This window comes from Amycolatopsis sp. NPDC051716, assembly GCF_040681595.1.
GTDB lineage: Bacteria > Actinomycetota > Actinomycetes > Mycobacteriales > Pseudonocardiaceae > Amycolatopsis.
In genome coordinates this window covers 1-56,750 of record NZ_JBFAZA010000028.1, presented here as the reverse complement: position 1 = coordinate 56,750, position 56,750 = coordinate 1, and the positions used below count along the sequence as shown (strand labels likewise).

The window sequence follows — 56,750 nt, the reverse complement described above, 5'->3', positions numbered from 1 at the left end:
CCGCAGCATCCGCGGCCACGTCTTGTGCAGCTGGTCCTGCCAGTACGCCCACTGGTGCGTGCCCGGGCCGTAGAGGTCCGTCGTCACCGGGACGCCGAGGTCGCGCAGCCGGCCGGCCATCGCCGTCGTCTGGGCGCCGCAGAGGAACTCCAGGAGCATCGCCCCGGGCAGGACGTCGATCGGGAGCTTGGCGTCGAGCGGGCCCGGCAGCCCGTTGCCCGCCGAGAGGTACAGCTCGGTGCCGCGCAGGCGGTCCGCGTTCACCAGCGGGTCGTGCGCTTCCCAGCGCGCGGCCTCGCGGCGGCGGTCGCCCCACAGGGCCTCGGGGTCGAGGTGGGCCGACGCGACGATCGCGCTCGTCAGCAGGTCGCCGCCGGCGCCGGCCGGGTTGACGTTGCCGCTGAAGGAGGCCGCGTAACGGAACACGCCCGGCCGCCGCGCGGCGAGCTCGAGCGCGCCGTACCCGCCGAGGGACAGGCCGGCGGCCGCGCGCCGGCCGTTGCCGCGGTAGCCGCGGTCGATCAGCTGCGGCAGTTCGACGGCGGTGAAGGTCTCCCACTGGTTGAGCGCGAGGTCCTTGCCGTAGTTCCACCAGTCGCTGAAGAAGCCCGCGGATCCCGCACCGGGCATGACGACCAGGACACCGGCGTCGTCGGCCAGCCGCCGGACGTCGGTGTTCGCGCTCCAGCCGCGGTAGTCCTGCAGCCGGGTCTCGCCGGCCAGCAGGTAGACCGCCGCCCAGCGCCGGTCCGGCTCGGCCGCCCAGGTCCGCGGCAGGATCAGCCGGACCATCGTGTACGCCCCGGCTCCGGCCGAGCGCACGGTCAGGTCAAGCACCCGCGCGTCACCGTCCACAGTGGTCTGGGCGACGACGTGCGAGCCGTCGTCGGCCCGGGCGTCCGGGACGCCGGCCGCGGCCGAGGCGGGAGTGCCGGGCAGCGCGCACACCGCCGTCGCCAGCGCCGTGAACCACCTCACAAAAGGGCGCATGCGTTTCCTTTCCCGATCCTCGAAGGTGCGGCCAAGCTAAAGGAAAGTCGACCGGAAAAGCAATTGTCCTGTCCACGATGTGAGCGGACAATGTGAATGCCAGGGAAACGAACTCCCCCGCACGGGTGAGGCGGTAGTCGCGCAGGGTGACCAATCTCGGACGGCCGTGCCACAACCCGGTACCGAACTCGCCAGTAACCTGCAATCCGGCAGCTCACGCGCTGTGCCCGAGGATGTTTACGCGGTCTTGAGGTGCTTCCGGTAACCGATTTCCCCGCGTAGCCTTCGCCGTGCCGCCGGATCGGACGTCACTCGAGGCGTCCCGGCGAAGGGCTCCAGCGCCGGGGCCACACCTCCCCGAGAATGCTCCCGGAAGGGTTCCTCATGGCTGCCCGAATTCGTTTTCCTCCGGCCCGCTTCGCCGTCCTCCTGATCGCCGCGGCCGCCGTGGCCACCATTTCACCCGCAAAACCGGCCACGGCGGTCCCGGTTTCCGGACCGCCCGCCGGGCCGCCACCCGTGCCGCCGGCCGCGCTGCTGCCCGCCGAGGCCGTCCCCGGGCAGCCCGCGGCGCGCGAGGTCTTCGACGTCGCCACCGCACTGTCCACTTCGGACCGGAGTGCCGGCGGGGAGTGCGCCGACGTCGTCCACGGCCGGCTGCTGCGCCCCGGCGCGGTCAGCGGCCAGGGCTTCCAGACGGCGGTCCCCGGCGGGCAGCTGTCCGAACTCGTCGCCCGCACCCCGCAGCCGCCCGACCTCACCGCCTGGGCCGTGCAGGCGCGCCGCTGCGCCCGCGTCACCGCCGACGACCAGGACCTGCCCACGGTCTCGACCACGACCGTCGCGGCCGGCCCCACCGTTCCCGGCGCGCAAACCCTGTCCTACCAGCAGGTACTGACCCTGCCCGGGCAGCCGGCCGAGCTGCCCGGGCTGCGCCTGCGCACAGTCGCCATCGCCGCCGACGGCGTGCTCGTCCTGCTCCGCGACGCCGGAGCGACCGACCTCGACCTCGACACCCTGGCCGTCGCCGCGTGGCAGCACGCGGCCCCGCGGCTGGGCCGCTAGCACCCGCAAGGAGAACCCATGTCCCAGGAGAACTTCCCGGCGGTGGGCGGCGACACCCTGACCGCGTGCCTGCGCCACTGGGCGGCGACCACGCCCGACGCCCCCGCCCTCACTTTCGCCGACTTCGCCGAGGACCCCGCGGGGCGGCGGCGCACCCTGTCCTGGCGGCAACTGGCCGAGCGCGTCGACGCCGCCGCGGGCGCGCTGCCCGTGTCGCCGGGCGACCGGGTCGCCGTGCTCTGCCCGCAGGGCCCGGACTACGTCGTCGGGTTCCTCGCCGCGATCACCGCGGGCGCGATCGCGGTGCCCCTGTTCGATCCGGGCCTGCCCGGCCACGCCGGACGGCTCGCCGCGGTCCTCGCCGACTGCGCGCCGTCGGCCGTCGTCACCACGGCCGGCGCCCAGCCGGGTGTCGAGGAGTTCGTCGGCCGGGACACCGCCGTCGTCGCGGTGGACCGGCCGGAACCGGCGCGAACGTGGCCGGCGCCCGCCGCGGCCCCGGACGACGTCGCGTACCTGCAGTACACCTCCGGTTCGACGCGCAGCCCGGCCGGCGTGGTGCTGACCCACGCCAACGTGCTCGCCAACGTCACCCAGGTCGTGCGCGGCCTCGGCCTCGATCCGGCCGCGGCCACCACGGTCTCGTGGCTGCCGCTGTTCCACGACATGGGGCTCGTCCTCGGCCTGATCACGCCCCTGGCGCTGGGCCTGCGCTCGGTGCTGATGGACCCGCTGGCCTTCATCGAGCGACCGGTCCGCTGGCTGGAGCTGCTGGGCGACCACGCGGGCAGCTGGAGCGCGGCCCCGAACTTCGCCTTCCACTACTGCGCGAGCCGGATCCGCGAGGCCGACCGCGCGCGCTTGCGGCTCGGCCGCGTCGCCGCGATCGTCAACGGCGCCGAGCCGATCAACCCCGACGTCCTCGACCGGTTCCACACCGCCTTCGCCGCCGCCGGGTACCGGCCGGAGCTGACCCGCCCGGCGTACGGGCTGGCCGAGGCCACCGTCTTCGTCACCACCGGCCCCGCCGCGACCCCGCGCGTCACCACCTTCGACCGCGACGCCCTCGCCACGGGCACCGCGCGGCCGGCCGAGGATGGCATCCGGCTCGTCGCCTGCGGTGCCCCGGCCGGGCAGCTCGTCGCCCTCGTCGACCCGGACACCGGGGTCGTGCGCCCCGACGGCTCGGTCGGCGAGATCTGGGTGCACGGGCCCAACGTCGGTGCGGGGTACTGGCGGAAACCCCTGGAGAGCACCGAAACCTTCGGCGCCCGGCTGGCCGGCGACGGCCGGTCCTGGCTGCGGACCGGCGACCTCGGCGTCCGCCACGAGGGCGAGCTGTACATCGCGGGCCGGATCAAGGACCTGATCATCGTCGACGGGCGCAACCACTACCCGCAGGACGTCGAAGCGACCGCCGCGTCGGCCGACCCCGCGATCCGCCCCGGCAGCGTCGCCGCCTTCGCGGTCGCGGGCACCGACACCGAAGCCGTCGTCGTGGTCGCCGAACACCGCGGCCACGCGGAGCTGACCGAACCCGCCGAACGCGCGCTCGCCGCCGCGATCCGGCGGCTGATCTCCGACGCGCACGGGCTCGCGCTGCGGGACGTGCTGCTCGTGCCGCCCGGGCGGGTCCCGCGCACGTCCAGCGGCAAGATCGCGCGCGGCGCCTGCCGCGACCGCTACCTCGCCGGCGACTACGGAAAGGCACTGGCGCGATGAGCGAGCCGACGACCGACACCCTGCGCCGCTGGCTCCTGGACACCGTCGCCGAACACACCGGCGTCACCGCCGAGCCCGACCGGCCGCTCGGCGACTACGGCCTGTCCTCCCGCCAGGCCGTCGGCATCGCCGCCGACCTCGAGGACCGGCTCGGCCGGCGGCTGCCGGCGACCCTGCTGTGGGAAAGCCCGACCATCGACCACCTCGTCCGCAGCCTGGCCGGTGCCGAAGAGCCGGACGTCCCGGCCGCCACGGACCGCCGCCGGACCGACCCGGTCGCCGTCGTCGGCCTGGGCTGCCGGTTCCCTGGCGCCGACGGGCCCGGCGAGTTCTGGGACCTGCTGCGCGGCGGACGCGACGCGGTCCGGACGGCGCCGCCGGGCCGCTGGAGCGCCGAGGCGGCCCCGGTGCTGGGCGGGTTCCTCGACGACGTCGCCGGGTTCGACGCCGAGCACTTCGGCATCACGCCACGCGAAGCGGCGACGATGGACCCGCAGCAGCGGATGCTCCTGGAGGTCACCTGGGCGGCGCTGGAGCACGCCGGCATCGCGCCGGCGTCGCTGCGCGGCAGCCGGACCGGCGTGTTCACCGGCATCGCCACCCACGACTACGGCCACCTCACGATGACCGGCGGCTCGCCGGACCTGTGGACGGCGACCGGTGCGGCGGGCAGCATCGCGGCCAACCGGCTGTCGTACGTCTACGACCTGCGCGGGCCGAGCATGGCGGTGGACACCGCATGCTCGTCGTCGCTGGTCGCGGTGCACCACGCGGTGCGCGCGCTGCGTGACGGCGACGCGGACCTGGCGCTGGCGGCGGGGGTCAACCTCATGCTGCTCCCGGGCCCGACGGCGGCGTTCGCGGCCGCGGGCCTGCTGGCTGGCGACGGCCGCTGCAAGACGTTCTCGGCGGCCGCGGACGGCATCGCGCGCGCCGAGGGCTGCGGCGTCGTGGTGCTCAAACGCCTGGCCGACGCCGAAATCGACGGCGATCGGGTGCTCGCGGTGATCCGGGCATCGGCGGTCAATTCCGACGGCCGCTCGAACGGCCTGGCCGCGCCGAACCCGCTGGCGCAGCAGGCGATGCTGCGGGAGGCGTACCGGGCGGTCGATCCGTCCACTGTGGACTATGTGGAGGCGCACGGGACCGGCACGCTGCTGGGCGACCCGATCGAGGCACGCGCGCTGGGCGCGGTGCTGGGCGCGCGCCGTGCGGCCGCGGCGCCGTTGCTGATCGGCTCGGTGAAGACCAACATCGCCCATGCCGAGGCGGCCGCGGGGATCGCCGGGCTGATCAAGGTGGTGCTCGCGATGCAGCACGGGATCCTGCCACCGCAGCTGCATTTCGCGGCGCCGAACCCGCACATCGCGTTCGGTTCGCTGGGGCTGCGGGTGGTGACCGAGCCGACGCCCTGGCCCCGCCACACCGGCCGCGCGACGGCCGGGGTGTCCGCGTTCGGGTTCGGCGGGACGAACGCGCACGTGGTGGTGGAGGAGGCCGCGGCGCCGGACCTGGGTCAGGAGCGCGGCCGGTCCGGCAATGGCGCTTCGGGGCGGAACAGTGCCCAGCCGACCGGCACCGGCGTTGCGGGGCGGAACAGCGCCCAGCCAACCGGGACCGGCGCTCCAGGGCGGAACGGTGTCCAGCCGACCGACACCGGCGCTTCAGGGCGGAACAGTGCGCCGCCGACCGCCACCAGCGCTTCGGGGCGGGACAATGCCCAGCCGTTCAGCACCGGCGCTCCGGGGCGAATCGATGCGCAGCCGTTCAGCACCGGCGGTGTCCGGATCGGGCTGCTGTCCGCGCGGACCCGGGACCGTCTCACCGAGCGGGCCACCCAGCTGGCGGACTGGCTGGACTCCCCCGCCGGGCGCCGGAGTTCGCTCGCCGACGTCGCCCACACCCTGTTCCGGCGCGACAACTCCGGCCCGCACCGGGCTGCCGTCGTAGCCCCGGACCACCGCGAGCTCGCCGCGCTGCTGCGAGCCGTCGGAGATCGCGCCGACCCCCTGCCCGCCGGTGCCGTCACCGGTGCCGCCGTCGCCGGGGAGGGGCCCGTTTTCGTCTTCTCCGGGCATGGGTCCCAATGGGCCGGGATGGGCCGGCACCTCCTGGCCGTCGAGCCCGCCTTCGCCGCGCAGGTCGACAAGCTCGGCGACGCCTTCACCGAGCACACCGGACGGTCGTTGCGCTCGCTGCTCACCGGCGCCGCTCCCCGGACGCTGGCGGAAACCCAGCCGGCGATCTTCGGGACGCAGGTCGCGCTGGCCGCGCGGTGGGAGGCGTTCGGGGTCCGGCCGGCCGCCGTCCTCGGGCACTCGCTCGGGTCCGCGGCCGCGGCCGTCGTGGCCGGGGTGCTGACCGCCGACGAGGCCGTCCACCTGGTCGCCACCCGGGCCCGGCTGCTGGAAACGGCCGGCCCGGGCGGCGCGATGGCCGCGGTCGAGCTGACACCCGACGAGCTCGCCGAGCACCCCGGCGTCGAGCTCGCGGTCGACTCGGCGCCGGGTCAGGTGACCGTCGCCGGGGACGCCCAGGTGCTCGACCGCCTGGTAGCCGAGCTCGAGGCCGCCGGGCGGAGCGCGCGGCGGCTGCCCGTCGGTGTCGCCGGGCATTCGGCCGGGGTCGAGCCGGTCCTCGGCGCCCTGCGCGACGCGCTCGCCGAGCTGGGTGGCCGGCGGCCGCTGGTGCCCTGGTACGACACGGTGCTGACCGACCCGCGCGAGCTCCCGGACTTCGACGCCGGTTACTGGGCCGCGCACCTGCGCCGCCCGGTCCGGTTCCGCCAGGCGGTCACCGCGGCGGCCGCGGACGGCCACCGCGTGTTCGTGGAGGTGTCTCCGCACCCGATCCTGCGGGGATCGCTGGCCCGCACCCTCGAAGCGGCCGGGATCACGGACGCGGTGGTGACGGGCACCCTCCGCCGCGGCCAGGACGAGGTCCGCGCCTTCGCGGCGGCCGCGGCAACGCTGTACTGCGCGGGCACCCGCATCACGGCAACCACCCCGGACGACGGCGCCCAGCTCACGGACGTGCCCCCGATGCCATGGCGCCACGAGCGGCACTGGTACACGGACACGCGCACCGACACGGACAACGCCGAGCAGCGCCCGGCCGCCGCCGGTGAGCGGCTCGCCGCATCAGGCACCGCGACCGCAGCTCCGGGCCACTCTGCCCGGCTCACCGCACCAGCCACCGCGAGTGCCTCGGCGGGAGCCACCGCGACCGCCCCGGCCATAGCCGCCGGACCCCACGCCACTCCGGGTCGTTCCGCAAGCCACCCCACCGAACCCACCCCACCAGCCACCGCCGGCGATCGCCTCGCCGCCATCGTCGCCGCCGTCATGGGCCTGTCCCCCGACCGCCTGGACCCCGATGTCCCGCTCGTCGACCTCGGGCTCGACTCGCTCATGGCCAACCGGATCCGCGAAACCGTCCGGCGGGAACTCGGCGCCGAACCCGATGCTGCCGCCGTTCTCCGGGGAGCCACCCTCGCCGACCTCAACCGCGATCTCGCCCCCCGCGGGGACGAACCTCCCGCCCGGGGCCGGGCCTGGGACGCCGCCGATCGCCTGGTCCTCCGGCTCTGGCGGCAGCACACCGGCACCGAGGCCGCCGGCCCGCACGTCCGGCTGACCAGCACCCCGCAACCCGAGCAGCTGGCCCAGTTGCTCGCCGACGGCCTCGCCACCGAACTCGACACCCCCGTCGACCCGGCGGACCTCCTGCGCCACGACTCGCTCGCCGCCGTCGCCGATGTCGCGCGGGCCCTCCTCGACACCCGCGAGGCACGCGGGCCCGTGCACCTGCTCGCACCCGGCGACGCCGGCACCCCGCCCCTGCTGCTGTTCCACCCCGGCGGCAGCACCTGCACCGTCTACCGCCCGCTGCTGGACCGGCTGCCCGCCGGCGTCCCCTGCGTCGGCTTCGAACGCGTGCCCGGCGCCGGCATCGAGGACCGCGTCGAACGGCTCCTGCCGCTCGTCCGGGCCCGTGTGCCCCACGGCCCCTACCGCCTCGCCGGCTGGTCGTTCGGCGGCGCCCTCGCCTACGGCGTCGCCGCTCGGCTCGCCGACGAGGGCGAGCCGGTCGAGCTCGTCGCGCTCATCGACACCATGCTGCCGCTGCCCGAGCCGGACCTCGATCCGCGCGCGTCGTCGGCCCGGCGGTTCCTGCGCTTCACCGGCTACGTCGAAGGCACCTACGGCCGGACCGTCCGGCTCGGCCACGACGAACTCGCGCCGCTGCCCGAAGAAGAACAGATCGAGCTCACCATGCGCCGGGTCGCCGAAGCCGGGTTGCTCAGCCCCGGCGTCCTGCGGCACCAGCACCAGTCCTTTTTGGACACCCTGGCCGCGGAACGCGGGACACCGCGGCCCTACGACGGCCGCGTGGTGCTGTACCGGGCCACCGAACCGTACGCCGCCGGGCTCGCGATGGAACCGCGCTACTCCCGCACCGACCCCGCGGCGGGGTGGGACCGGCTGTGCCCGCGGCTGGAGATCGTCCCGGTCGCGGCGCACCACCTGTCGGTCGTCGACCCGCCCCACGTCGACGTCGTCGCGCGGCACCTCGCGGACCTGCTGTGGCCGTGACGCACGCGGGCGTCCGCGCGTGGCCGTTGCTGGCCGTGCTCGGCGCCGGCCTCTTCCTGGTCGCGGTGGACGCGACCGTGCTGCACGTCGCGCTGCCCGACCTCGTCCGGCAGCTGCGGCCCGGTGCGGCCGCGCAGGTGTGGATCGTGGCGAGCTACCCGCTCGCCGCGGCGCCACTGCTCCTGCCGTCCGCCACGCTCGGCGACCGCTTCGGACGGCGACGCGTGCTCGTCACCGGCTACGCGGTGTTCGGGGTGGCGTCGCTCGGCTGCGCGCTCGCCCCCGGCGTCCCGGCGCTGCTCGCCGCGCGTACGACTCTCGGCGTCGGCGGCGCCCTGATCATGCCGGTGACGATGGCGCTGCTGCGGGAGCTGTTCCCGGACCGGCGGCGGCGGCGCACCGCCATCGCGGTGTGCAGCGGCATCGCCGGGACCGGCTCGGTGTTCGGGCCGGTCCTCGGCGGGGTGCTCGTGCAGGTGTGGGGCTGGCGGGCGACGTTCCTGGTCAACCCGCCGGTGATCCTGGCCGCGGTCGTGGCGGCGCTGCGGTGGCTGCCGCGGAGCCCACCCGGACGTGCGCCGTGGGACGCGCTCAGCGCCGTGCTGGCCGCCGGCGGGGTGCTCGGGATCGCCGCCGCCGTCGGGCCGTCGGGGGGCGGCTTCGCGGCGGGCGCCGCCGGGTGCGTTCTCCTCGCGCTCTTCGTGCGCCGCCAGCGGCGGGCCGAAACACCCCTGCTGGACCTGGCCTTGTTCGGGCGGCCGGGGGTGCCGGCCGCGGCCGGCGGGATCCTGCTGGTGATGAGCACCCTGGTCGGGCTCGGGCTGCTGCTCGCCCAGTACCTCCAGGTGGTGCTCGGCCTTTCCCCGACCGCCGCGGCCGCCCGGCTGCTGCTCGTGCTCGGCGCGTCCGCGGCCGGCAGCGTGGTGGCGCCGGCGCTGCTGGAACGGTTCGGCACCACCCGTGTCCGCACGGCGGGGTTCGCGCTCGCGGCGGCGGCCTTCGGCATCCCGGCGGCAGGCGGGCTCGTGTCGCCGTGGTGGCTGGGCGGGGCACTGGCCGGTTCGGGCTTCGGCATGGCGCTCGCGCTGACGTCGAGCACGGACACGCTGCTGTCGGCCGCCCCCGCCGACCGGGCGGGCGGCGCGGCCGCGGTCGAGAAGACCGGCTACGAACTCGGGGCGGGCCTGGGCACGACGGCGTTCGGCTCGCTGGCGGCGGCCGTCTACGCGGCCCACCTGGTGCTGCCACCCGGCGTGCCCGACGCGGCGGCACGGCTGGCTTCGGCCGGACCGGCACAGGCCGAAGCCGCGGCCCACGACTTCGCGGCGGCCACCGAGCTGCTCACCGCCGCCCGGGCGGCCTGCACGGCGAGCGTCCAGGTGGCCGCGTCCGTCGCTTGCGGGCTTTTCGCTGTCGCGGCTTTGTTTTCGGCTCTTCGAAGAGCCGACGTATAGGTCGTTATACGAGCAGGGCTGCCGGCTAACCCGCGCCCGGCGGCTCGGCGGCGTAGACGCGGAGGATCTCCGTGGTGTCGCCCAGGAACCGCGCCACCACTTCCGCCTGCCCCGGTGCCAGGCCGTCGGTCAACCGGGTGATGGCGTCGACGAGCGGGGCCAGCGCGGCCCGGACCTCGGTGCGGGCCGCCTCGCTGACGACGAGGGTCACCCGCCGCCCGTCGCGCGGGTGCGGGTCGCGGCGGACGTGCCCGGCGGCCTCCAGGCGGTCGACGAGCACGGTGGCCGACGCGGACCGGATCTTGAGCGCGTGCGCGAGGTCGACGGTGCCCATCGGCCTGCCGGTCGCCAGGTGCTGCAGCGCCTGCACGTCGGTCGCCCCGAGGCCGAGGCGCCGGGCCAGGGCGATCTGGACGTCGTGCGCGAGGGTGAGGAGCTCCCGCAGGGCGAGGTTCACCCGGAGCGTCACGGGACTGTCTTCCACCCGGTCATTCTAGGTTAGCTAGACAATCTAGCTAGTTTTGCTACCGTGGAAGACGTGGACGTCCGAGCGATGAACGCCGAAATGACCGCGAAGCTGATCGATGCCCCCGCCGAGCCGCCGCCGGACGGCGGGTACGCCCTGCGCGTCGTCGAGACGCGCGGCCGCCGCACCGGCGAGCCGCGGCGGGTGCCACTGGCCGTGGTCGCGCACGACGGCGGGCAGTACCTCGTCTCCCCGGTCCGCGACCGCGACTGGGTGGAGAACCTCCAGGCCACGCCGGAGTGCGCGCTGCTGTCCGGCGGCCGCTGCGAGGACCGCCGGGCCGATCCGGCCGGCGGCGAGGAGGCGGCCGCGGTGGTCGCCGCCTACCTGGCCGCGATGTCGGTGCCGTGGGCGATCCGGGCGTTCCCGGTCCCCCAGGACGCCACCCCCGCGCAGATCCTCGAGCACCTGCCGGGCATGGCGGTGTTCCGGCTGTCCACAGTGGACGAGCCGTGAGCGTCGCGATCGCGGGCGGCGGCCCGGGCGGGCTGCTGCTCGGCTACCTGCTCGCCCGCGCCGGCATCGAGGTCACCGTGCTCGAGTCGCGGTCCGGCTTCGACCGCGACTTCCGCGGCGACTCGCTGCACCCGTACACCCTCGAGCTGCTCGACCGGCTGGGCCTGGCCGAAGACCTGCTCGAACTCGACCACTTCAAGGCGCGCTCGTTCCGCTTCCACACCCCGGCCGGCGTCTACCGCGCCGCCGACTACGACCGCCTCCGCACGCCGTACGGCTACGTCGCCCTGATGCCCCAGGTGCGGTTCCTCGACTTCCTCGCCGAGCGGGCGAGCGCCCTGCCGTCGTTCACGTTGCGGACCAACGCCAAGGTCACCGGGCTGCTCGAAGCGGGCGACGGCACGGTGACCGGGGTGCGCCACCGCGGCGGCGAACTCGCCGCGTCCGTCGTCGTCGGGGCCGACGGCCGGTTCTCCACCGTGCGGCGGCTGGCCGGGCTCGAAGCCCGGTCGCTCGGCGCGACCACCGACCTGCTCTGGTTCCGGCTGCCCCGCTCCCCCGCCGATCCGCCGGACGCGGACCTCGACCTCTACTTCGGGCGTGACGCCTACATCGGCGTCCTCGGCGGCGTCCGCGACTGGCAGGTCGGCTACAGCATCGAAAAAGGCGCTTACCCGGCCCTGCGCGAGCGCGGGGTGGAGCCGATCCGCGCGTTCGTACGGGAACGCGTGCCGTGGCTGGCCGACCGGGCTCACCTGCTCACGGACTTCTCGCAGACCACGCTCCTGTCGGTCGACATCTCACGTGTGGACCGCTGGTACCGGCCGGGCCTGCTGCTGCTCGGCGACGCGGCGCACGTCATCTCCCCGGTCGGCGGCAACGGCATCCTGATGGCGGTCCAGGACGCCGTCGCCGCGGCGAACCGGCTGGTCCCCGCCTTCCGCCGCGGCGGCGTCACCCCCGCGGACCTGGCGGGCGTGCAGGCCGGCCGGATCCGCGCGATCGAGCGCGTGCAGGCCGACCAGGTGCGGGTCGAGCGGCGGGCGGCCACCGCCCGGGCCCGTGGCCGCGGCGCCGCACCTCCGAAGCTGCTCAAGTACCTGTTCGCCGTGCCCGCGGTGCGCACCCGGGCCGCCCGCGGCAACGCCTACGGGCCGGTCCCGCCTCAGCTGGACGAGTCCCTCTTCTCGTCGTAGGAGGTCCAGCCGCCCTGGCCTTCGGCCGCCTCGACGTCGGCGTCGGCGGACGCGGCGTGCGTCATCGCGGCGACCGTCTGTTCGAGGCCCTGCTGGACCTCGTCCCCGTCCGCTTCCCGGACGCTGTGCAGCGTGACGGTGATTTCCGAGGATGCCGGGCCGTCGTCGCGGATGCGCAGCTCGCCGTGGTAGTCGTCCGGGCCCTCCGCGCCCCAGGTCAGCGACCGGGTCGCCGCGTCGGTGTGCAGCCACGCCTCGCTCGCGACCCGGTTGCCGTGCACCTCGGCCTCGACGTGGACGCTGTCCCCGCCCCTCGGCTCGGCGACCTTCATCTGCGGGAAGTACCGGGGCAGGTTCTCCGGGTGGCTCAGGAACGCGAACAGCTCGTCCGCGGGGATGTCGGCGGTCGCGCTGTGGCGGTACTCGGTCATCGTGTCGCTCCTCATCGGGTCCGAATCGTGCCCGGATACCCGTGAAGTGGTGCTTTAAAAGGGTTCGGGCGGGGAACCCCGAAGGCATGACGGCCACTGAACCCGAGACCCGGGCGCCTCGGCGGGGTCCCGCCCCCGTCCAGGGCATGGGCATGCTGATCGGCCTGCTGTTCCTCGTCCTCGCCGCGCTGGAGCTGATGGCCGGGGTGCCGGGCGGCGGCGGCCCGCGCGTGCTGTTCGGCGTCCTCGCCGTCTCGGGGGTGTGGACGCTGGTGCACCTGCTGACCGGCGCCACCGCGGTGTTCTGCACCCGCTCGTCGCGCTGGGCCGCCCGGTTCCTCCTGGTCGCCGGCGCCTGCTACGCGGTGGTGGGGCTGGCCGGGCTGCTCCCGCTGCCGCACGTGATCACCGACGCGCTGCCGCTGAACACCGCGGGGATCTGCTTCGACCTGGCCCTCGGCACGGCGATGCTCATCCTGGGAGCGGGCTGGCTCCGGCTCGGGCCGGCACGGCGGCGCTGACCGGTTCCGCCGGCCGTGGGAACCGCACCAGCACCGCCGTCAGCAGCACCGCGAGTCCGAAAAGGACATAGCCGTTCCCGGTGAGCTGCTGGAGGAAGGACCACTGCCGTTCCACCTCCCCGCCGCGCGGCCACCACCACTGCGGCCCCGCGACGAAGAGCACCGCGCCCGCCCCGGCCAGGACCGCGAAGCCCCGCCGCCGCGTGCGGCGCGCCAGCTCCGCCCAGCCGAGCAGGACGACCACGGCCCAGACCCAGTGGTGGGTCCAGGAGATCGGCGAGACCAGCAGCCCCCCGATCGCGTTGAGGCCGAGCGCGACGGTCCGCTCCCCCGCGGCCAGCGCGCGCCGCACGCCCAGCGCCGTCAGCACGAGCACCACCACCACCACCACCAGCGGCAGCCACCACGCCGTCCGCGCCTCCGGCGGCACCCCGGCCCTGGCCAGCAGCCCGAGCAGCGACTGGTCGCCGGCGTAGGTCGGCTCGCCGACGCGGCCGGTGTCCCACAGCGCGCCCGTCCAGAACCGCACCGAGTCCGCGCCGGCGAGCAGGAAACCCACCGCCGTCGCGGCCAGGAACGTCACGACGGCCGTCACCGCGGCCCGGCCGTCCCGGCGGAGCAGGAAGTACAGCAGGAACACCGCCGGCGTCAGCTTCACCGCGGCGGCGAGACCGATCAGCAGGCCACGCGGCCAGCGCGGGGTGTCCACCAGGACGTCCAAGACGACCAGAACGAGCAGCAGCAGGTCGATCTGCCCGGCGTAGAGCGTGCGCAGCACCGGTTCCAGCACCTCGGCGGCCAGCAGCAGCACCGCCACCCGCCGCCAGTCGCAGCGGGCACCGAGTGCGCGCAGCACCGTCACCAGGACCACCGCCAGCACGCCGAACGTGAGCAGGGTGAGCGCGAGGCAGGCGGCCCAGTACGGCAGGAGCGCCAGCGGGGCCAGCACGATCGCCGCGAACGGCGGGTAGGTGAAGAGCAGGGACTGACCGTCGCCGGTGGGCGGAAGCGTGCCGTAGAGCGCCTGGCCGTGCAGCAGCGCCGCCGAGCCGAGCCGGTAGACGTCGAGGTCGACGCGGTAAGCCGGGAACCGCCACCGGCCGCCGTTGTACGACACGAGCACCGCCACCAGTACCAGCAGCTGGGCCCCCGGCAGCACGTACTTGTTCCCCAGCCTGCCTCGCACCCCTGCTCCCCCTCCGGTCACCCCCCGCATTCTGTCGGGTCCCGGGGCGGGCACCATCCGGGAAACCCCCGAAACCGACCCCGGGAAAACCGGTTGCCGCCCGTGCCACCCTGGGCGGATGGGGACACCGGAGGGCTTCGCGTACCGCGACGAGGGCGGCACCGTGACGATCACCCACCACGGCCGCCCGGCGGGCACGCTGCGCGGAGCGGCGGCCGCCCGGTTCCTCGCCGCCGTGGCGCGGGGTGACGACCAGCAGCAGCTGATGGCCCGGGTGACCGGCAACTACAAGCACGGCAACGAGCGCCGGGCCCGGGAGCACCCCCGCAACCGCGGCCGCTGACGTCCGGGACCATCGCGGCGGGGATCTTGAGGCCGGTGGCCGCGGTTCGGCATGCTGGCGGCGTGACCTACGACGTTCAGACGATCCGAGCGCACTTCCCCGCCCTCGACGGCGGCGCCGCCCACTTCGACGGACCAGGCGGCTCACAGGTCCCCGATGTCGTCGGGGAAGCGGTGGCGAGCACGCTGTGCGCGGCGATCGCCAACCGTGGCGTCGTCACCGCGGCCGAGCGCCGGGCGAGCGCGGTCGTCGCCGAAGCCCGCCAAGCCGTCGCCGACCTGCTCGCCGCCGACCCGGCCGGCGTCGTCTTCGGCCGCAGCATGACGCAGCTGACCTACGACTTCTCCCGGACGCTGGCCCAGAAGTGGGGTCCGGGCGACGAAGTCGTGGTGACGCGCCTCGACCACGACGCCAACATCCGCCCCTGGGTCCAGGCCGCGGCGGCGGCCGGCGCGGCCGTGCGCTGGGCGGATTTCGACCCGGCCACGGGCGAACTCGCGCCGATCGGCGGGCTGCTGTCGGAGCGGACGCGGCTGGTGGCGGTGACGGCGGCCTCGAACCTGCTCGGCACCCGCCCCGACATCCCGGCGATCGCGGCGGAGGTGCACGAGGCGGGCGCACTGCTGTACGTCGACGGCGTCCACCTGACCCCGCACGCGGCGGTCGACGTCACGGCGCTCGGGGCCGATTTCTACGCGTGCTCGCCGTACAAGTTCCTCGGGCCGCACCTCGGCGTGGTCGCGGCGGCGCCGGCGTTGCTCGAGACGCTGCACCCGGACAAGCTGCTGCCGTCGGCCAACGTGGTGCCGGAGCGGTTCGAGCTGGGCACGCTGCCGTACGAGCTGCTGGCGGGTACGACCGCGGCGATCGACTTCCTCGCGGGGCTGGTGCCGGGGACGGGCTCGCGCCGGTCGCGGTTGCTGGCGTCGATGGCGGGGCTGGAGGGGCACGAGAACGCGCTGCTGGCCCGGCTCGGCGCCGGTCTGGCTTCGTTGCCGGGGGTGACGCGGTACGGGGCGCCGGAGCGGCACCGGACGCCGACGGAGTTGTTCTCCGTGGCGGGGGTTTCCTCGCAGGCGGTGTACGAACACCTCGGGGCACAGGGGGTGAACGCACCGGCGGGGAGCTTCTACGCGATCGAGTGTTCGCGGCATCTGGGGCTGGGCGACACCGGGGCGGTCCGGGCGGGGATCGCGCCGTACACCACCGAGGACGACGTGGACCGGCTGCTGGCCGGGATCGAGTCGCTGCCGCGCGGCTGAGGGCAGCTCGCACCGGTCCCTGCGTGACGGGACGGCCGACACGCGTGATCAGCGGGTCGACACGCGTGATCAGGAGGTCGACACGCGGTCCGGGTGGTGAGCCGGGGTCGTCCCGGCTCACCACCCTCGACCTCACGGCACCGGCGCGAACCCCGCCGGGCAGGCGGTGAACGTGCCGCGGCCCTGCGTGCGGCTCTGCAGCCGGTTCGCGTAGCCGAACAGCTCCGCCACCGGCACCGTGGCCGTCACCACCGCCGAACCCGGCCGGACCGCCGAGCCGGCCACCCGGCCCCGGCGGGCGGCGAGGTCGCCGAGCACGCCGCCGACCACGTCGGGCGGGACCGTCACCGCCACCTCGGCCACCGGCTCGAGCAGGTGCAGGACCGACGAGCGCAACGCCAACCGCAGCCCGAGCCGGCCCGCCGTGCGGAACGCCAGGTCCGACGAATCCTTCGGGTGCGTCGCCCCGTCGACCAGCGTCACCCGCAGGCCCGTCACCGGGTGGCCGCCCAGCGGCCCTTCGGCCAGCGCGTCCCGGCAGCCGGCCTCCACCGCGCGGACGTACTCGCGCGGCACCCGGCCGCCGACGACCGCCGAGGCGAACGCGAAGCCCTCCGGCGCCGGCGAGACGTCCAGCACCACGTGGGCGAACTGGCCCGCCCCGCCGTCCTGCTTGACGTGGCGGTACACCAGTCCCGTCACGCCGCTGACCACCGTCTCCCGGTACGCCACCGAAGGACGGCCCACCGCGACCTCCAGGCCACGGTCGCGGCGCAGCCGCTCCACCGCCACCTCCAGGTGCAGCTCACCCAGCCCGGACAGCACCGTCTGCCCGGTCTCCGGATCGACCCGCACGACCAGCGACGGGTCCTCCTCGGCCAGCCGCGCCAAGGCCGCCGTCAGCCGCTCGCCGTCGCCCGCCCGCCGGGGTTCGACCGCCACCGAGACCACCGGGTCCGCCGACACCGGCGGTTCCAGCAGCACCGGGTCGCCGGGCGCGGCGAGGGTGGCGCCGACCCGCGCCGCCTTCGGCCCGGCCACCGCGACGATGTCACCGGCCACCGCACTGTCCACTTCGGAGTGGCGGTCGGCCTGCACGCGCAGGACGCGCGCGATGCGCTCGGTGCGTCCCGCGCCGGTCACCTGGTCCCCCTTCCGCAGCGTTCCCGAATACACCCGCAGGTACGTCAGCCGTCCCGTCGCCGTCGAGACGACCTTGAACACCAGCGCGGCGAGCGGCGTCGCCGGGTCGGCGGGCCGGTCGGGCCGCACCGGCGGGACGTCCGCCGGCGACGGCAGGTACGCGACGACGGCGTCGAGCAGCGGCTCGATCCCGCGGTCCCGGTAGGCCGCCCCGCACAGCACGACGAGCCCGTCGCCGCTGAGGGTCAGCTCCCGCAGCGCCTTCTCCAGCGTCTCCGCCGAGACCGTGCCGGTGGCGCAGAACTCGTCGAGGGCCACCGGGTGCAGCTCGGCGACCGCCTCCTCCAGCGCGCGGCGCCGGCGGCGGGCTTCGGCGACGAGCTCGTCCGGCACGTCCTCGTCTCGCAGGCGCAGCAGGTCGGCGACGCCGGTGAAGCCGTCCTCGCGCCCGATCGGCAGCTGCACGACCAGCGGCGCCGGGTGCAGCCGCGCCCGGATCGAAGCGACGGCGGCGTCGAGGTCGGCGCCCGCGCGGTCGAGCTTGTTGACGAACGCGATCCGCGGCACGCCGTGCCGGTCGGCCTGCCGCCACACGGCTTCGCTCTGCGGCTCGACCCCGGCGACGGCGTCGAACACGGCGACGGCGCCGTCGAGCACCCGCAGCGACCGCTCGACCTCGGCGGTGAAGTCGGCGTGGCCGGGGGTGTCGATGAGGGTGAGCCGGTGGCCGTTCCACGAGCAGCTGACGGCCGCGGCGAAGATGGTGATGCCGCGGTCGCGCTCCTGCGGGTCGAAGTCGGTGACGGTGGTGCCGTCGTGGACCTCGCCGGTCTTGTGGGTGGCGCCGGTGTGGCGGAGGATCCGTTCGGTGACGGTGGTCTTGCCCGCGTCGACGTGGGCGAGGATGCCCAGGTTGCGGACGGTGGCCAGGGGTTGGTTGCGCACGACACAGTCCTTTGTGGACGAAGCGATCGGGACGGCGCGAATCCCCGCGACGGTGGTCAGGAACGCGTCACGGAGTCCGGTGCGAGCCGCGCGGCAGGCACCGGGGACGCGAAGACACCAGGATCACCTCGGACCGCGGACGGGAAGCAACAGCAATGCGGTGACGCACGGCCGGCTCCCTTCGTTCGACACGGTGCACGGGTTCCGGCGAAGAGTAGCGACCCCCGACCCGACCGCCAACGCAATTTCGCGGCCATCACGCGTGACTGAGGAGTCAACTCGCGTGATTCAAGAGTCAACTCGCGTGACTGGAAGGTCAACTCGCGTGATTTGAGGGTCAACTCGCGTGATTTGAGGGTCGACACGCCGGACGCCCCGAGTTCCGTCGTGTCGTCCCCTCAATCACCCGTGTCGACCCTTCAATCACGTGTGTCGACCTTCCAGTCACGCGTGTCGGCTTCCCGATCACGGGGTCAGGAGGCCGGTGGGGCCACCACGCGGAGCTGGAGCATGGCCGCGAACCTGGCCTCCGGGTCCGTGAGGTCGAAGCCGCCGACCTCGGCGAGGCGGCGCAGGCGGTAGCGGAAGGTGTTCGGGTGGACGTGGACCGCCGCGGAGGCCGCGATGACGTCGCCGAACGCGTCCAGCCAGGCTCGCAGCGTCTCCACCAGGTGGGCTTGGTGCTGGGCGTCGTAGTCGAGCAGGCGGGCGACCGCGCCGGTCGGGCGGTCGCCGCGGGCCGCGACCAGATCCTGCAGCTCCAGCAGCAGGGCCTCGACGTGCACGTCGGCCAGCAGGGCGACCCGGCGGCCGGCGCCGCTGCCGGACCGGAGCACGCGCAACGCCCGGTCCGCGCTGCCGCGGGCTTCGGGCAGCTCGGCCGCGCTGCGCGCCACCGGGCCGATGCCGACCACCGCGCGGACGCGGTCGCCGACCCGGTCCAGGAAGTCCTGGGCGATCCGCAGGGCGCGCTGCTCGGCGTCGGTGTCGCGGGTCACCGGCACCAGCCCGTAGGCCGTGTCGCCGACGAGTGCCGCGGCGCACCGCGGGTGCACCGCGCTCAGGTGCATCGCCAGCCCGTCGCTGAGGCGCTGGCGGCCGGCCGCGAGCTCGGCGTCGGCGGCCCCGGTGTCGAGAACCGCGAGGGCCAGCACGACGACCGGCTGGTCGGCCAGGCCGAGCCGGCTCAGCGCCTCGCGCGCGGCGGGGCCGCCTTCGAGGGCCGTGCTCAGCAGGTCCGCGCGCAGCCGCCGTTCGACGTCGGCGCCCGCCCGGACGCGCAGCAGGTGCAGGGCCACCAGGCGGGCGGCGTCACGCAGCGCCTGAGCGCGGTCGGGCGTCAGCGGCTCGCTCACCGCGGCCCAGATCGAGCCGAGGATCTCGTCGCCCGCCCGTACCGCGACGGCGACGCGCGGGAGCATGAACCCGGCCGGGCTTCCCGCCGGCCGGTCGACGTAGACGGGCTGATCGGTGCGGTAGAGCTCGCGGAACACCCCGCGCTCGGCCAGCATGCGGGCGAACCGCTCGGGGACCTGCCGGCCCAGGATGGTCTCGACGCGCGAGGGGTCGGCTTCGTCCTGCCGTCCGGAGAACGCCAGCACGCGGGACCGCCGGTCCTCGATGGTGACGGGCGCGTCGATCAGCGCGGCGATCGCGTTGGCCACGGCGAACAGGTCACCTGAGGGCAGCCCGGCCAGGGTCTCCGGCTGGGCGTCGCCGACGTCGCCCTCGGCCAGCAGCGACCGCAGCATCGCGGCGAGCTGGGTCCAGGACGCGCCCCGGGCCAGGCTCAGCAGGGCGACGCCGGTCTCCTCGACGGCGGCGGTGATCGCCGGGGTCACGGTGACCGGGGCGCGCAGCACGAGCCCGGCCGCGTCGTGGCGGGCCAGCGTCCGCAGCTGCCCTACGACCTCGCCCGGATCGGCGAGGCCGACCCCCAGCACCAGGGCGTTCTGCGGCAGCGCGGGCTCGTCGAGCGGATCGTGGATGGCGACACCGCCGATGCTGCCCGGGCGGTCGCCGTCGCCGAGCACCAGGTCCAGGAGCGTGCCGCCCAGGTCGTCGAGGACACGGGCGAGGCCGGCGTGCGGGCGCAGTTTCACGGAAACGAGCACCTCCCGAAGCTAGGCGCGACACCGCCAGCCTAGTTCGTCGCCGACGACGAAATCAGCCTTCGATCTGGTGCATGCCGACGAATTCCTCCCACCAGGGGATGCGCAGGAAGGACGCGTCGCCGAGCCCGCGGAAGAACCCATGCGGCGAACCGGGCGCGACCTCGGGCTCGTGCCTGGCGGCGGGTGGAGCGGAGCGCCGCCGCCCCGACCGGCGCCGGATAGCGCATCGGGGTCTCGGCTCGCAGCCAGCGCAGAAAACCCGCGCCCACGCCGGACCCGCCGCCCGCAGCAGCGAGACGTACCGCTCCTCTCCGGGCGTGGCCGAGCGAAGAACGCGGCCTGGTACGCCGCTCGGGGCGGCTAGATCAGCTTCGCGGCCACGTTGTACGCCTCCATCAGCAGTTTCGCGTTCGGCACCCGCCGTCGCGGCTCGACGCGGATCGTGCGGCTCTCCCCCGGCAGCAGCCAGAAGTAGTTGTCGCCGTAGCGGGTCGGCAGCACGCGGTCGGTACCGTTGCGTTCGCGCAGTGAGAGCCGGATCATCGCCGCGACCGTGCGCCCGTCGTTGCGGACCGTCGCGGTGTAGGCGTCGCCGTCCGGCCGCAGCGACGTGGTCAAGCGCGCACCCGGGAGCTGGTTGAGCGCGCGCATCGCCGCGTCCGTCCGGTAGCGCCAGTACGTGTTCTCCGACAGCACCGTGCCGCGGCCGTCGGTCAGGGTCAGCCGGAGCAGGTGCAGGTCCGGCAGGGCGTCGGCGAACGGGACGGTGAACGCGGCCGCCGCCGAAACCGGGGCCACGTCGAGCTTCTGCTCCTGGGCCTCGCCGAGCGCCGCGCCGTCGAGGCCGTGGAGCCGCGCGGTGGCGGTCACGCCGGTCAGCGCCGCCGGGGTGTGGTTGACCACGCGCACCTGCCACGTCGTCAGGTCGGCTTGGACGTGCCGGGCCTCGCAGCCCTTGCGCGCGCCGTAGTAACTGCCGTTGACGTCGAGGTCGTAGTCGTAGGTCTGCCACACCGTGCTGTGCCACGCCGGGTGCGACATCCACAGCAGCACGCCGGTGGCGTCGGCCCACAGCTTCGCGTTCCACGCCTCGAAGATCGCGCGCATGCTCTCGTAGTTGACGAACTGAGCCTTGCGGCAGAACTCGGCCAGGCTCGTCGACGGCGCGAGCCGGGCGTCGATCGCCGCGAGGTAGCTCTGCGGCGACTGGTTGCCGCCCGTCGACCAGTCGTGCAGGAACCACGGCGCGCCGATCGGCCAGCCGGGATCCCCGGCGCCGACCAGGTTGCGCATGCTTTCGACGACCGACACCGTCGGCAGCCCGATCTCGCTCCAGAACCCGTACTTCCCGCCGGTCGCCTCGCCCGAGAAGTACCGCTTCGGGTCCTGCCAGTAGTACGGCCCGTCGCCGGTGATCACGCCGCCCGCCGAATTGCCCTGGTAGAGCAGGTCGGTGTGCGTGTGGACGAGGTCGCGCAGCGCGTTGTCGATGGCCGGCGGCGGGGTGCCCTCGTTGCAGCCGAACCAGACCGTCGCGCACGGGTGGTGGCGGTAGCGCAGCACCGTGTCCTTCGCCTGCGCCAGGAAAACGTCGTGGTTGGCCGGGTCGGTCGACCAGCCGTCCCAGAACTCGTTCCACAGCAGGATGCCGTACTTGTCGCAGGCATCGAACAGCTCCGGCCGGTACGACGAGCCGACCCAGTTGCGAATCAGCGTGAAGTTCATGTCGCGGTGCATCGCGACGACGGCGTCGGCCCGCTCGGCCGGCATCCGGCGCAGCAGCTCGTCCCAGCCCCAGCTGCCGCCGCGGGCGAAGATCTTGACGCCGTTGACGAGGAAGGTCAGCGGCTTCGGGCTGTTGTCGACCGTGGCCGCGTCGGTCCAGGTGTCGCCGTCCTGCGACACCTGGATCTTGAACGTCGCCGCGTAGGCGGTTTCCCAGGTCAGCACGACGCGGTCGAACGCCGTCGCGGCGCCGAGGTCGACCTGCAGCCACTGGTTGTCTTCGTAGGCCGACGTCCAGCGCGTGTTCGGGTCGCCGTCGAAGGCACGCTCGGGCGGGTTGCCGTCGGCCACCGACTGGGCCGCCGACGACTTGCCCTGCGCCAGATCGGTGCCCGAACTGTCCGGCACGGACATCGTCCAGAGCGAGAAACCCCAGCTGGTGGCGCGCTTGAGCCCCTGCATGCGGACGAACCGGGCGTTCCGCGGCCCGAGGTCGACGGTCTGGGTGGCCCGGCCGTCGGCGATGACGATCGGCAAGTCGTAGCTGTAGCCGATTTCGCGCAGGCCGATCTTGACCGTCCGGCGGTCGCTCGTGGCGGCGCCGATCGCCGCGGTCAGCGTCAGGTCGTAGCGGTCCGGGTCGCCGTAACCGTTGGGCCACCAGAGCTTCGCGTTCTCGACCCGCTGCTTCGGGAACACGACGTCGGTGCTCTGCCCGGCCGGGACGGTGACCGTGGCCGCCAGGTTCACCGGGCCGAAGGCGGCGGTGACCTTGACGCGCTGGGCGGTCGCGGCGGCGTTGCGCACCGGGACGGTGAGCGTGACCTCGGCGGTCTTGCCGTCGGGCACCTTCGTGTCGACCCGGACGTCCCCGAGCACGGCGGCGCCGGTCGAGCGCAGGCGGACGTGGTCCCAGAGGCCCGCCGCGCGGTCGCGCACCGCGGGCATCCAGTCCCAGCCGGAGACGGCGAGGTAGGTCGGCGAGTTGTCGAACATCGTGCCGCCGGCGTCGACCCAGGAGCTGCCGGCGGCGCCCTTGTCGCCGGGGCTGCCGGGCCGCGGCATCGGCGCGATCTGCACGGCCAGGACCTGGTCGCCGGTGCGGCGGAGGGCGGCGGTGACGTCGTGGACGCCGCGGCCGAACGGGTGACTCTGCGTGGCGATTTCGGCCCCGTTGAGCCAGATCCGCGCTTCGTGGTTGACGCCGTCGAACTCGAGCCAGACGTGCCGGCCCGGGGACGTGTCCAGGCCGCGCGGCAGGGCGAAGCGGCGGCGGTACCACCAGGCGTGGCGCGAAAGCGCTTCCGGGACGTGCAGGTTGTTCATCCCGGACACCGGGTCGGGCAGCTGTCCCTGCTCGACGAGCGAGGCCAGCACCGTGCCGGGCACGGTCGCCGGGAGCCAGCCGCGGGTGTCCACGGTGGAATCGGAGAGCACCTTGCCGTCGCCGGTGGGTGCCCAGTCGTCCATGGTGAGCACCCAGCCGGATTCGAGCGGCACGGTGCCGTCGGCCGCCACGGCCAGTGCGGGCGGCTCGTCGTCCGGCCGCACCGGGAAGCTCGTCCAGCCGCGGACCGCGGGCCGGGCCCCTCGGCTGGTCCCGAAGACCTCGAAGCCGTTGAGGCCCAGCGGGTTCGTCGTCGAGCGACGGCTCGCGGTGAAGCGGACCCAGCGCGCGGTGACGGCCAGGGGGATCGTGACGACACCGCCGGTGCCCGCGTCGGTGTGGTGCACGGTGCGCCACGCCTTGCCGTCGCCGGAGACGTCGAGGTCGAACGCCGTCGCGTAGCTGGACTGGATCTCGAAGCCGCTGGTGCGGGAGCGGGAGGCGGCGGCGTCGAAGGCCGGATCGCCGGGCCGGGCCTCGAAGGTGAGGACCACGGAATCGATGGCGCACGGGGCCTGCAGGTCGACGACGATCCACTGGTCGTCGCCGCGGGCGGCGCGCCAGCCGGAGCCGCGGACACCGGTCTGGGCGAGACCGTCGACGGCGAACTCGGCGGGCGTGGCGGCGTAGTCGGTCGAGGAAACCTGGACCGGCCGGAACAGGGCGAGGTCGCTCCGGCGGCTCTCGGGCGCGGCCGGCGCGGCCGAGGCGACGCCGGGCAGGACGGCCGCCAGCCCGAATCCGGCCAGCAACCCGGTTCCCGCGGTCAGGACGTGCCGACGGGACAGGGCGGCCACCTCCGCGCGCTCGTTCTCCTCCGCCATGCGGACTCCGTTTCTTCAAGCGGTTCTTCCCGCGGTTCTTCCAGCGGCGACCGGACCTGGCGGGGTGTGGCACCGAGGACTGACAACGTTGCCAGGAAGCTTCTGCCGCGAGCGCCGACACCGTCAAGAAGACAAGGAGGACAAGAATCCGGCTCGCTGACATCGATGTCGTCAGTCAGCCCCGCTGAGCGGGACGCGGTAAGGTTGCAACGAACTTGCAACGAACTCGGGAGGCCGGAGTGGTCCAGGTCGAACGCACGGTCAAGGTGGCGGCGCCGATCGGCGCGGTGGCGCAGTACCTGGCCGACTTCGCGCACACGGAGGACTGGGACCCGGGCACGATTTCGTGCACCCGGACGGACCCGGGGCCGATCGTGGTGGGTGCGCGGTGGCACAACGTGTCGGAGTTCCGCGGCCGGAAGACGGAGCTGGACTACCGCCTGACCCGCCGCGAACCGGGCAAGGTGACCTTCGTCGGCGAGAACAAGACCGCCACCTCGACCGACGACTTCACGCTCACGTCCGGCCCGGACGGCACGACGGTCCGGTACCGCGCGACGATCGTGTTCAACGGCTGGGCGAAGCTCGCGAGCCCGCTGCTGAAGCGCGAGTTCGAGCGGCTGGGCGACGAGGTGGTGCCGAAACTGCGCGGGGTCCTGGACGAGCTGGGCTGATCGCCCGCGGCGGCGGGAGGGCCGTCCGAGTCGGTTTCCCGCGCAAGCCGGACCCGCGGCCGGCCCAGCGGGCCGCCACGGTGATGCGGTTCGCGGCCGCCGCCGCACGGGTGCGGTTCGCGGCCGCCGCCACGGTCATGTGGTTCGCGGCCCCCGCCACGGTGATGCGGTTCGCGGCCGCCGCCGCGGTGGCGCGGTTCGCAGCCCCCGCCACGGTGGCGCGGTTCGCCCCCGCCACGGTGGCACGGTTCGCAGCCCCCGCCGCACGGGTGCGGTTCGCGGCCCCGCCGCGGTGGCGCGGTTCGCAGCCCCCGCCGCAGTGGCGCGGTTCGCGGCCCCGCCGCACTGATGCGGTTCGCCGCCGCGGTGGTGAGTTTCGCGGGCGCATCGCACCGCCCGGGACCAGGCCGCCGCGCTGGGCCGTCAGACCTGCGAGTGCTCCAGCGCCAGTTCCACCGCCGAGGGCAGGTCATTCACCCACCGGAACCCGCGATCGCCCAGGTGCGCCCAGCCCGGGCCCGCCGTGCCCACTTCGCGGCCCGAGGTGCGGATCCGGTCGGCCAGGAGGTCGTCGGCCGTGGTCGGGGCCATCGACCACAGCAGCACCAGCACCGGGTCCAACCGGGCCGCCAGGTCCGCCACCGTTTCCGCCGGGACCAGCTGGCCCAGGTAGGCCACCGGGACCGCCGCTTCGGCCAGGGTGGCCCGCAGCGCCTCGATCGGCAGCGAGTGCCGCTCCGCCGGGCAGCAGGCCAGCAGCACCGGGCGGCCCGGCACCGCCGCCGGGAACCGGCGGCTGAAGCGCTCGAACGCCAGGGAGATCTCCGACGTCAGCGCCCACTCCGACGCGAAACACACATCGCCGCGCTGCCAGCGGTCGCCCAGGCCGCGCAGGACCGGGGCCAGCACCTCGGTCCAGGCCGCGGCCGGGCCCAGGGTGCTCAGCGTTTCGTCCAGCAGGCCCGCCACCGAGGCGTACCGCAGCTCCTCCGCCGCGTCCGTGAGCTCGCGCGCGCGGCGGGACGCCGGCACCTCGAGCCCGGCGGGCGCGCGGCCGAACGCCGCCTCCGCCGCCTCCCGCACCGGCATCCCCCGCGCGACCAGCCGCTGCATGTGCTGCAGGCGGCGGACGTCGGCGTCGGAATAACGGCGGTGGCGGCCGGCACCGGCGGGCGGGCCGATCCCGTAGCGCGCGCTCCAGCTGCGCAACGTCACCGGCGAGACCCCGAGCAGCTCGGCCACCTTGCCGGGCGCCCAGGCCCCGGCGGCGGGGAGCGCATCGTTGTCGGGTTCCACCGTGTCCCTTCGCCTCGCTGACCGCGAACGGACGAAGTTTAGCGATGTTCCCGGCGGCCGAACGGCGAAGACACGCAGGCCGCGGCGGGGACGCGGCGGCGGGGCGATGGCCGGCCGCGTCCCCTCCGGCGCCGCCCGGCGCCGGCGATCCGGCCCGCGTCAGCCGGATCGCGCCGGCCGCGCGGTGTGGCAACCGCCGCGGCCGGTGACGTACCGGGGAACCCGTCCCCGAACCACGCTATACCGCGACGCAACGCTTGTGCATCGGCTTCCCTCGGATGCCGCAGCGGCGCCCGCGAGTGACCGCGCGCCGCCCGCTGGGTGCCGCCACGCGGAACGTGCCCGGCACCATCGCCGTCGGCGGGACCGTGGCCACCCGGCCGGTGTGGATCCCCGGCCTGGACCGGGCTGCCCACCGGGCCCGGCGCGGGCAGCGGCCGGTGCCGCACCCAGGACTGGATCACCCCGTCGGCCCTGGTCCGGCGGCTCCGCGTTCGCTAGCTTGACGATGATCGCAGTCTTCTGCGCCATCGCCGGGCGGCGCCGCGGGGAGCCGCCGGCCCGGCCGTTCCAGGGGGATCCACCGTGTCCAGAACACCCCTGCGCGGGGTGAGACGGCTCTTCGCCGTCCTCGCCGCCGTGCTCACCACCGGCGCCCTCACCGTGCCGGCCGCCCACGCCGACGACCCGTCGCTGCTCATCACCGCCTCGGTCGATGCCGGGCCGCACCTGGTCGCCAAACCGTTCCCGATCACGCTGACGCTCACCAACACGACCGACCAGCCGCTGACGAAGGTCACGCTCTGGGACGAGCACCTCTCCGGCTCCTGGCTGTCGATCCAGGACTGGGCGAACCTCGGCGGCAGCCCGCAGGCCGGCGTGACGCTCGACCCGGGCGCCACCCGGACGTTCACGATCACCGCCGCCGTCTGGACCTGGAACGGCGCGCCGCACGACCGGTTCCGCGCGGACTGGACCCCCGGCGGCGACCTGGCCGTCCCGATGGTCGACCCGACGACGACCCACGGTCCGGCGTCCGGTGTCGTCTACGGCGACCGGAACGAAAACGGCACCTTCGACGCGGGCGAGGGCCTGCCCGGTGCCGTCGCCTACCTGTACGGCACGGGTTCCGGCAACACGATCGAGGCCACCACGGACGCCGACGGCCGGTTCGCCTTCACCGACCTGCCCGCCCAGCGCTACGGGATCTCCGTCCGGAACCTGCCGGACGGCTGGGTGTACGACTCGGCGCAGCAGAACGTCGATGTCGACGGCAGTGATCCCGGGCCCGCGGTGCCGCTGCGCGCGCTCCGGCCGTTCACCGAGAAGCTGCAGGTGACCGGCTCGTTCGACCGGACGCGCTACGAGATCGGCGACACCGCGCAGGTCACCTTCACGATGACCAACGTCAGCGGCGGCGACCTGCACGGGATCACCGCGGGGTGCGACCGCTTCGGTTCCACCGCGCACCTGCTGGGCTGGACCGACTGGGACATCACCGGCCCGGCCGCGATCGACCTGGCCGCGGGCCAGACGCGGACGTTCACCGAAACCGGCACCGTCCCCGCGGGCGCGACCCCCTACGGCGCCGTCCACCTGGCCTGCGACTTCGCGGTCGAACCCGGCCCGGGGAACGGGCGGCCCGAGGTCGACCTCATCGCCCACGCGCCGGCTCCGCCGGGCGCCACCGCGGGCGTGATCTACCACGACGACAACGGCAACTACACGGTCGAGGCGGGCGAGCCGATCACCGGGACGGCGGTCGACCTGCTCGACCGGGCCGACGGCTCGGTCGCCGCGTCGGCCGTGTCGGACGCCGAAGGGCACGTGGCGTTCGCGAACGTCCCAGCCGGCCGGTACAGCGTGCGCGTCGACGGCTGGCACCCGGTCGAAGACGCCGCGGACGTCTCGGTCGGCACCTGCTGGTACTGCGGGGAGGACTGGGTCATCCCGTACCGGCGCTGAGCGGGCTCGTGGCCCGGCCGCGCGCCGGGCCACGGGTCGTCCACAGTGGAGCCGGCCGGCCGGCGAACCCGCAGCTGAGCGGACCGGACGGCCGGCTGGTCCGCTCAGCGCCGGCGGGGACACGCCCCGATCACCCCGGCAGTGACGGAAAACTCGCGGAATTCCCCGGTCCGCCAGACTGCGCCACGGGCCGGTGAGGCCCTAGGGTTCGCATCATGAAGGTCGGTCTGCTCACCCGCGAATACCCGCCGGAGGTCTACGGCGGCGCCGGGGTCCACGTGGAGTTCCTCGCCCGGGAGTTGCGGCCGCTGGTCGACCTCGACGTGCACTGCTGGGGCGCCGACCGGCCCGACGCCACCGGGCACACCGATCCGCACGGCTACCGGCAGCCCGCGTTCACGACCATGGACATCGCCGTCTCGATGGCCGATGCGCTCGAAGGTCACGACCTCGCGCACAGCCACACCTGGTACGCGAACCTGGCCGGGCACCTGGCGAAGATGACGCACGGCATCCCGCACGTCGTCACCGCGCACTCGCTCGAACCGCTGCGGCCGTGGAAGGCCGAACAGCTCGGCGGCGGCTACCGCGTCTCGTCGTGGATCGAGCGGGAGGCCTACGAGGCCGCGGACGCGATCGTCGCGGTCAGCGGCGGCATGCGCCGGGACGTCCTCGCCGCCTACCCCGCGGTGCCGCCGGAGCGCGTGCACGTGATCCACAACGGCATCGACACCACGCTCTACCGGCCCGACCCGGGCACCGGCGCGCTGGCCAAGCACGGGATCGACCCGGACGGGCCGTACGTCCTGTTCGTCGGCCGGATCACCCGGCAGAAGGGCGTCCCGCACCTGGTCCGCGCCGCCGCGCAGCTCGACCCGGGCGTCCAGCTGGTGCTGTGCGCGGGCGGCGCCGACACCCCGGAACTGGACGCCGAATTCCGCGGGCTGGTCGCCGAGCTGGAGAAGACCCGCACCGGCGTCCGGTGGATCCCGGAGATGCTGCCGCGCGACGAGGTCGTGCAGCTGCTCACCCACGCCGCGGTGTTCGCCTGCCCGTCGGTCTACGAGCCGCTCGGCATCGTGAACCTCGAGGCAATGGCGTGCGGCACCCCGGTGGTGGCCAGCGACGTCGGCGGCATCCCGGAGGTCGTCGACGACGGGCGCACCGGGCTGCTGGTGCACTACGACGAACAGGACGCGCGAGCGTTCGAGGCGGGCCTGGCCGCCGCGCTGAACGAAGTGGTCGGCTCCCCGGACCGGGCCGCCGCGATGGGCACCGCCGGCCGCGAGCGCGCGGTCGGCGAGTTCGGCTGGAGGGCGATCGCCGAGCGGACGGTCGCCCTCTACGAAGCGTGCGGGAGGTCGTCGTGACAACTGGAGCCGACGTGCTGGGTATCGTCCTCGCGGGCGGCGAGGGCAAGCGCCTGATGCCGCTCACGGCCGACCGCGCGAAACCCGCCGTGCCGTTCGGCGGTGTGCACCGGCTGGTCGACTTCGTGCTGTCGAACCTGGTGCACGGCGGGTTCCGGCGGCTGTGCGTGCTGACGCAGTACAAGTCGCACTCGCTCGACCGGCACATCTCGACGACGTGGCGCCTCTCGGCGCTGACCGGCGAGTACGTCACGCCGGTGCCGGCGCAGCAGCGGCTGGGCCCGCGCTGGTACCAGGGCAGCGCCGACGCCATCCACCAGAGCCTCAACCTGGTCTACGACGAGGACCCCGACTACATCGCGGTGTTCGGCGCGGACAACATCTACCGGATGGATCCCCGGCAGATGCTGGACGCCCACATCGCGTCCGGGGCGGGCGTCACCGTGGCCGGGATCCGCGTCCCGCGGGCGGAGGCCAGTTCGTTCGGCGTCATCCGGACCACCGACGGGCTGATGATCGACGCGTTCATGGAGAAGCCGGCCGACCCGCCGGGCCTGCCGGACTCCCCCGAGGAGTCGTTCGTGTCGATGGGCAACTACATCTTCACGACGAAGGTGATGCTGGAGGCGCTGCACGCCGACGCCGAAAACTCCGCTTCGCACCACGACATGGGCCGCGACATCATCCCGGCGCTGGTCAAATCGGGTGAAGCCGCCGTCTACGACTTCAACACCAATGTCGTGCCCGGGGAAACCGAACGCGACCACGGTTACTGGCGCGATGTCGGGACCATCGACAGCTACTACGACGCGCACACCGACCTGATTTCGACGCACCCGATCTTCAACCTCTACAACCGGAAGTGGCCGATCCTCGCCCACCCCGGCCAGCGCGCGGCGGCGAAGTTCGTCGAGGGTGGCTCGGCGAACCAGTCGATCGTCAGCAACGGCTGCATCATCTCCGGCGCCCAGGTCGTCGACTCGGTGCTCTCCCCCGACGTCCTCGTCGAGCAGGGCGCGGTGGTGCAGGGCTCGGTCCTGCTCGACGGCGCCCGCGTCGGCCGCGGCGCGGTGGTGCGGCGGGCGATCCTGGACAAGAACGTCGTGGTCCCGCCCGGCGCGCACATCGGTGTCGACCTGGCCCGCGACCGCGGGCACTACCACGTCAGCGAGGGCGGCATCGTCGTGCTGGGCAAGGGGGAACGCGCGATCTGAGCCGCCTCAGGAGCGGGTGGCCGCCGAGATCCGCTCGACGACCTGCCGGGGGTCGATCCCCCAGCGCTCGGCCAGCTCCGAGATGGACGCTCCCGCCGCGTACTCGGCAGCGATCAGGCTGTTGACGACGCCGGCCACCGGCTCACTCCTCGGCCACGGGTGTTCGGGCACCCGAGATGCTACATGTTCGTCGCGGACGTCGAACAACGTGCTGTACGTCGGCGGTCCGCTCGCCGTCCGGCTGCTCGGTCACCGCCCGGATTCGTCCGGTTCCCGCGCCGGATTCGGCGCTTTCGCCTGCGCGCGCGTCGCGCTGAACACGGCGTCGAAGATCGGCGTCGGCTCACCGTCGTCGCGCTTCGGCCGCTCATCCCCCGGACTGCTCTTTTCCTCTCCCACGCGCCCCAGTTTCTGCGACGGCCCCCGATTTCGCTGATGCGAGCACCGAAAATCGCCCGCCCGGGGGATCTCGTTTTCACGCTTTCCCGGCGCCGAAAAACGATTTCCCGGCGCATTTCCGCGGGTCCCGGGAATATCCCGGCCCGGCCGCGGATTGCACCCGGCATGAAGGCAGTCGTCTACCGCCGGCACGGCGGACCCGAGGTACTGGAGCTGTCGGAACGGACCGTCGCGGACCCGGGGCCGGGCGAAGTCCGCGTCCGGATCGTGGTGTCCGCGGTCAACCCCACGGACTGGAAAGCACGCGGCGGCCTGCGCGCCGAACCCGGGGCGGAGGTCCCGGAAACGGTGCCCAACCAGGACGGCGCGGGCGTGGTCGACGCGGTCGGCCCGGACGTCACCGGCTTCGCGCCCGGCGACCGCGTGTGGCTGATCCTCGCCGGCGCGTACGGGCCCGAGTCCGGCACGGCGCAGGAGTACTCCGTGCTGCCGGCCTCGAAGCTGGTCCGGTTGCCCGACGGCGCCGGGTTCGACGCGGGCGCCGGCCTCGGCGTCCCGGCACTGACCGCACACCGGGCGCTCACGGTCGCCGAGGACGGCCCGTCCCGGCTTTCCCCCGGCGCGCTGGCCGGCCGCACGGTGCTCGTCAGCGGCGGGGCGGGCGCGGTCGGCAACGCGGCGATCCAGCTCGGCCGGTGGGCCGGGGCGACGGTGATCGCGACGGTCAGCAGCGCGGAAAAGGCCGCCCTCGCGCAGGCGGCCGGCGCTCAGCACGTGCTGCGCTACCCCGACCCGGAGCTCGGTGCCCGCATCCGCGAGGTCGCCCCCGACGGCGTCGACCTGGTGGTCGAGGTCGCGATGGGGGTCAACGCGAAGCTGCACACGGAGGTGCTGCGGCCCCGCGGCACGGTCGCCACGTACGGCGACGACCGGGGCACCGGGACGGTGAGCCTGGAGTTCGGGCCGAACCTGATGCTCAACGCGCGGTACCAGTTCCTCGTGCTGTACACGGTGGGCGAAGACAAGCTCCGCGCGGGCGCCGAGGACATCACGGCGGCGCTGGCGGACGGCGCGTTGGGGGTCGGCGAGGATCGCGGGGTGCCGATCCACCGGTTCCCGCTCGCGGAAACGGCGAAGGCGCACGCGGCGTCGGAGGACGGGATCACGGGGAAGGTGCTGATCGACGTCAGCCCGGCGGACTGATTCCGGATTCGCGACGGCCGGCTTTTCCTGTCACGTGACAGGAAAAGCCGGCCGCTTTTGCTCAGCCGGCGGTGATGCGGAGGCCGCGTCGCAGGGCGTCCAGCTCGTCGGCGAACATGCGGCGGGAGATTTCCGCCGTCTCGACCATGGCGGAGCCGTGGAACGTGCCCGGGTAGTGGCGCAGCTCGGTCAGGACGCCGGCGTGGGCCAGTCGCTGGGCGTAGGTGATTCCTTCGTCGCGCAGGGGGTCGAACTGGCAGGTCGTCACGAACGCGGGCGGCAGCCCGGCCAGGTCGGTGGCGCGCGCCGGGGCGGCGTAGGGCGAGACGTCCGGGCCGCCCGGTTCCGTGCCGAGGTAGCTCGTCCAGCTGTGCACCGCGTTCGGCCGGTTCCAGATCGGCGTGTCGGTATAGGCCCGCATCGACGGGGTGTCCAGCCGGTCGTCGAGTTCCGGGATGCCGAGGTACTGGAAGCAGAGCTGCGGGCCGCCGCGGTCGCGGGCCAGCAGGGCGACCGCGGCCGAGAGGCCACCACCGGCGCTTTCGCCGGCGACGCCGATGCGGGCCGGGTCGATGCCGAGCTCGTCGGCCTTGGCCGCCACCCAGGTCAGGGCCGCGTAGCAGTCCTCGACCGGCGCCGGGAACGGGTGCTCGGGAGCGAGCCGGTAGTCGACCGAGACGATCACGACGCCCAGTTCGTCGACCAGGCGCAGCACGTGCGTGTCGAAGGTGTCGAGGTCGCCCAGGACGAACCCGCCACCGTGGATGTAGAGCAGGCCGGGCACCGCGGTGGCGCGGTTCGCCGGGGCGTAGACGCGGACGGGGACATCCGGGGCATCGGACGGCCCGGGCACGGTGAGGTCCCGGACGTCGATGGGCTGGGTCGGTTCGTAAGCGGGCAGGACTTCGCTGAGCTGCGCCATCGAGGAGCGCGCGGCCAGCAGGGACTCGTGGTCGGTGAGCGTCACGGCCGGGAGCATGTCCAGCCAGGGCAGCAGCTCGGGATCGATCGCGTAGGTCATGGTTCGATGATCGGCCGCGTGGGGTGACGTGGGCCACCGCCACGCGGCGGCTGTTGCGGCCCGAATCCGCGCCACCCGGCGGCGGCCGGTCGTCGCTGTGCGGCGGCGGAGCTCGCCAGGGGGCATTCCGCGGCGGGCCTACGCGGTCCGCTGCGACGGTGTTGCCGGCCCGCGCCATCCGGCTGCGGCGTCGCCGGGCAGGCCCGCGCGGGCCTGCTGCGGCGTTGCCGGGTAGAGCCGCGCGGTTTCGGCTGCGGCGTTGCCGGCCGATACTCGCCACCCGGCGGCGGGCCGGTCGTTGCCGTGCGGCGGTGGTGCCGACCAGGCACGCTCCGCGGCGGACCGGCCGACCCGGCTGCGGCGTTGCCGCGTGGACCCGCGCCATCCGCCGGCGGGCGGGCCCGCGCGGGCCTGCCGCGGCGTTGCCGGGCCGGTGCTCGCCATCCGGTGGCGGGCGCGCCTATCGTGGCGGGATGAAAGGGCTGCTGCTGCGGCTGTCCGGGCTCGACGCCGACGCCGAGAACGCCGTGCGGGTGATCGGGTTCTTCGACCGCCTGATCGCCGGCCGCGCGGGTCTGGACGTTCTCGTGCGCAACACCGCGGACCTCGCCGGCTGCCCGGTCGGCGTCCACGCCCCCGGCCAGGGTCTGTCGCTGCGTGCTTCGCCGGGCGCCGGCGTCGCCACCCCGGCCGCGGCGCCCGCGGGGGCCGCCACCCGGATGCTCGAAGGCGGCGTGGTCGTGTGGGTGGCCCGGGCGGGCGCGGCCGTCCCGCTCGACGACATGCTGCTCGAACGGTTCGCGATCGCCGCCGCGATCCTGCTGGAGCACTCCGGGGTGCCGCGGCCCGAGCTCGGGGATCCCGCTTTGGTGGAGCTGGCGCTGTCGGAGGACGCGGGCACGGCCGAGCGGTCCCGGGCCCTGCACCTGCTCGGCTTCGGCCCGGCGGCGCGGCTGCGCGTGCTCGCGGGCACGGGCGTCGACGCGCTCGCCGGCCGTTCGGCGCGGCTGGGCGGGGTGCGGGCGGTCCTGCTGCCGGGCGAGGTGGCCTCGCTGCCGGACGGCGCCCGCGCGGGCATCGGCCCGGAGGGACCGGCGATCGAGGTGGCCCGGTCCTGGGCGGCGGCCCGGACGGCCCTGCGGTTCACCTCGGCGGCGGAGCCGGTGGTGTGGTGGGAGCGGCTGGGCGGCCTGGCCGCGCTCGCGGGCAAACTGGCGCCGGCGGAACTCGCGGAACTGGCCGACGTCCAGGCGCTCGACCGCCTGGCCGCCGAACCCCACGGCGCGGACACGTTGGCGGCCCTCGACGCGCTGTGCGCAACGGGCTCGGCCCGCAAAGCGGCCGCGGCCCTGCACCGCCACCACAGCACGATGCCGGCCAGACTGGCCCGCGCGGAGGCGGTGCTGGGCTTCGAGGTCGACTCACCGGCCGGCCGCTTCCGCCTCCACCTGGCCCTGGTACTGCGGCGGCTGCGGGACAACGCCGACCCCGGCTGACCGTCCTGAGTGGACCCGGCACGGCCTCTCCCCCCACGGCCACCATGACCGCCCCCTGCCGGGCCCGCGCCCCCTGAGACGACCGACCCTCCAGGCCGCCAGCCGACCCTCCAGGCACGCGAACCGACTGCCCAAGGCCGCGAGCCGACCGCCACGTACACCAGCCGACCTTCCGGGCACGCCAGCCGACCCTCCAGGCACACGAACCGACTGCCCAAGGCCGCGAGCCGACCGCCCACGTACACCAGCCGACCTTCCGGGCACGCCAGCCGACCCTCCAGGCACACGAACCGACCCATCCGGCACGCGGGCCAACCATTCCGGCACGCCGGCCGACCATCCGGGCCGGGGACCGACCTTCCACGCACGCAAGCCGACCGCTCAGGTACGCCAGCCGGCCGCCCGAGGCACGGCCGATCAGCCAAGCAGACGAGCCGACCCTCCGGGCACGCAAGCCGACGACCCAGGTACGCCGGCCGACCGCCCAGGTACGCGAATCGACCACCCCACTCGCGCGAACCGACGCGTGCCCGGCTCAGCTGGCCGTCTTCACCGGCTCCCGTGACCGCCGCACCAACTCCTCGGCCGCGGCCGGCCATTCCGGGTACCTGAACTCGAACTCCGCCTCACGCAACCTCCCCGGGATCACGCGGCGGCTCTTCAACAGCAGCTCCGTGTCGCTGCGCAGCACGAACGCACCGATCTCCGCCATCCACCTCGTCGCCGGGAGACCCACCGGCACCCCCGCCGCCGAGCGCAGAGCGCGCAGGAATTCGGCGTACGGCAACGGCTCCGGGGCCGCGAGGTTCACCGGCCCGCTCGGCTCGTCGTGCTCGATGAGGAACTCGATCGCCCGGACCAGGTCCTCCTCGTGGATCCACGACATGTACTGGCCGCCGCCCGCTACCGGGCCGGCCAGGCCCAGGCGTGCCAAGCGCAGGAGCATCGCCAGCGCTCCGCCGGGTTCGGGGCTCATCACCATGGCCGCGCGCAGCGCCACCTTGCGCGTGTCCGGGGTGGCCGCCAGGCGCTGCTCGCGCTCCCAGGCCTTGGCGATGTCGACGCTGTACGACCAGTACGCCGGCACGTCCGGCTCGTCGCCGCCGAGAATTCCGGTGGTTTCGTCGTTCGGGGCGTCGAACCTGTGCGCGTAGATCGTCGCCGTGCTCATCTGCAGCCACACCTTCGGCGGGCGGCCCGCGTGGGCGATCGCGCCGCCGACCACCCTCGCCGAGTCGACGCGGGAGTTCAGCATCTCGCGCAGGTTCGCCGTGGTGTACCGGCAGTTCACCGACCGGCCGGCCAGGTTGAGCACGACGTCGCTGCCGTCGATGTCCGCCGTCCACGGGCCCGGGCCGCGGCCGTCCCAGTGGACGTGGCGCACCCCCGGCTCCGGGCGCGCCTCCCGCCTGGTCAGCACCACGACCTCGTGCCCTTGGCCGGCCATCGCACGGCTCAGCACCCGGCCCAAGTGCCCGGTGCCGCCCGGAATCACGATCTTCATGCATCCCCCTTCGCTTCGCCGGCCCTCACGGTACCCCAAGAGTTGAACGTGTTCAAATACCGGCGAATATTACTCATCACCCGGGGAATTATCACTAAGAGTTACACACAAACCGCGAGCACGCCGCGCCGTCCAAGGCCGGCGCAGAGGCGTTCAAGATCAGGGCGAGCCTCAACAGAAGATCACGGGACGGTCTCCGCCATTCGGCCGAACGGGTTGCCAAAATAGCAGGTCACAGTTCGGGCGTCGGAACTTTTTGCCGGTGAAACGACGGCATCGCGGCTCGATCCCGCGCGCGTAACACGCCCGGCTGCCGTTGACAAGGGACCTCCGGCCTTCGCAGTCAGGCCGGTCGCCCGGGGTGAAGATCGCCTCGGAATTCGCACACTCTTCGTGACAGTCCTCACGGACCAGCCGGACCGCGACCGAGTCCCGGCTCCCGAATGACACAGCTTCCAGGAGAACCCCATGCGCAAGATCAGCAAGCGGTCCGCGATCGTCCTCGGTGCCGCCGGAGTGGTGGTCGTCGCCGGTGTCGCCTACGCGGCCTGGTCCAGCACCGGCGCCGGCTCGGGCTCGGTCTCGTCGACCACGTCGGTCAACTCGGCGATCACGTCCGCGAACTCGGGCACCGCCCTCTACCCGGGTGGCGGCACCGACTTCAGCGTCACGATCGACAACCCGAACGACTACCCCGTCGTGGTCACCGGGATCAGCGCCGGCACGTCGAACGTGGCCGGCGGCTGCGCGGCCGGAACCGTCACCAGCCCCGCCTCCACGAGCACCTCGGGCACCGTCGCAGCGCACGGCACCCGCACCTACACCCTGCACGCGACGATGAACGCCGACGCCGCCGACGCCTGCAAGAGCCAGACCTTCGTGCTGCCGCTCACCGCCACCCTCGTCTCGAACGCCTCCTGATCCGCGGCGGGGCGGTGCGCCAACCACCGCCCCGCCCTTCCCCGGAAGGACCTCGATGTCCAGGTGGCGGATCGGTGTTCCGGCGGGCGCGCTCGCGGCCGTCGTGCTCACGTGGTTCGTGATCGGCCCCGCGCCGGTGGCGAACACCGCGAACGGCAACGGCATCAAGCAGTTCGGCATCGCCGACGTGCCCGGCCGGGCCACCGCGCTGGCGCCCGGCTCGACCGGGAACCGGTGGATCCGGCTGGCCAACGCCGAAAACTTCCCCATCCTCGTCCAGACCGTGACGGCCACGGCCGGCAAGCCCGTCGACAGCCGGGGGCGCGCCGTCCCGGCCTGCCCGGCGTCCTCGGTCCGGGTCGACGCGCTCGCCCGGCCGGTGACGGTCCCCGGCAACGGCACCGCCGACGCCGCCCTCACCACCCACATGCTGCCCGGCACACCCGACGCGTGCCGGTCGGTCACCTTTCCCCTGACCTACTCAGGAACGGCGGTCAAGCCATGAAGAACCCGACCCTGCGCCGCGTGCTCGTGGTCACCACGGTGGTCGGCGCGACGCTGGGCGGCGGGATCGCCGTCGCGGCGTGGACGAGCTCCGGCTCCGGCGCCGCGAACGCCAAGGCCGGCACCGCCGCGGCCCCGACGACCGGGACGGTAGCCGCTTCCGCCTTCACCACCGGCCTGCTCTACCCCGGCAGTGCGGCGGGCGACGCCAAGATCCTGGTGAACAACCCGAACCCGTACCCGATCAAGGTCACCGGCATCGTGGCGAACGGGACGCCGACCGGGTCCGGCGGCACCGGCGCCTGCACGACGACCGGCGTGGGCTGGAACGCGCAGTCGCCGACGACCGGGAACTCCGTGCCCGCCAACGGAAGCGCGACGCTCAGCTTGCCGAGCGCGGTCACCATGAGCACCGCCTCCGAGGACGGCTGCCAGGGCGCGCTGTTCGCGATCCCGGTGACGGTCACGGTGGTGAGCGGATGAGCACGCCGCGGGTGGTCTTCGCGGCCGTGCTGGTGGCGGCGGCTTGGACCACGGTGGTCAGCGGCCTGGTCGCGGTGGGCGCGGCGAAGGCCGAGGCGACCTGGCTCAAGTCCGGCCCGGGCAACGCCTACGGCCGGGGACTGACCTTGGCCGCGCCGCAGCCCTTCTCGGTCACGACCGTGAAGTGCAACGGCAGCAATCAGCAGGTTTCGATGAGCTGGGGTCCGGTCACGGGCGCGGTGGCCTACAAGGTCTTCGCGACCGCCTCCGACGGCACGAACGGCCAGGTGCTCACGACCACCTCCGCGACCGCTTTGACCGGCTACACCCTTCCCTACAAGCCTGCGGTGATCACCGTGCAGGCCCTCAACAACAACTGGCGCGGGCCGGCTTCGGCGCCGGCGACCGGCTGCCCCTGACGAGGGTGGATCCCGTGCCCGACAGCACCACCGCACCGAACCCAAACCCTGCAACGCAAAGGAAAACACCATGCTGGAGAAACTGCGTGCCGCCCGCGCCAACCAGGACGGCTTCACCCTCATCGAACTGCTCATCGTCGTCGTGATCCTGGGCGTGCTCGCCGGGGTCGTCGTGTTCGCCGTGCAGGCGTTCAACGGTGACGGCAAGGCCGCCGCTTGCAACGCGGACTGGAAGAGCGTCGAGACCGCCAACGAAGCGCTCTACGCCAAGACCGGCTCCTACGCCGCCGACCCGGCGGCGCTGAAGACCGCCGGCTACCTGAAGGACGAACCGTCGACCACCAACGGCTACACCATCACCATCGCCGCCGGCGTCGTCAAGGCCGCCGGCGCCTGCACCCACTGATCCGCTCCGCGGGGGTGGGGTGACCCAACCCCCGCGGACCACCTCGCCCCGGAGGGAAACCATGCCCACCCAGATCGGCAGCCGCGTCGACGGCCTGCTCGAGGCGTTGTGGCAGGCGCGTGGCACCGACCTGCTGCTCACCGCCGGACTGCCGCCCCAGCTGCGCGTGCACGGCGACCTTTCCGCGGTTCCCGGCCACCCCGTCCTGACCGGTGAGGACACCCGCGCCCTGCTCGCCGAGCTCCTCACCGAAGACCAGGCCGGCGCCTGGCGCACCGCCCGCGAATTCGACTTCTCCTTCGGCTGGCGCGACGAAGCCCGCGTCCGCGGCAACGCCTTCACCCAGCGCGGCGAAACCGTCGTCGCGCTGCGGATGATCCCGCGCCGGATCCCCGGCATGGCCGACCTCGGCCTGCCGCCGGTATTGGCCGACTTCGCGCGCCGGCACCAGGGGCTCGTGCTCGTCACCGGGCCGACCGGCTCCGGGAAGTCGACCACGCTCGCGGCCGTCATCGACCGGATCAACCGCGAACGCGCCTGCCACATCCTCACCGTCGAGGACCCGATCGAGTACGTGCACGAACACCGGCGCTCCGCGGTGAACCAGCGGGAGGTCGGCACCGACACCGACTCCTTCCCGGCGGCGCTGCGCAGCGCCCTGCGCGAGGATCCCGATGTCCTGCTGGTCGGCGAAATGCGCGACCTCGAGTCGATCCGCTTCGCCCTGACCATCGCCGAAACCGGGCACCTGGTCTTCGCCACCCTGCACACCAACGACACCGCGCAGTCCCTGGCGCGGATGATCGACGTCTTCCCCGCCGGGCAGCAGGAGCAGGTGCGGGTCCAGCTCGCCGCCGCCCTCACCGGCATCGTCTACCAGCGGCTGCTCCCGCGCGTCGGCGGCGGGCTCGTCGCCGCCTTCGAGGTCCTCGTGGCCAACACCGCCGTCCGCAACCTCATCAAGGAAGGCAAGCCGCACCAGCTGCGCAACGCGCTGGTGACCGGCCGCCGCGACGGCATGGTGACGCTCGAGCAGTCGCTGTCCGAACTCGTCGCCGCCGGACTGGTCTCCCCCGCCGACGCCGCCGCGCGCAGCCTCCACCCACAGGACATCGACCCGCGCCCGCGGCCCCGGAGCGTGCCGGCATGAGACTCCGCACCCAGCCCCGCACCGTCGACCTCCGCACGGTGACCCCGGACCGCGCCGCCGCCGACCTGCTCGGCGAGGCGAAGGCCCGCGAGCTCTGCGCGATCCCCCTGACCGTGCGCGAGGACTCCGTGCTGGTCGCGGTGGCCGACGCGGGCACCGCGCCCGCCCTGCAGGAGGCGCTCGGCCGCCCGGTGACCGTCGCCGTCGCCGAACGCGCGGACATCCTGGCCACCATCGGCCGCACCTACCGCGCGCTCACCGGCGTCGACCAGCAGGTCAAGGCGTTCGAAGCCCGGGACGCCGTGCGGCGCGACGCAGCCCGCGCCGAGGCGCCGGCGACCGCGAACGACGACGCGCCGGTCGTGCACGTCGTCGCCCTGATGATCAAGCAGGCGCTGCGCGACCGGGCCTCCGACATCCACGTCGAGCCGCAGGCCGAGCGGATCCGCGTCCGCTACCGCATCGACGGCGTGCTCCACGACGTCCTCGACCTGCCCGGCTCGATGGGGCCCGCGGTGACCAGCCGGATCAAAATCCTGGCCGGGATGAACATCGTCGAGCGGCGGCGTCCGCAGGACGGCCAGATCAGCATGGACGTCGAAGACCGGCCGGTGGACATCCGGGTGGCCAGCACCCCGGTGGTCGGCGGCGAGAAGGTCGTGCTGCGGCTGCTGGACAAGAGCCGCCCGCTGTTCCGGCTGCCCCAGCTCGGCATGCCCGCCGAGATGGCCGCCCGCTACAGCGCGGTGCTGCAGTCGCCCTACGGCATGGTGATCTGCGCCGGGCCCACCGGCAGCGGCAAGACCACGACGCTCTACGGCTCGCTCGGCGAGCTCGACAGCAGCGAGCGCAACATCATGACCATCGAGGACCCGGTCGAGTACACCATGTCCTCGATCAACCAGATCCAGATCAACGAGCAGACCGGCGTCACCTTCGCCGACGGCCTCAAGTCGATCCTGCGCCAGGACCCGGACGTCATCCTCGTCGGCGAAGTCCGGGACGTCGACACCGCGCGCATCGCCGTGCAGTCCGCGCTCACCGGTCACTTCGTGCTCTCGTCGCTGCACGCCACCGACGCGGCTTCGGCGCTGCACCGGCTGCTGGACATGGGGATCGAGAACTTCCTCGTGGCCTCCTCGGTCACCGCGGTGCTCGCCCAGCGGCTCGTCCGCCGGATCTGCCTGCGCTGCCGCGAGTACTACGCCCCTTCGGCCGAGGAACTGTCCTTCATGGACTCCTTGGGCGCGGACGAGCCGGCGGGCGGGTTCGTCCGCGGGGCCGGCTGCAACTTCTGCGCCCAGACCGGCTTCCTGGACCGCACCGGCGTCTACGAGCTGATGCCGGTCAGCGAAGGGATCCGCACGCTGGTGCTGGACAGCGCGCCGCACCGCGAGGTGCACGAACTGGCCCGCAAGGAAGGCATGCGGACGCTGCAGGACGAGGCGCTGCGGCTGGTCGCCGAGGGCGTCACCACCCCGGCCGAGGTACTGCGGTCGATCTACCTCACCGGAGGGGCCCGATGAACCGGTACGCCTACGTCGCCACCGGCCCGGACGGGCTGCGCACCCACGGGGTGCAGAAGGCCGCCGACGCCGATTCCGCCGTCCTCGCCCTGTACGAGCGCGAACTGCGGGACATCGAGGTCACCGAGAAGAAAAGCGTGCTGAGCCGGGAGCTGACCGCGCCCCGGGTCAAGCGCGAGGTCGTCATGCACCTCTCGCGCCAGCTCGGCGCGTTCGTCCGGGCCGGGCTGCCGCTGATCGACGCGGTCCGGATCCTCGGCGAGGAGGCCGCGAACTCCTCGGTGGCGCGGATGCTGCGCTCGGTCGAACAGGGCCTGCGCGGCGGCGACCGGCTCTCCGACCGCATCGACCGGCACCCGAAGATCTTCCCGGAGTTCTACCGCGAGATCCTGCGTTCGGCGGAGCTCACCGGCCAGCTCGACGTCGTCCTCGACCAGCTGGCCGACTACCTCGAGCGCGACCTCGAAGCCCGGCGCAAGATCAAAGCCGCGCTGATCTACCCGGCGATGATCGCCGTGATGTCGGTCGTCACCGTCGTCGTGCTCGCGACGTTCGTCCTGCCGCGCTTCAAGAGCTTCTTCGCCAGCCTGAACGCGAAACTGCCGCTGCCGACGCGGATGCTGCTGGCCGTCACCGACTTCCTGGGCACGTGGTGGTGGGCGCTGCTGGCCGGGCTGATCACCGTCATCGCGCTGTACTCCTTCGCCGTCCGCACCCCCGGCGGCCGGTACGCCCGCGACCGCGCGCTGCTCGGCTTGCCGGCGATCGGCCCGACCGTGCGGCACGCGCTGGTCGAGCGGTTCTGCCGGATCCTGTCGTCCATGGTCAGCGCCGGGGTCCCGCTGCCGGAGGCCCTGCGGGTCGCGACGGACTCGCTGCGCAACCGCGTGTTCATGCGCGCGCTGGCCCGGGTCGCGCAGGCGGTGCTCAACGGCGAGGGCCTGGCCCGGCCGCTCACCGGCTCCGGGCTGTTCCCGGTGACCGCCGCGCAGATGATCCGCGTCGGCGAGGACACCGGCACCCTCGACACCCAGCTCGAAGTCACCGCCCAGTACTACGAAGGCGAGCTGGACTACCGGCTGAAGAAGCTCACGGCGCTGTTCGAGCCGGCCGTCATCGTCGTGATGGGCCTGGTCGTCGGGTTCGTCGCGGTCGCGCTCGTCTCGGCGATGTACGGGATCTTCGGCCAGGTGCACGTCTGATGGGCGGCGGCGACCGGGGCGAGAGCCTCCTCGAACTGCTGGTCGCGGTGGCGATCCTGGGCGTCGCGGTCATCGCGATCGTCGGCGGGATCGGCGTGAGCGTGGTCATGTCCGACGTCCACCGCAAGCAGGCCACGGCCGGCGCGGGCGTGCGCGACTTCGGCGAGGCGGTCGAGAACCAGGTGCTGGCGGGCGGCTACTTCGCGTGCGCCGCGCCCGCGAAGTACGCCGCTCCGGCCGGGTTCGCCGTGCCGTCCGGGTTCACCAGCTCGGTGGCGTCGGTGAAGTACTGGACCGGCTCGGCGTGGTCGGCGTCCTGCGGCACCGACAGCGGACTGCAGCAGGTGACCCTCCAGGTCGCCAGCGGTGACGGCCGGGCGAGCGAGCGTCTGGAGGTCGTGGTGCGCAAGCGCTGCGGGCTCGGGGAGGCGACGTGCTGAGCCGCCGGTCCGACGCCGGGTTCACGCTCATCGAGCTGCTGATCGCCGTCGTCATCCTCGGGGTGGTCGCCGCGCCGATCGCCAACGCGGTGATCGTCTCGATCAGGAACACCGATGCCACGTCGGCCCGGCTGGCCGTGTCGCACGACGCCCAGCAGAGCTCGGCGTTCTTCGCCCAGGACGTCGCCGCCGTCGGCCTGCGCGACTACTCGGGAGCGGTGGCGAACGGCAAGGTGCCGTACTCGCCATCGATCCAGCTCGGGGCCGCGTACGACGGCGGCGCCCAGGTCTGCGGCACCGCCGCGACGCCGGTTGCGGTGCTGCGGCTGCTGTCCGACGACTGGGACACCAGCACCCCGGCCGCGACCCGCCGCACCGCGATCGTCGCCTACTACCTCATCGGTACCGAGCTGCACCGGTTGCGCTGCCTGGGTTCGACGACCCCGGTGTCCGACTCGGTCGTCGCGCACAACGTCGACCCGGCCACTCCGGCGGTCACCTGCTCCAGCGCGTGCACCGACGCTGCCGTGCCGCTGTGGGTGAAGTTCACCTTCACCGCCGTCGCGCGCAACGCCGACCCCTACCCCATCACCCTGTTCGGGCAACGGAGGCAGACATGAACCGCCGGTGGAAGGGCGATGACGCCGGGGCGGCGCTGCCGATGGTGCTCCTGCTGGTCACGGTGGTCGCGGTGGTGCTCGGCGCGCTGCTGTCCTTCGCCGACACCAGCGTCCGCACCACGGTGAACCTGCGCGACCAGGCCGCGTCCGCCTACACGGCCGACGGCGCGCTGCAGGCGGGGATCAACACGATCCGCACCAGCACGTTCACCGGCGCGGCCGGCGAGCACTGCTTCGGCGGCTCCGACACGCTGAGCCTGCCGAACTTCGGCGGCGCCGGCTCGGCCGCGGTGTCGTGCACCGCCGATCCGGCGAAGGTGCAGATCCAGTGCCCGTCCCTGAGCCTGTGCAACCGGCCGGGCAGCGCGATCCTCACTCTCGGCACCGGCGGCGAGGACGGGCTCAACATCCAGCAGCCGACCGGTTCGTCGGTCAAGGTCCACGGTGTCGTGTATTCCAACTCGAACATCCGCGTGGTCAACGGCTCGCTCGACACGAACACCGCGGTGTACGCGCGGGGCACCTGCTCGGGCACGATCCGGAGCACGCCCGCGCCCTCGTGCGGCTACGCGGGGTCGGCTCTCGGCGCGGACCCCGGCTACGCGCCGGCGTTGACCTCCGTTCCGCCGCGTCAGGCGCTGCCGCCGTGCACCAAGTCGTCTTCGCTGGTCACCTTCCAGCCCGGGTACTACGACGACGCGGCCGGGCTGTCGGCGATGATGTCCAGCAGCAGCAAGTGCAAGGACAGCACGTTCTGGTTCACCCCCGGGACGTACTACTTCGACTTCCACAACAGCGCCGCGCTCCGGCCGCCGTCGCTGTCCGGCGGCGACGACGTGTGGACGGTCGACAACGGCTACATGGTCGCGGGCACGCCCGTGGACGACAGCGGCCGGATCATCGCCAAGCCGCCGGTCCCGGCGAAGATCCCCGAGGCCTGCGACAACCCGATCGACGATGCGAAGGCGGTCGGCGTCCAGTTCGTCTTCGGCGGCGACAGCCGGCTGGCGGTGAAGGCGGGCCAGGCGGAGATCTGCGGCACCTACAGCGCGGAACGGCCGCCGGTCGCCGTCCACGGGCTGACGTCGGGTGCGGAGGCGCCGGTGACGGCGACACTCGTGCCCAGTTCCGTCACGGGCGGCTTCACCGGCACGGCCGCCGCGCTGTCCAAAGTGGATGGTGCCGGGGCGACCTGGGCCGCTCCCGGCAAGAGCGGGGGCAACGCCACCCTGACCGCCGCCGGCTTCCCCCCCGCCGCGGCACCGCCCGCCGGCACGATCCTGACTTCGGCGAAGGTGCGGGTCGTCCACGCCAACGACCACGGCGCGAGCAAGGACTCGCGCACGGCCCAGTTCACGCCGGTGGGGAGCTCGCCGATCCCGCTGAGCCTGTCCACCCCCGGCGACGGCTCGGCCGCCACCGATGTCACCGACGTGACCGGCCAGCTGGCCCAGGCGGTGTACGACGGCACCTTCACCGGTGGGCAGCTGGGCTACTCCGTGGACGTCAAGCACGAAGGCACGGAACTGGTGGATGCACTCCAGCTGGAGCTCACCTACACCCCGCCCGCGCTGCGGGCCGAGAGCGGCTGCACCCAGCTGACGTACCCGAGCCCTTCGGCGTGTGCGCTGCTCACGGCGGTCAACAACTCCGGCAACCGGTTCTACGTGCAGGGAACGACGTACGCGCCGAAAGCCGTCCTCGACGTCACGCTGAACAACGCGACCGAACCGATCTTCCGCTTCGGCGTCGTCGCGCGGTCGTTGTGGGTGAAGGAAACCGGGAGCGTGACGTTCACCGGGGCGGTCATCGAGGTCCCGGACGACTCGCCGGGCTTCGTCTTCGGTGTCTACCTGTCCGCGTTCGTGTGCCCGGGTTCGTCCACGTGCGTCCCGGGTGGCACCCCGGCCGCAAGGGCGCGGGTGGCCTACGTGGACGGTGACCCGACGAATCCGGTGGCGGGAGCGCGTCAGGTGTCGGTGCTGAGCTGGTCGGGGAACCGGTGACCGCTCAGGCCAGGCCGGTCAGCCGCTGGTAGGCCTGGCCGAGCGGGCCGGCCGCGAAGATCGCCAGCAGTGCGGCGGCGATCATGAACGGCCCGAACGGCAGCGCCGTCTTGCGGCCGCCCCGGCCGGTCGCCAGCACGACGACGCCGGCGACCGCGCCGAGCAGGAACCCGCCGAACGCCCCGATGAGCAGCGCCGGCCAGGACAGGGAGGCGAGGATCCCGCCGAGGAGACCCGCGAGCTTGACGTCACCGAAGCCCATGCCCGCCGGGTACGCCAGGGCGAGCACGAGGTAGAAGCCGAAGAGCACGACGCCGCCGATCCCGGCGCGGGCCAGGGACCACCAGTCGCCGCGCCACCAGGCCGACGCCGTCAGCAGGACGAGCAGGACGGGGTACGACGGCAGCACGATGGCGTCCGGCAGGCGGCGGCAGTCGAGGTCGATCAGGGCCAGGGCGATCCCGATCGCGCCGAAGTAGAGGAACGCGGGCAGGTCCGGCGGGTCCAGCCGCAGGGCCAGCAGCGCGAACAGCACGGCGGTGCCGAACTCGACCAGCGGGTACCGGACGCTGATCCGGGCACCGCAGCCCGCGCACCGGCCGCGCAGGACGAGCCAGCCGAAGACGGGGACGTTGTGCCGGGTTTTGATCGTCTGCCCGCAGTCCGGGCAGTGCGAGGGCGGGCGGACGACCGACTCGCCGCGCGGCACGCGATGGATCACGACGTTGAGGAACGACCCGACGAGCAGGCCGAGCACCGCCGCGGCCACCACCAGCACCGCCATCGGGCTCCTTCGTCAGGGGGAACGACCGCCGCAGATCTTGCCCGACCCCGCCCCGCCCCGCGACCGGACAACCCGCGTACCCGGAGGGTCGGCTCGCGCACCTGGACAGTCGGCTCGCGTACGTGGACGGTCGGCCCGCGTACCTGAGGGGTCGGCCCGATGGGACCCGAGATGAATGTCCAGCCGACCCTCCGGGTACGCGGGCCGACCGGCTGGGTACGCGGGCCGACCCTCTGGGTGCGTCAGTTGCCCGGGGAATTCCGGTCCCGGGGGCGGGCGGGCGGCCTACAGTCTTGGAGGTGACCGCCGCCGGATTGCCGATCGTTGCCGGGGTGGACGGGTCGGCCGAGTCGCTCGATGCCGTCCGCTGGGCCGCGCGGACCGCCCGGCTGCGGGCGGCTCCGCTGGAGGTCGTGCACGCCCTCGACGTTCCGGCCCTGCTCACCGGCGGGGTCGTGCCGCCGCCCGAAGAGATGGTCGACGCCCTGCGCGCCCGGGGGCGGCGGGCGCTGCGGACCGCGCAGGAGCTCGCCGCCGCGCAGGGGGTTCCCGGCGCGGCCACCCGGCTCGATCCCGACCGCGCCGCCCAAGCCCTGATCGAGGCGTCGCGGTCGGCCGCGCTGCTCGTCGTCGGGTCGACCGGGCACGGCCGGCTCACCAGCCTGCTCGCGGGGTCGGTCGCCGCGGCGGTCGGCACCCACGCCCGCTGCGACACCGTCGTCGTCCGCGGGGACAGCTGGGACGAACCCGGCGCGGCCGACCGGCCGGTGGTCACCGGCGTCGACGGCAGCGAAGCCGGCGCCCGGGTCCTGGCGACCGCTCTCGCCGAAGCCCGCGCCCGCCGCGCGCCGCTGGTCGTGCTGCACGCGTGGGCGGACAGCCCGCCGCCGCACCGGGACCCGCGGTGCGTGACCGAGGCGGGGCGCCGGCTGCTCGGCGAGCGGGTGGACGCCCACGACACCGGCGACGTCGCGGTCGAGCAGATCGTCGTGCACGCGCACCCGCGGAAGGAACTGGTCGAGCGCAGCGCCACCGCCCAGCTGGTCGTTCTCGGCGACCGCGGCCGCGGCGGGTTCCCCGGCCTGCTGCTCGGCTCCACCGGGCAGGCCCTCCTGCACCACGCCGCCTGCCCGGTCCTGCTGGTGCGCACCACCGCGTAAAGGGAAGCGGAACGGAAGCGGAACCGGGCAGGATGCCGGGGAAGCCAGCGGGAGGAAGAAATGAAGACTGCGGTACAGGCCGGGCTGGTGGCGCTGGGGGCGCTGCTGGCCGGCACGACGGTTCCGGCCACGGCCGAGGCGGCGGCGACCATCCAGCGGACGGCCCTCTGCCACGCCGGCGACTTCAGCGGCAGGTTGACCCTCCGCTACGAGTCGGTCGGCTTCGACTACCGCGTGGTCGGCGGGTACACCACGTCGGGGCCGTACATCGGCGACGTCGCGGGCAAGGTCTCCCTGCGGATTTCGTACCGCAGCGGATCGACGACGCACACGGTGTACTCGCAGTCGTCGCCGACGACCGGGAACACGAACTTCGCCATGCCGACGACCACCACCGTGCCGGCCACGTCCACGGGCACCGCGGCGGCGACGTTCGACAACGGCTCGGCGTCCTGCACCGCGACGGTGCCGATCAGCTAGCCGCCGGGTCGAGGGCCGCGCGCAGGATCGCGCGGGCCGAACCGGCCAGGACCTCGGCCGCCCGGGGGCGGTCGAGGCCGCCGATGTCGGTCAGCCAGACCAGGGACTCGATGCCCGTCGCCGAGCGGATCGCCACCGCGAGGGCGTGAACGTCCAGCGTGTCCGCGAGCGGGGCCAGTGCCTCCTCGATCCAGCGGATCGCCCGGCCGCGCCGCAGCACCGGCTGCGGCGCGCCGGGCTCCAGGGACAGCCTCAGCTGCGCGCGCAGCTGGGGCTCCCAGCGCAGCGTGAACTCGATGAACGCCCGCATCACCAGGTCGAGGCGGGCGGCCGGGTCGGCGGGCGCGTCCGCGGGCAGCAGGCCCGCGTCGTCCTGGATCTCCGGGTACGCCGCCAGCAGCAGCGCGCGCTGGTTCGGGAAGTACCGGTAGGCCGTGGTGCGGGAGATGCCGGCCGCCTCGGCGGCGTCCTCGACCGTCGGTGAGACGCCGTTCGCGAGCAGTTCGTGCGCCGCGGTGACCAGGGCCGCCCGCGTGCGCCCCTTCTGCCGGCTCCGGCCCGTGGACTCATACGGGACATCCATGCCATCATGGTACTCACGTCCCACGAAGGAGGCCGCCATGACCGGTGACCCGGCCGAAACGAATCCCGAGCTGTACCGGGTGGTCTTCGAAAACGAGCGGGTGCGGGTCCTGGAGTACCAGGACGTCCCCGGCGACCGGACCGCGCCGCACCGGCACCCCGACACGGTGATGGTCACGCTGAGCGCGTTCAGCCGCCGGATCTCCGCCGGCGACCGTGAGGTCGGCGTGGAGCTGCCCGCCGGCGCGGTGCGCTGGGTCGCGGCCCAGGAGCACTCGGGCGAGAACGTCGGCGGCACGCCGTCGCACGCGATGTTCGTCGAACTCAAGGAACCCCGCCCCGGCGGGGCCGTCGCGGGCACCGCCCTGGGTCCCGGCGCATCGTGACCCAGGGCGGTTCTCACCCCGCCGTCAGCAGCTCGAGTGCTGAATGGTCTTGAAGATGTTGACAGCGCCGAAGAGCGACGCGTCGTAAGTGAAGTGCTTCGTCCAGAAGTAGCGCGGCGGCGGGTTGCCGTCGTTCATCCGCGGGCTGTCGAACGTGCCCGCCGAGAACAGCTGCGTCCCGGCCGTGGTCTTGAAGTCGAAGCTGGAGTGCCAGACGTCGCCGGAGTGCGTCTGGAACGTCAGCGTCGTCGCGCTCCAGTCACCCGTGCCGTCCGACCGGATCACCATGGTGCCGTTGTCCTGCTCGCAGTCGCCGGCGTGCAGCTGGCCCCACGTGGCGCTTTTCACCTCGAGGACCGCTGCGCTGTGCGCCGGCGCCGCGGTCGCCGCCGGCGCACCCGCCAGCACCGCCGCCCCCGTCGCCGCGAGGGCGAAAACCGGTGCGAGACCCCGAATCATGCGTTTCATGGACTTCCTCCCGAAGAACCGGTGGCCGCGGACCCTCCCGGTCCGCGCTGGACGAGCCTCGCAGCGCCCGTCGACAATCGGTCGACAGTTCGTCGACGGAGGTTTACTTCGGCGTCGGACGTATCCCGGGCGGCGCGGCCCGCTCCTGTACGCCGAAGCGCGCGGGATACCCGCGTCGCGGAGGGGCGGGCATGGGCGGGGTGGACCTCGGGGTGCTGGGACCGTTCGAAGTGCGGCTGGACGGCGAGCCGCGCGACGTCGGGGGGCCGCGCCTGCGGACCCTGCTGGCGGTGCTGGCGGCGGAGGCGGGCCGGGTGGTCAGCGTCGCCGCGCTGGGCCGCGCGCTGTGGGGCGAGGAGGCGCCCGCGCACGCCGGCCGAACCGTGCGGACGTACCTCTCCCGGCTGCGCGGCACGGTGGGTTCCGGCGCGATCGTGACCCGGCCGCCGGGATACGTCCTGCACCTGGCGGCCGGCGCCCTCGACGCCGCGCGGTTCGAAGGGCTCGCCGCCGACGGACGGCGGGTACTGGCCGCCGGAGAGCCCGCCGCCGCCCGGGAACGGCTGACCGCCGCGCTGGCCCTGTGGCGCGGCCACGCCGCCTACGAGGAGTTCGGCGACGTGGAAACCCTGGCCGCGGAAGGGATCCGGCTCGACCGGCTGCGCCACAACGCCGTCCAGGACCGGATCGACGCCGACCTCGCGACCGGCGAGGACACCGGGCTGATCGCCGAACTGGAGGCGCTGACCGCCGCGTTCCCCGGCCACGAACGGCTGTGGGCGCAGCTGATGACGGCGTTCTACCGGGCCGGTCGGCAGAGTGACGCGCTGGAAGCGTTCCGCCGGGCCCGGCACGGCTTGATCACCGCAGCCGGGGTGGAGCCGTCGCCGGTGCTGGCGCAGGTGCACCGCCAGGTGCTCGCCCAGGACCCGGCCCTGCTCGCCACCCGCGCGTCGGCGGTGGTGACCACCCCCGACGACGCCCTCGCCGCGGGCGAGCACGCGCTGCTCGAGGACGGCGATCTCCGGACCGGCCGGGAACACTTCGAAACCGCCTACGCCCGGGCCGAGCGGGCCGGGGACGCCGTCGCGCTCGCCCGCGCCGCCCTCGGCCTGGGCGGGGTGTGGGTGCACGAGCACCGGACGGCCGTCGCGGCGGCGTCACTGCTGACGCGGCTGCGGCACGCGCTGGAGCAGGTCGATCCCGGATCGGCGCTCGGTCACCGGCTCCAGGTCCGGCTCGCGGCCGAACTGGACTACGAAGCCGGCACGCACGACCGCGTCCTCGCGGCGGCCGAGCGGACGCGGGCGGCGGGCGACCCGGTCGCGCACGCCGAGGCGCTGAGCCTGGCCCACCACTGCCTGCTCGGCCCGGACCACACGCGGCTGCGGCACACCCTCGCGACGGAGCTGGTCGGGGTGAGCGGCCGCACGGGACGGCGCACCGACCTGGTGATGGGCGTGCTGTGGGACACCGTCGACCTGTTCCTGGCCGGCGACCGGCACGCCGAGCGGCGGCTCGGCGAGCTCGACGACCTGCTGGCCGAGCGCAAGCACCTGGCGGCGGGTTTCGTGGCCGACGCGCTCAAGGTCATGCTGGCCATCCGCGCCGGCCGGTTCGGCGAGGCCGAAGCCGGGGCGCAGGCCTGCGCCGAGGTCGGCCAGGCGGCCGGCGACTTCGACGCACTCGGCTGGTACGGCGCACAACTGGTGGCGATCCGGTGGTTCCAGGGCCGGCTCGGCGAGCTGGTGCCGGTGCTGGACGGCCTGATGCACTCACCGACGCTCAGCCCGATCGACAACTCGTACTACGCGGCACTCGCCGTGGCGGCGGCCTCGGCCGGGGACCGCCGTACGGCCGCGGGCGCGCTGGCGCGGCTGTGCGGCGAGGACCTGGGTGCGTTGCCGCGGTCGAGCACCTGGCTGACTTCGCTGTGCGGCGCCGCGGAAACGTCCTACCTGCTCGACGATCGGGCGACGGCGGCGCGGATCCACGAGCTGCTGGCACCGTTCGCGCAGCTGCCGGCGATGGCGAGCTTGGGCATCGCGTGTTTCGGTTCGGTCCACCACCCGCTCGGGACCACGGCCCTGACGGCCGGCGACCCGGACCGGGCCGTGACGCACCTGCGGGCCGCGGTACGGCACAACCTCGCGCTGGCCCACTGGCCCGCGGTGGTGTTTTCGCGCCGCCGGCACGCCGAGGCGCTGCTCCGCCGCGGCGGTCCGGGCGACCCGGCGGCCGCGGACCGCGAGCTGGCCGCCGCGGACGAAGAGGCGCGCACGTTCACCGGGCCGGCCGTCACCGGGCGATGAGCTGCGGCTCCGGCCGGCCTTCCAGCCGGAACAGCGGGGCGACCGCGGCGAGGTCCAAGGCCCGCCGCACCACCCCGGACGGCTTCAGCGCCAGGTCGATCCCCGCATCGGCACAGCGATTCCGCAGGCGGCCCAGCGACGCCACGCCCGTCACGCCGCAGAAACCCACGCCCAGCAGGTCGACCACCAGCCGCCGCGGGGCCGCCGCGACCGCGCGGTCGAGTTCCTCGTCGAGCCGCGAGCGCGTCACCATGTCGATCTCGCCCGTGACCGTGACCCGCAGCGTTCCCGGACGGGGCTCCGCGGTCTTCACGGTCAGCAGCAGCGCGGACAGGTCGGGGGCGCTCATCGAGGGGCTCCTTCCGGGGAAATCAGCGTCGAGTGATCACTTCCTACCCCGGCGCCGAAGGCACCAAACGCCTTCGGTCGGCTGAACCTGCCTCGCCGGGCCGAAGGCGTTTGGTGCCTCGGCAAGCCACGCTGCGGCGGCCGACTGGATGGCCGGCGAATGCTGCGCGCGGCCGAACTCGGGTTGCCCGACCCGGCGCGGTCAGCGCGCAGCTAGAGACCCTGGCCACCGCCTGGACCAACGCCGTCGGTCGGCTGACCTTGCCCAGCCGGGCCGAAGCCCCGTCGCCACCCGGGCAGGCCAGGCCGACGGCGCCGCGCCGACCGGATCACTCCGCCGAATCCGAGCAGCCCGACTCGGTGGCGGCGGGACACCCCGGCCCACGCCGCCACGCGGGCCGGTCGTCAGGGCGAGCCGCATCGTCGCGCTCTCAGCGCCGCCACCCCGGTGAGAGCACCGGCCGGACCGGGACGCCGCCGCGGGCGGTGCCCAAGTCCGTCAGTGCGACCTTCTCCAGGCCGTTGCCCGGGCCGCCGTCGCTGGTCACCGCCAAGGCCAGGGTGTTGCGGCCGTGGGGGTCGAGGGTGCCGTTCGGCAGCACGAACGTGTGCTGCGGCCCGACGTCCCCGATGTACTGGCCGACGTTCCAGCCGTTGAGGAACACCAGCACCCGGTAGCGGCCGCCGGAGCGGGGCTTTGCGGGATCGCCGATCGTCAGGCCCACCGAAGTGTCCTGGTCACGCGGGATCCGCAGCGAGAACGTCGTGCGGTACCACGTCGTCCCGGGGTCGGCCGCCGGGGCGGGTACCGGCGATGGTGTCCAGGCGCGGTCCGGGAAGCCCGGCAGGTGCCAGCCCGCGCGTTCGCCCGCGAGACCGCCGTTGTTCAGCGGGCCGCGCACCGGGTCCGCCGTGCCGCCCTGGAGCTTCCACGCCACGCCGGTCAGGGACGACGAGATGAGCCCCCGGCCTTCCTTGTGGGCGTCGTTGACGCCGCCGTCCTCGTTGTGGCCGTTGTTCCGGACCATCACCGAGAGCACGTGCGGTCCGTCGCCGCGCAGGCCTTCGGGGACGGTGAACGCCGCGGTGCCGGTCGTCGGCGGGGCGGGCAGCGCGGACGGCACGACGTGCTGGCCGAGGTACTGCCCGTCCAGCCACGCCTGCAGCATCCCGGCACCCCCGCCGCCGTAGCGGAGGCTGACCTGCTCCCCCGGCGTCCCGGTGAACCGGCCGCGGTACCAGACGTCGCCGACGCCGAAGCCGTAGTCGTCCGCGGTCAGCACCGGCTGCCCGGCCGGCGGCGGGGTGGTGCTGTTCGTGGTGGTCCGGCCCGCGGCCGGCCAGGCCGAGTCGTCGTACCCCGGTTCGGCTTCCGGGGACCCCGGCGCCGCGCGCCAGCCGGTGAGCTCCGGCAAGCGCGGGTCGGCGGGGCCGGGCAGCGGCCGCAACGCCAGCAAGCTGCCCGACGCCGTGGGCCGCATCGGCACCGGGGCGCCGTTCCACCACAGCAGCGGGCTGCGGGCGCCCCACACCTCGAGGTCCCTCGGCGCCTTCGTGTCGCCGGTCAGCACGAACCCGGCCTGGGCGGTGCGCACCAGGTCCGGCCCGCGCACGAGCAGGCCGCCGACCGCCCAGAACGTGTCGGCGGTCGCGTCGTCGGCGAGCAGCAGCGTGACAGCCGGGCGGCCGCCGCCGCTGATCCGGACGCGCGCGAGCCCGTCGTGGCGGTAGTTCAGGCGCAGGTCGGTGCCGGACCAGGTGGTCGTGACGTTCCCGGCGAGGACGTCCACGCGCGGCCGCGTCGCGTACCGCAGCACCGTCTCGCCGTCCTCGCCCGGCCGTCCGTGCAGCAGCACGGTTCCGGCGGCCTGAGCCATCAGCTCCGACGTCGAGTACACGAGGTGCTGACCCGCGACGTCGAAGTTCGCCACCAGGTACTTCGCATCCTGCCCGGCCAGCCGGACCGGCACGGTGTAGTCACCGTCCGATGTGGACAGCGGGAAGGTGAACGCGTCGTCCGTCGTGGCGTTCGACGGCGAGTGCACCGGCAGGTAGAAGTGCACGCCCGTGTCCGGGTTGACGTTGTGGTAGACCTTCACCGCGGCCGACGACGGCGTCACCGGCGCGGCACGGTCCAGTTTGGCCAGATCCGGGACGGTGGCGAGGAACCCGCCGATCTCCTTCATCGTCAACGCCTTCGGCCGCAGCTGACGTCCTTCGTCGATCGCCGCGCCGTAGTCGTAGGAGCTGTAGACCACCGGCGCCGGCAGCCCGCCCCACGACGTGCCGCCGAAGGTCATGTAGAAGTTCTGGAGGGTCAGGCCGTTCGCCAGGTTGGTGCCGTAGAAGACGCGCTCGTAGCCCGGCCCCTGCCGCACGGCGGTGCACGGGTAGGTGCCGTTGCTGCCCCAGTAGTCGAACCAGCCGCCGCCGAACTCGGCGACGAACCCGGGCGTGTTCGGCGACGCGCTCGCGCCGCCCTTCGCCCCGCCCGGCCCGTAGGTCCCCCAGTCCGGGGCGGTGTTCGGGTTGCCCGGGGTCGCGTCGGTCCGGCAGATGCCGCCGGGGTAGCCGTCGAACGCGTAGAGGTCGACCTTGCCTTCGACGGTGCCGGGGACCCCGGAGCCGGGCGGCACCCAGATGCCGTTGCGGCCCTTGTCGTTGTGGAACACCGGGACGGTGATCCCGTCGGCCCGCACCTTGTCGTAGAGGTGGGCGACGTAGTTGCGCTGCGCGGTCCCGGTGGCGGAAAGCTCGTTCTCGATCTGGTAGAGGATCACCGAGCCCCGGCCGTCGGTGTACTGGTGGCGGCCGATGATCGCGTCGATCCGCGACAGCCACTCGTCGGCCGCGGCGAGGTAGTCCGGCGCGTCGCTGCGGGCCCGGCCGGCCTGGGTGCTCAGCCACGCCGGGAAACCGCCGCCGGTCACCTCGGCGTTGATGTACGGGCCGGGCCGGGCGATGACGTACAGCCCGGCTTCGGCGGCGAGGTCGAGCACGCGGTCCATGTCGCGGACGCCGGTGAAGTCGTACACCCCGGGCGCCGGCGAGTGGTAGTTCCAGTCGAAGTAGATCGAGACCGCCGTGTAGCCGGTGGCCTTCATCTTCTGCAGGACGTCCCGCCACAGGTCCGGGCTCGGCAGCCGGAACGGGTGGAACTCGCCGGACCAGACGACCTGGCGGCGGCCGTCCAGCATGAGCGAGTACTTGTCGAAGGTGACCTGGTGCTTCGGCCTCGGAGTCGGAGCGGCCGACGCCGACGCCGGTGCCGCGCAAAGCCCGGTCGCGACGAGCAGAGCGAGGAGGAACGACAGGAACCGGTGCATGGTCGGACTTCCGATCGGCGGAGTATAGGTCGTTATACGAAGTTCAGTACACGTAGGGCCAGCCGGCGCTGTCGTAGCCGATGAGGTTGATGCCGAGCTTGCCCGTCAGCGGCGTCGCGTCCGAGTAGTAATAGTGGTAGATCAGCACGTCGGCGTCCGTGTCGTGCAGCACGGCCACGTGCCCGGGGCCGTGCACCGCGCCGTGGCTCGCGAGGATCTGCGTGCCGCCACCGGCGGTCATCCGGACGCCGTTGCGATCGGTGTACGGGCCGGTGATCGACGTCGACCGGCCGACCATCACGCGGTAGGTGCTCTTCGTGCCCTGGCAGCACAGGTCCCACGAGACGAACAGGTAGTAGTAGCCGCCGTGCTGGATGATGTAGGGCGCTTCTTCGGCGGACGTGCTGCCGGTGCGCTGGGCGATGCTCCGCAACGCGGTGTCACTGGTGCTGCGCTTGCCGGTCGCCGGGTCGAGCCGGATCATCTTGATGCCGGTCCACCAGGAGCCGAAGCTCAGCCACCAGCGGCCGGAGGAGTCGACGAACAGGTTCGGGTCGATCGCGTTGTAGTCGTTGCTCGTGCTCGTCTGCACGACGATCCCCTGGTTGGTCCAGCTGCCGGGCAGGCCGGTGGTGCTGGTGGCGAGGAAGATCGCCGAGTTGCGGGAGCCGAGCGACGAAGCCGCGTAGTAGAGGTAGTACTTGCCGTTGTGGAACGAAATGTCCGGCGCCCAGAGGTACTCCGGCTTGGCCGGGTCGGTGAAGGGCGCGGTCCACGGGGCGCCGTTCGGCCAGACCGAGCCGAGCTTCGTGAAGTGGATCCGGTCGGTCGAGCGGCGGATCTGCAGGTACTGGTCGGTCGAGTAGAGCAGGTAGCTGCCGTCCGCGGCGCGGATCATCGACGGGTCGTGCACCGCCTCGATGTCCCCGGTCACGTAGCCGGGGTCGGGGTAGGTCGCGGCCTGCGCGGCGGGGGCGCTCAGCAGGGCGGCGGCGACGGCGATGATGGCCGGGAGGCGGCGCAGGCTCATGGATGTCCTCGGGGTCGACGCTGATCCGAGGCGCTGTTAACGCTAACAGCACCTGACGGGGAAATGGTCGGAGGTGACGGGCCGGTGCGTCAAGGGCCGGACGGAGGGTCTCCCCGGCCGGCCCCCGGCGACCGTCGTGAGTGGTAAGGCGGGTTAGAACCCGCCTTACC

At 73.7% G+C, this 56,750-nt stretch carries 48 protein-coding genes (1 of these 48 running past the window's edge); 30 read left to right on the top strand and 18 right to left on the bottom strand.

All coding sequences use genetic code 11. The features are described from left to right. Positions 1 to 978, bottom strand: the 5' portion of a protein-coding gene (locus AB0M30_RS32175) for an alpha/beta hydrolase family protein (RefSeq protein ID WP_364591650.1). It extends 15 nt beyond the left edge of the window; only the first 978 of its 993 coding nucleotides appear in the window; its start codon is at positions 976 to 978; its stop codon lies beyond the left edge, outside the window. Between the two features lie 396 nt (positions 979 to 1,374). Here AB0M30_RS32175 and AB0M30_RS32170 point away from each other — a divergent pair, with 396 nt between their 5' ends. Genes AB0M30_RS32170 through AB0M30_RS32155 form a run of 4 tightly spaced genes read left to right on the top strand, consistent with a single transcriptional unit; the run spans position 1,375 to position 9,826 of the window. Then, positions 1,375 to 2,055: a hypothetical protein gene (locus AB0M30_RS32170; protein WP_364591462.1), complete on the top strand. Its 681-nt coding sequence runs from the start codon at positions 1,375 to 1,377 to the stop codon at positions 2,053 to 2,055. Positions 2,056 to 2,073: 18 nt separating this feature from the next. Continuing rightward, positions 2,074 to 3,777 carry a fatty acyl-AMP ligase gene (locus AB0M30_RS32165; protein WP_364591459.1) on the top strand — a complete coding sequence of 568 codons (1,704 nt, stop codon included), beginning with the start codon at positions 2,074 to 2,076 and terminating at the stop codon, positions 3,775 to 3,777. Then, complete coding sequence (locus AB0M30_RS32160; RefSeq protein WP_364591457.1) at positions 3,774 to 8,372, top strand: beta-ketoacyl synthase N-terminal-like domain-containing protein; 4,599 nt, start codon at positions 3,774 to 3,776, stop codon at positions 8,370 to 8,372. The genes AB0M30_RS32165 and AB0M30_RS32160 overlap by 4 nt, the downstream gene beginning before the upstream one ends. Continuing rightward, on the top strand, positions 8,363 to 9,826 hold the full coding sequence (locus tag AB0M30_RS32155) for an MFS transporter (protein WP_364591454.1): 1,464 nt from the start codon (positions 8,363 to 8,365) through the stop codon (positions 9,824 to 9,826). Before AB0M30_RS32160 ends, AB0M30_RS32155 begins: the two co-directional genes overlap by 10 nt. Before the next feature lie 25 nt (positions 9,827 to 9,851). Here AB0M30_RS32155 and AB0M30_RS32150 read toward each other — a convergent pair whose 3' ends face one another. Further along, positions 9,852 to 10,310 (bottom strand): MarR family winged helix-turn-helix transcriptional regulator, encoded by a 459-nt coding sequence (locus AB0M30_RS32150; RefSeq protein WP_364591451.1) that lies wholly within the window; start codon positions 10,308 to 10,310, stop codon positions 9,852 to 9,854. Positions 10,311 to 10,364: 54 nt separating this feature from the next. Between AB0M30_RS32150 and AB0M30_RS32145 the strand changes: the two genes are divergently transcribed. Further along, complete coding sequence (locus AB0M30_RS32145) at positions 10,365 to 10,808, top strand: nitroreductase family deazaflavin-dependent oxidoreductase (protein ID WP_364591449.1); 444 nt, start codon at positions 10,365 to 10,367, stop codon at positions 10,806 to 10,808. Then, entirely contained in the window at positions 10,805 to 12,004 is a 1,200-nt protein-coding gene (locus AB0M30_RS32140; RefSeq protein WP_364591446.1) for an FAD-dependent oxidoreductase, read from the top strand. Before AB0M30_RS32145 ends, AB0M30_RS32140 begins: the two co-directional genes overlap by 4 nt. Here AB0M30_RS32140 and AB0M30_RS32135 read toward each other — a convergent pair. Continuing rightward, a complete protein-coding gene (locus AB0M30_RS32135; protein WP_364591443.1) occupies positions 11,974 to 12,435 on the bottom strand; it encodes an SRPBCC family protein in 462 nt (153 codons plus the stop codon). The two genes, AB0M30_RS32140 and AB0M30_RS32135, sit on opposite strands and share 31 nt — an antisense overlap. Before the next feature lie 86 nt (positions 12,436 to 12,521). On the opposite strand from AB0M30_RS32135, the gene AB0M30_RS32130 reads away from it, so the two are divergent. Further along, positions 12,522 to 12,956: a DUF4383 domain-containing protein gene (locus AB0M30_RS32130; protein WP_364591440.1), complete on the top strand. Its 435-nt coding sequence runs from the start codon at positions 12,522 to 12,524 to the stop codon at positions 12,954 to 12,956. Here the strand turns inward: AB0M30_RS32130 and AB0M30_RS32125 are convergent. After that, positions 12,907 to 14,142 carry a glycosyltransferase 87 family protein gene (locus AB0M30_RS32125; protein ID WP_364591437.1) on the bottom strand — a complete coding sequence of 412 codons (1,236 nt, stop codon included), beginning with the start codon at positions 14,140 to 14,142 and terminating at the stop codon, positions 12,907 to 12,909. The genes AB0M30_RS32130 and AB0M30_RS32125 overlap by 50 nt on opposite strands. A 118-nt stretch (positions 14,143 to 14,260) precedes the next feature. Here AB0M30_RS32125 and AB0M30_RS32120 point away from each other — a divergent pair, with 118 nt between their 5' ends. Together AB0M30_RS32120 and AB0M30_RS32115 are read left to right on the top strand one after the other, a co-directional pair. Then, a complete protein-coding gene (locus AB0M30_RS32120) occupies positions 14,261 to 14,485 on the top strand; it encodes a hypothetical protein (RefSeq protein WP_364591434.1) in 225 nt (74 codons plus the stop codon). Positions 14,486 to 14,547: 62 nt separating this feature from the next. After that, positions 14,548 to 15,747 carry a cysteine desulfurase-like protein gene (locus AB0M30_RS32115; RefSeq protein ID WP_364591431.1) on the top strand — a complete coding sequence of 400 codons (1,200 nt, stop codon included), beginning with the start codon at positions 14,548 to 14,550 and terminating at the stop codon, positions 15,745 to 15,747. A 132-nt stretch (positions 15,748 to 15,879) separates the two neighbouring features. Here AB0M30_RS32115 and fusA read toward each other — a convergent pair whose 3' ends face one another. The 3 genes from fusA to AB0M30_RS32100 form a co-directional block, all read right to left on the bottom strand. Continuing rightward, a complete protein-coding gene (gene fusA, locus AB0M30_RS32110) occupies positions 15,880 to 17,835 on the bottom strand; it encodes an elongation factor G (RefSeq protein WP_364591428.1) in 1,956 nt (651 codons plus the stop codon). A gap of 473 nt (positions 17,836 to 18,308) precedes the next feature. Further along, entirely contained in the window at positions 18,309 to 19,949 is a 1,641-nt protein-coding gene (locus tag AB0M30_RS32105) for a helix-turn-helix domain-containing protein (protein WP_364591425.1), read from the bottom strand. Between the two features lie 360 nt (positions 19,950 to 20,309). Next, a complete protein-coding gene (locus AB0M30_RS32100; RefSeq protein ID WP_364591422.1) occupies positions 20,310 to 23,885 on the bottom strand; it encodes a discoidin domain-containing protein in 3,576 nt (1,191 codons plus the stop codon). Between the two features lie 239 nt (positions 23,886 to 24,124). Here AB0M30_RS32100 and AB0M30_RS32095 point away from each other — a divergent pair, with 239 nt between their 5' ends. Further along, entirely contained in the window at positions 24,125 to 24,559 is a 435-nt protein-coding gene (locus AB0M30_RS32095; protein ID WP_364591419.1) for an SRPBCC family protein, read from the top strand. A 423-nt stretch (positions 24,560 to 24,982) separates the two neighbouring features. Here AB0M30_RS32095 and AB0M30_RS32090 read toward each other — a convergent pair whose 3' ends face one another. Then, positions 24,983 to 25,855, bottom strand: a complete 873-nt coding sequence (locus AB0M30_RS32090) for a MerR family transcriptional regulator (protein WP_364591416.1) — start codon at positions 25,853 to 25,855, stop codon at positions 24,983 to 24,985. A gap of 585 nt (positions 25,856 to 26,440) precedes the next feature. Between AB0M30_RS32090 and AB0M30_RS32085 the strand changes: the two genes are divergently transcribed. The 3 genes from AB0M30_RS32085 (at position 26,441) to glgC (ending at position 30,404) form a co-directional block, all read left to right on the top strand. Further along, positions 26,441 to 27,820 (top strand): SdrD B-like domain-containing protein, encoded by a 1,380-nt coding sequence (locus tag AB0M30_RS32085; protein ID WP_364591413.1) that lies wholly within the window; start codon positions 26,441 to 26,443, stop codon positions 27,818 to 27,820. Between the two features lie 215 nt (positions 27,821 to 28,035). Beyond that, complete coding sequence (gene glgA / locus AB0M30_RS32080) at positions 28,036 to 29,190, top strand: glycogen synthase (protein WP_364591410.1); 1,155 nt, start codon at positions 28,036 to 28,038, stop codon at positions 29,188 to 29,190. Beyond that, the gene (gene glgC / locus AB0M30_RS32075; RefSeq protein WP_364591407.1) at positions 29,187 to 30,404 is read left to right on the top strand and encodes a glucose-1-phosphate adenylyltransferase; all 1,218 of its coding nucleotides are present in this window, start codon (positions 29,187 to 29,189) and stop codon (positions 30,402 to 30,404) included. Before glgA ends, glgC begins: the two co-directional genes overlap by 4 nt. 6 nt (positions 30,405 to 30,410) lie before the next feature. On the opposite strand, the gene AB0M30_RS32070 is transcribed toward glgC, so the two are convergent. Together AB0M30_RS32070 and AB0M30_RS32065 are read right to left on the bottom strand one after the other, a co-directional pair. Then, positions 30,411 to 30,542: a hypothetical protein gene (locus AB0M30_RS32070; RefSeq protein WP_364591404.1), complete on the bottom strand. Its 132-nt coding sequence runs from the start codon at positions 30,540 to 30,542 to the stop codon at positions 30,411 to 30,413. Positions 30,543 to 30,653: 111 nt separating this feature from the next. Continuing rightward, positions 30,654 to 30,803, bottom strand: coding sequence for a hypothetical protein (locus tag AB0M30_RS32065; RefSeq protein WP_364591401.1), 150 nt, complete (start codon positions 30,801 to 30,803; stop codon positions 30,654 to 30,656). 165 nt (positions 30,804 to 30,968) lie between these two features. Between AB0M30_RS32065 and AB0M30_RS32060 the strand changes: the two genes are divergently transcribed. Then, entirely contained in the window at positions 30,969 to 32,006 is a 1,038-nt protein-coding gene (locus AB0M30_RS32060; protein ID WP_364591398.1) for an NADPH:quinone reductase, read from the top strand. A 61-nt stretch (positions 32,007 to 32,067) separates the two neighbouring features. Here the strand turns inward: AB0M30_RS32060 and AB0M30_RS32055 are convergent, their stop codons facing one another. Next, positions 32,068 to 33,027: an alpha/beta hydrolase gene (locus AB0M30_RS32055; protein WP_364591396.1), complete on the bottom strand. Its 960-nt coding sequence runs from the start codon at positions 33,025 to 33,027 to the stop codon at positions 32,068 to 32,070. 473 nt (positions 33,028 to 33,500) lie between these two features. Here AB0M30_RS32055 and AB0M30_RS32050 point away from each other — a divergent pair, with 473 nt between their 5' ends. Then, the gene (locus AB0M30_RS32050) at positions 33,501 to 34,523 is read left to right on the top strand and encodes a helix-turn-helix domain-containing protein (protein ID WP_364591393.1); all 1,023 of its coding nucleotides are present in this window, start codon (positions 33,501 to 33,503) and stop codon (positions 34,521 to 34,523) included. Positions 34,524 to 35,058: 535 nt separating this feature from the next. On the opposite strand, the gene AB0M30_RS32045 is transcribed toward AB0M30_RS32050, so the two are convergent. Then, complete coding sequence (locus AB0M30_RS32045; protein WP_364591390.1) at positions 35,059 to 36,027, bottom strand: TIGR01777 family oxidoreductase; 969 nt, start codon at positions 36,025 to 36,027, stop codon at positions 35,059 to 35,061. A gap of 468 nt (positions 36,028 to 36,495) precedes the next feature. On the opposite strand from AB0M30_RS32045, the gene AB0M30_RS32040 reads away from it, so the two are divergent. The 11 genes from AB0M30_RS32040 (at position 36,496) to AB0M30_RS31990 (ending at position 45,704) form a co-directional block, all read left to right on the top strand. Continuing rightward, positions 36,496 to 36,948 (top strand): LEA type 2 family protein, encoded by a 453-nt coding sequence (locus AB0M30_RS32040; RefSeq protein ID WP_364591387.1) that lies wholly within the window; start codon positions 36,496 to 36,498, stop codon positions 36,946 to 36,948. A gap of 55 nt (positions 36,949 to 37,003) precedes the next feature. Beyond that, positions 37,004 to 37,453 (top strand): hypothetical protein, encoded by a 450-nt coding sequence (locus AB0M30_RS32035; protein ID WP_364591384.1) that lies wholly within the window; start codon positions 37,004 to 37,006, stop codon positions 37,451 to 37,453. After that, positions 37,450 to 37,935: a hypothetical protein gene (locus AB0M30_RS32030; protein ID WP_364591381.1), complete on the top strand. Its 486-nt coding sequence runs from the start codon at positions 37,450 to 37,452 to the stop codon at positions 37,933 to 37,935. The genes AB0M30_RS32035 and AB0M30_RS32030 overlap by 4 nt, the downstream gene beginning before the upstream one ends. Then, positions 37,932 to 38,354 (top strand): hypothetical protein, encoded by a 423-nt coding sequence (locus AB0M30_RS32025; protein ID WP_364591378.1) that lies wholly within the window; start codon positions 37,932 to 37,934, stop codon positions 38,352 to 38,354. Before AB0M30_RS32030 ends, AB0M30_RS32025 begins: the two co-directional genes overlap by 4 nt. Positions 38,355 to 38,424: 70 nt before the next feature. After that, entirely contained in the window at positions 38,425 to 38,760 is a 336-nt protein-coding gene (locus tag AB0M30_RS32020; RefSeq protein WP_364591375.1) for a prepilin-type N-terminal cleavage/methylation domain-containing protein, read from the top strand. Between the two features lie 61 nt (positions 38,761 to 38,821). Then, complete coding sequence (locus AB0M30_RS32015; RefSeq protein ID WP_364591372.1) at positions 38,822 to 39,910, top strand: type IV pilus twitching motility protein PilT; 1,089 nt, start codon at positions 38,822 to 38,824, stop codon at positions 39,908 to 39,910. Further along, positions 39,907 to 41,436, top strand: a complete 1,530-nt coding sequence (locus AB0M30_RS32010) for a GspE/PulE family protein (RefSeq protein ID WP_364591369.1) — start codon at positions 39,907 to 39,909, stop codon at positions 41,434 to 41,436. The genes AB0M30_RS32015 and AB0M30_RS32010 overlap by 4 nt, the downstream gene beginning before the upstream one ends. Beyond that, a complete protein-coding gene (locus AB0M30_RS32005; RefSeq protein WP_364591366.1) occupies positions 41,433 to 42,638 on the top strand; it encodes a type II secretion system F family protein in 1,206 nt (401 codons plus the stop codon). Before AB0M30_RS32010 ends, AB0M30_RS32005 begins: the two co-directional genes overlap by 4 nt. Further along, positions 42,638 to 43,078, top strand: coding sequence for a type II secretion system protein (locus AB0M30_RS32000; RefSeq protein WP_364591363.1), 441 nt, complete (start codon positions 42,638 to 42,640; stop codon positions 43,076 to 43,078). The genes AB0M30_RS32005 and AB0M30_RS32000 overlap by 1 nt, the downstream gene beginning before the upstream one ends. Beyond that, entirely contained in the window at positions 43,072 to 43,698 is a 627-nt protein-coding gene (locus AB0M30_RS31995) for a prepilin-type N-terminal cleavage/methylation domain-containing protein (protein ID WP_364591360.1), read from the top strand. Before AB0M30_RS32000 ends, AB0M30_RS31995 begins: the two co-directional genes overlap by 7 nt. After that, entirely contained in the window at positions 43,695 to 45,704 is a 2,010-nt protein-coding gene (locus AB0M30_RS31990; RefSeq protein WP_364591357.1) for a hypothetical protein, read from the top strand. The genes AB0M30_RS31995 and AB0M30_RS31990 overlap by 4 nt, the downstream gene beginning before the upstream one ends. 4 nt (positions 45,705 to 45,708) lie before the next feature. Here the strand turns inward: AB0M30_RS31990 and AB0M30_RS31985 are convergent, their stop codons facing one another. Next, on the bottom strand, positions 45,709 to 46,488 hold the full coding sequence (locus AB0M30_RS31985; protein ID WP_364591354.1) for a prepilin peptidase: 780 nt from the start codon (positions 46,486 to 46,488) through the stop codon (positions 45,709 to 45,711). 299 nt (positions 46,489 to 46,787) lie between these two features. On the opposite strand from AB0M30_RS31985, the gene AB0M30_RS31980 reads away from it, so the two are divergent. Both AB0M30_RS31980 and AB0M30_RS31975 read left to right on the top strand, forming a co-directional pair. Then, entirely contained in the window at positions 46,788 to 47,648 is an 861-nt protein-coding gene (locus AB0M30_RS31980; RefSeq protein WP_364591351.1) for a universal stress protein, read from the top strand. Positions 47,649 to 47,708: 60 nt separating this feature from the next. Then, positions 47,709 to 48,128 (top strand): hypothetical protein, encoded by a 420-nt coding sequence (locus AB0M30_RS31975; RefSeq protein WP_364591348.1) that lies wholly within the window; start codon positions 47,709 to 47,711, stop codon positions 48,126 to 48,128. Here the strand turns inward: AB0M30_RS31975 and AB0M30_RS31970 are convergent. Further along, positions 48,121 to 48,711 (bottom strand): TetR/AcrR family transcriptional regulator, encoded by a 591-nt coding sequence (locus AB0M30_RS31970; RefSeq protein ID WP_364591345.1) that lies wholly within the window; start codon positions 48,709 to 48,711, stop codon positions 48,121 to 48,123. The genes AB0M30_RS31975 and AB0M30_RS31970 overlap by 8 nt on opposite strands. A 37-nt stretch (positions 48,712 to 48,748) precedes the next feature. Here AB0M30_RS31970 and AB0M30_RS31965 point away from each other — a divergent pair, with 37 nt between their 5' ends. Beyond that, positions 48,749 to 49,096 carry a cytoplasmic protein gene (locus tag AB0M30_RS31965; RefSeq protein ID WP_360186126.1) on the top strand — a complete coding sequence of 116 codons (348 nt, stop codon included), beginning with the start codon at positions 48,749 to 48,751 and terminating at the stop codon, positions 49,094 to 49,096. Between the two features lie 24 nt (positions 49,097 to 49,120). Here AB0M30_RS31965 and AB0M30_RS31960 read toward each other — a convergent pair whose 3' ends face one another. Next, positions 49,121 to 49,564, bottom strand: a complete 444-nt coding sequence (locus AB0M30_RS31960) for a DUF6294 family protein (protein WP_103339131.1) — start codon at positions 49,562 to 49,564, stop codon at positions 49,121 to 49,123. Between the two features lie 191 nt (positions 49,565 to 49,755). Here AB0M30_RS31960 and AB0M30_RS31955 point away from each other — a divergent pair, with 191 nt between their 5' ends. Continuing rightward, positions 49,756 to 51,876, top strand: a complete 2,121-nt coding sequence (locus tag AB0M30_RS31955; protein WP_364591341.1) for an AfsR/SARP family transcriptional regulator — start codon at positions 49,756 to 49,758, stop codon at positions 51,874 to 51,876. Here AB0M30_RS31955 and AB0M30_RS31950 read toward each other — a convergent pair. From AB0M30_RS31950 to AB0M30_RS31940, 3 genes are all read right to left on the bottom strand, one after another. Next, a complete protein-coding gene (locus AB0M30_RS31950; RefSeq protein WP_364591338.1) occupies positions 51,863 to 52,225 on the bottom strand; it encodes an STAS domain-containing protein in 363 nt (120 codons plus the stop codon). The two genes, AB0M30_RS31955 and AB0M30_RS31950, sit on opposite strands and share 14 nt — an antisense overlap. A gap of 430 nt (positions 52,226 to 52,655) precedes the next feature. Continuing rightward, positions 52,656 to 55,550: a beta-galactosidase gene (locus AB0M30_RS31945; protein ID WP_364591335.1), complete on the bottom strand. Its 2,895-nt coding sequence runs from the start codon at positions 55,548 to 55,550 to the stop codon at positions 52,656 to 52,658. Between the two features lie 43 nt (positions 55,551 to 55,593). Beyond that, positions 55,594 to 56,580 (bottom strand): arabinan endo-1,5-alpha-L-arabinosidase, encoded by a 987-nt coding sequence (locus tag AB0M30_RS31940; RefSeq protein WP_364591332.1) that lies wholly within the window; start codon positions 56,578 to 56,580, stop codon positions 55,594 to 55,596. Positions 56,581 to 56,750 lie beyond the last annotated feature (170 nt).

What these genes read in the sequence shown, in the direction of transcription:
- AB0M30_RS32160 (WP_364591457.1), top strand. Translation starts at nt 3,774, where the DNA reads ATGAGCGAGCCGACGACCGACACCCTGCGCCGCTGGCTCCTGGACACC.
- AB0M30_RS32025 (WP_364591378.1), top strand. Translation starts at nt 37,932, where the DNA reads ATGAGCACGCCGCGGGTGGTCTTCGCGGCCGTGCTGGTGGCGGCGGCT.
- AB0M30_RS31955 (WP_364591341.1), top strand. Translation starts at nt 49,756, where the DNA reads ATGGGCGGGGTGGACCTCGGGGTGCTGGGACCGTTCGAAGTGCGGCTG.
- AB0M30_RS32020 (WP_364591375.1), top strand. Translation starts at nt 38,425, where the DNA reads ATGCTGGAGAAACTGCGTGCCGCCCGCGCCAACCAGGACGGCTTCACC.
- AB0M30_RS31970 (WP_364591345.1), bottom strand. Translation starts at nt 48,711, where the DNA reads ATGGATGTCCCGTATGAGTCCACGGGCCGGAGCCGGCAGAAGGGGCGC.
- AB0M30_RS32010 (WP_364591369.1), top strand. Translation starts at nt 39,907, where the DNA reads ATGAGACTCCGCACCCAGCCCCGCACCGTCGACCTCCGCACGGTGACC.
- AB0M30_RS32000 (WP_364591363.1), top strand. Translation starts at nt 42,638, where the DNA reads ATGGGCGGCGGCGACCGGGGCGAGAGCCTCCTCGAACTGCTGGTCGCG.
- AB0M30_RS32035 (WP_364591384.1), top strand. Translation starts at nt 37,004, where the DNA reads ATGTCCAGGTGGCGGATCGGTGTTCCGGCGGGCGCGCTCGCGGCCGTC.
- AB0M30_RS32120 (WP_364591434.1), top strand. Translation starts at nt 14,261, where the DNA reads ATGGGGACACCGGAGGGCTTCGCGTACCGCGACGAGGGCGGCACCGTG.
- AB0M30_RS32045 (WP_364591390.1), bottom strand. Translation starts at nt 36,027, where the DNA reads ATGAAGATCGTGATTCCGGGCGGCACCGGGCACTTGGGCCGGGTGCTG.
- glgA (WP_364591410.1), top strand. Translation starts at nt 28,036, where the DNA reads ATGAAGGTCGGTCTGCTCACCCGCGAATACCCGCCGGAGGTCTACGGC.
- AB0M30_RS32130 (WP_364591440.1), top strand. Translation starts at nt 12,522, where the DNA reads ATGACGGCCACTGAACCCGAGACCCGGGCGCCTCGGCGGGGTCCCGCC.
- AB0M30_RS32040 (WP_364591387.1), top strand. Translation starts at nt 36,496, where the DNA reads ATGCGCAAGATCAGCAAGCGGTCCGCGATCGTCCTCGGTGCCGCCGGA.
- AB0M30_RS32050 (WP_364591393.1), top strand. Translation starts at nt 33,501, where the DNA reads ATGAAAGGGCTGCTGCTGCGGCTGTCCGGGCTCGACGCCGACGCCGAG.
- AB0M30_RS31945 (WP_364591335.1), bottom strand. Translation starts at nt 55,550, where the DNA reads ATGCACCGGTTCCTGTCGTTCCTCCTCGCTCTGCTCGTCGCGACCGGG.
- AB0M30_RS31985 (WP_364591354.1), bottom strand. Translation starts at nt 46,488, where the DNA reads ATGGCGGTGCTGGTGGTGGCCGCGGCGGTGCTCGGCCTGCTCGTCGGG.
- AB0M30_RS32030 (WP_364591381.1), top strand. Translation starts at nt 37,450, where the DNA reads ATGAAGAACCCGACCCTGCGCCGCGTGCTCGTGGTCACCACGGTGGTC.
- AB0M30_RS32100 (WP_364591422.1), bottom strand. Translation starts at nt 23,885, where the DNA reads ATGGCGGAGGAGAACGAGCGCGCGGAGGTGGCCGCCCTGTCCCGTCGG.
- AB0M30_RS31990 (WP_364591357.1), top strand. Translation starts at nt 43,695, where the DNA reads ATGAACCGCCGGTGGAAGGGCGATGACGCCGGGGCGGCGCTGCCGATG.
- AB0M30_RS32165 (WP_364591459.1), top strand. Translation starts at nt 2,074, where the DNA reads ATGTCCCAGGAGAACTTCCCGGCGGTGGGCGGCGACACCCTGACCGCG.
- AB0M30_RS32005 (WP_364591366.1), top strand. Translation starts at nt 41,433, where the DNA reads ATGAACCGGTACGCCTACGTCGCCACCGGCCCGGACGGGCTGCGCACC.
- AB0M30_RS32170 (WP_364591462.1), top strand. Translation starts at nt 1,375, where the DNA reads ATGGCTGCCCGAATTCGTTTTCCTCCGGCCCGCTTCGCCGTCCTCCTG.
- AB0M30_RS31950 (WP_364591338.1), bottom strand. Translation starts at nt 52,225, where the DNA reads ATGAGCGCCCCCGACCTGTCCGCGCTGCTGCTGACCGTGAAGACCGCG.
- AB0M30_RS32135 (WP_364591443.1), bottom strand. Translation starts at nt 12,435, where the DNA reads ATGACCGAGTACCGCCACAGCGCGACCGCCGACATCCCCGCGGACGAG.
- AB0M30_RS32015 (WP_364591372.1), top strand. Translation starts at nt 38,822, where the DNA reads ATGCCCACCCAGATCGGCAGCCGCGTCGACGGCCTGCTCGAGGCGTTG.
- AB0M30_RS31960 (WP_103339131.1), bottom strand. Translation starts at nt 49,564, where the DNA reads ATGAAACGCATGATTCGGGGTCTCGCACCGGTTTTCGCCCTCGCGGCG.
- AB0M30_RS32055 (WP_364591396.1), bottom strand. Translation starts at nt 33,027, where the DNA reads ATGACCTACGCGATCGATCCCGAGCTGCTGCCCTGGCTGGACATGCTC.
- AB0M30_RS31940 (WP_364591332.1), bottom strand. Translation starts at nt 56,580, where the DNA reads ATGAGCCTGCGCCGCCTCCCGGCCATCATCGCCGTCGCCGCCGCCCTG.
- AB0M30_RS32060 (WP_364591398.1), top strand. Translation starts at nt 30,969, where the DNA reads ATGAAGGCAGTCGTCTACCGCCGGCACGGCGGACCCGAGGTACTGGAG.
- AB0M30_RS31975 (WP_364591348.1), top strand. Translation starts at nt 47,709, where the DNA reads ATGAAGACTGCGGTACAGGCCGGGCTGGTGGCGCTGGGGGCGCTGCTG.
- AB0M30_RS31965 (WP_360186126.1), top strand. Translation starts at nt 48,749, where the DNA reads ATGACCGGTGACCCGGCCGAAACGAATCCCGAGCTGTACCGGGTGGTC.